Origin of the sequence: Puniceibacterium sp. IMCC21224 (genome assembly GCF_001038505.1) — a bacterium.
GTDB lineage: Bacteria > Pseudomonadota > Alphaproteobacteria > Rhodobacterales > Rhodobacteraceae > Puniceibacterium.
This window is the reverse complement of sequence record NZ_LDPY01000008.1, coordinates 1-47,003: the sequence shown is the minus strand read 5'-3', so window position 1 is coordinate 47,003 and position 47,003 is coordinate 1. Positions and strand designations below refer to the sequence as shown.

Genomic DNA, 47,003 nt, shown 5'->3' with positions numbered 1-47,003 from the left:
TGGGCACCGGCAAGGACAGAGATCGCGTCAAAGCCAGTTCCAAAACCAGAAATTAAATCGCAAAGAGTAAACTGCTTTGATCCGGTCATGAGTCAGAAACCAGATCATTCGGGCGGCTTTACATAGGGTTCAATATGGCAAAATATCGGTGTCCAGGACGGCTGTCTGTAGTAGCTCCGCCCAAACATCCGTGTGATCGTCCACGATCACGTCGATATAACGCGCCGGTGCCAATGACACCTGCATCTCGGTGTCCGGGGCGATCTCGGCTTGTTCGGACATCGCCGGGCCCGGCGGGATAAAGATTATCTCGTCCGCGGCAAACATTTTGGAATCCTGTGTTGTGGTGCTGGTGATCTCAGCGAAATCGCCAGCGTTCACGTTGATCGCGAACGCCGAAAGCGTGCCCGCGAAAAAGTGCCCATCCCAAGGATTGCCAAAGGTCAGGTTGTGGTTGCCATACGACCTCAGTGGTGCAGACATGTCGGCGTCAGCCATGATTTCACCGTCCACTGCGATCGACAGGATGCCGTCGACCAGCGAGATGTCGATGTCATGTGTCGCCTGATCACTTAGATTGGCGCCATCGGTTCTGGCCCGGATCTGAAGCCCCTCGGTCGTCGTGGCGGACATGATCAGCTCGCCATATGCGTCGATGCTGACGATAAAGCTGCTGTGCAACCGGACCACTTCCCCCCAACTGTCGGCGCTGTCGGCAGTGAGGGTCATCGAGATGCTGAATTCGTCTTCTCCGAGAATCTCCGTCACATGCTCGCGCCCTACGCTGGCTGTGATACCGTCGCCGCCCAGTTTCAGGCCCGCTGGAGCGTCACTTGTCGCTGCCTGCTCACCGCCGCTGCCAGCCTCAAGGGAGGCGCTGCCCTCATCGCTCGCAAGAGAAAACGGTTTGCCGTTCTCATAAGCGACAAAGCCCTGGGTGGCATCATAGGCTAGGACATTCGGCCCCGCGACGCCGAGGGAAACAGTCTCGGCATCCGTACGCCCGTCCGGCAGCACGACGGTCAGAGTGACATCATAGGTGCCGCCATCAGTATAGGTATGGTCGATCTGGTCACCAGTGCCTGTGGTGCCATCGCCGAAATCCCATTGGAACGTGGTTCCCTCAGGCAATTCCTCGCGATTCAGCATGGCATAAGCCGCATCAAAGTGATGCAGGGCGCTGTTGCTGTCGTCTTTGGCCATGTGGAATTCCACCGTCAGGCCCGCCTCGCCCGCAGGTTCGCGGGTCCGCGCCGCCCCTGCACCCAGGATGTCCAGCATACCGCCTGTCACACTCTGGAAGTTATGGACGCCATCCGTGCTCTGAAGGGTGGAGGCGATGAAGACATCGCCGTAAAAGCCGGGGGCAGAGGCATCCTTGTCCTGAACGATGGCATTCTCCACGACCGTCCAGTCTGCCTGTGACGACCAGCCGACAATGGCAGATGTCGCATTGTTGGCAATTGTGACCGCAGTAGATGTCAAAGCTACGCTGATCTGGGGAACATCAACAGAGGTTCCGGTCGCATTGGTGCCATCAGCATGCAAGACTGAATTTCCCCGTATGACCAGCCCATCAGCCTCGCCCACCGCAATGCCATGCAGGTGGCCGTTCACGATAACATTTTCCTCGATCAGGATGTTGCGGTAGAACATCTCGGTTCCCGCCAGGCCGCGGTCGACCTGTTCGTTGCGCATAAAAATCGACTGGGTAAAGGTGCCAGTGCCGACGTCCAGGGTATTGCCGCGAATTGTGATGTCCGTGCTGGGGACATCTGTGCCTGAGGTCCAGAACTGGATCATGTCGGAATGATCCCCCGAGTTCACAGAGCCCCGGAAGTCATGGATGTAATTTTCCTCGATCAGGGCGCCGGTGATCGCGGTAAAATTCATACCATCCATGCGCAGGTCATGCAGATCATTGCCGCGCACCGTCACGTCACGGCTGCCGGTGACCGTCAGGCCACGGTGGAATTCGAAGAATTCACTGTTCTCGACCGTCACGCCGACCGAGTCGCGGATAGCCAGACCGATGCCATAGCCGTAGCCGTCATCGGTTGCCGACACGTCATGGGCCAGATCCCCGTTGAAGGTCGCATTCCGGATCACGATGTTTTCTGATCCCGCGACGCGGAACGGACTTTGCCAAATCGGATCCCCGGCCTCAAAGGTATAGTCGAAGGTGATGCCGTCAAAGGTGATGTTGCTGCCATCGGCCACGGTCAGTCCCGAAAAGACGGCCGGATTGTCCGGATCCGCAGAGACGATGGTCACGGTTGAGGAAAAGGTGATGGCGTATTTCAGATATGAGGTGAGAACCAGATTACCGTAATCGCCGGATGCCAACAGGATCGTTTCCCCGCCCTGGGCCTGGGATAGGGCAGTATGGAGTTCGGATGCTGAGGAAACTGTTGTTGAAGGAATCATTTTAAACTTCGGGGCCTATCATGCAATGGGTATCGCTATCTCTGATAGTAGCCACTTTGTATGCTTTAGCGGGGGCACAATTAGGGCAGGTTGGCGAAAAAAAGCATAGATTGCATACATATAGTATACTCTTTCGAAAGGATGCCCGAAATCGGTGCGGCGTCTTCCGAAAACATTCAACAAGTGGATGACAGAGCATGCCACGCCATCCTCGGGCGAACGGCGATCTTTCGCACCGTCAGTTGCGGCGGGAATGCTCAGGCAGGGCGCGGCGTGCCGCAGACTCTGACAGCATGCCGCGCACATGTGCTGGCGGCGGGCGGTTCAGGCTGGCCAGCAGCAGGGTCCAAGCCTCGCGGCGGTAGCCCTTGAGTGCAAGCTGCGCCGCCTTGGCCAGGGAATAGGCAAAGGCCGTCGGCAGGCCGACTGGAAAGTGCCGACGCATGAACCGCATCCGCGAGCGATGTTTGAAATACAGCGAGAAGGGACCGGCCGGCCGGTTCAGGTTCGCCGATCCGATGGCGGTGCCGGCGCGATGATAGATGATGCCGTCCGGACAGTAGGCTAGCGGAAGTGTCCCGCGGCGCAGGGCCCAGTCGACCTCTTCGTAATAAAGAAAGTAGTCTTCGGGCATCGGACCCGCTGCGTCGTAAAACGCGCGGCTGGCGACGATGCTGGCTCCCATGATGAAATCGATCCCGGCAGGGTCTGGCGGGGGCGTGTCGGCGTGGGCCTGGAACAGCGCGATGTTATCTGTCACCCCCGTGCGGCGGTTGATCCGGCCGCCATCGATCTGGATCATGTCTGGCTTGTCATAATACAGGACGCGCCCGCCTAGCAGGGAAAACGGGCCGGTGTCGAAACTCGCAAAAGCATGGGGCGTTTCCGGCGGCACGGCGCTGTCGGGATTCAGGATCCAGAACCGGTCGATCCCTTCACGCGCAGCGAGTTCGGCCAGACCGGTATTGACCCCAAAGGCGAAACCGCCGTTCACATCGGTTTCAATCAGTGTCAGCCGGTGGCCCGCGACCCGCTGTGTCCCCTCGTTCAGCTGGACCGGCTTTGCAACCGGGGCAAGTGGAAAGGGCATGTCCCGGGGGACGACATAGGGCTGTGCCCCCGAAGCCCAGGCGCGCAAAGTTTCGACCGTTCCATCGGTCGATTCATTATCAACCACGACGATGTCGAGCCACGTGCCCCGGGCGGCGAACAGGCTTTCCAGGCAGTCAAGAATCACGTTGGCAGCGTTGTAGGTGACGATGACGACACCGAGTCTGGGCAGGGTCATGGGGGTTTCCGATTGGCGGAGCTGTCAGGGGCCGGAGTCCGTCTTTGGGGCCACGGCGCGGGGGCGGACCGGAAACCGACTGTAACGATTGTTACGCTCGGGTGCCAGAGATTTCAGGACCAGAGGTTCAGGAGCCGCCACACCCCCGGAGGATATGGTGCGATGGTACCGCAGCTCGCGCGGATCGACGGCCCCGGACTCCATGTCTGGCTCTGAGGGGTCCGACGGCCGTGCCGAAATGAACCAGACCCCCGAGCCGAACATGAAGAGTATGAAGGAATAGATATTGGTCCAGATGTGCACCGTGCACAGGGTGAATGTCAGCCCTAGAAAGGTGAACACCCAGGCCCGGCGCAGCCGGTTCATCAGCACATCATCGCCAAAGTCGCGCCATATGACCCTTGCGATGACCAGGGCATAACCCGTTGCCAGAAACAGAAAGGCCGGAATGCCATAGCGCATGGCCAGCACCAGCCAGAAGTTGTCGACGCTGGCGGTGTGCATGAACGCCGGACGGTCCCAATCGTTCAATCCAATTCCGAAAACCGGATTGCTCCAGACTTCTTTCATGCCGTATTCGAAGATCAGTCCACGCCAATAGGCATTGTGCGGCGAAAAGGTTGCATAGGACATGAAAACCTTGATCGGGGACCGGTTCGACAACACGTCCACGACAACATAGCCCAGTGCAAAGAGCCCGATCAGGTACCACCAGCGCCATTTGGATCCATTAAAGATCGCGGCCCATAAAATCAGCGAAATCTGAAGAACAATCGCCAAAATGGCGCCGCTGGACAGGGCCAGAAATCCGGAAAGAGCAATGGCGGCACTGATGATGTAGCGGCGCGTATCGCCGATGATGCCCTTGAGTGCCACGAAACACAGCGAAAAGGCAATGGAACAGAACAGACCGAAATGGATCGGATGCGCAAAGACCGCCTGCACGCGCTCCAACCCCAGCCTGATGTCGATATGCAGTATCTGGACACTGGTAATCCCAGGCAAACTGCGCAGAATTTCGATGAGCGGAGGACGCCCGGTCAGGGCCTCGCTGATGGCAAAGGGGATCAGGCACAGGACAATGAGGATCAGCAAGCGGCAGAGCGCGACAAAGCTTTCGCGGGTCCGAATATAGGCCCGACCGACCGCGTAGCCGCCCAGAAACTCGATCCCGACCGATCCGGTCTGCTGGATGGCCTGTTCGGGATTGCTGATCGCGATCGCAAGCGAGCTCCAGATCAGATAAAGGATGAAGAGGATGTCTGTCGCAAAGACCCGCCCATAGCGGCCGCGCAGCATCTGGACCGTCAGCGGGATGGTCATGATCAGCAGGAACAGCCGCAGCGTGGTCATGAAGAGGGGGCCGACCCAAAAGGCGATCGGAATCGTCACGGCAGCGATATAAAGCAGCACCGGGACCGGTAGATCCCGCAGGATCGACGCGGGGCGGCTGGCGATGGCTTGAGCGGGGGCGCGTCCCGGTATCGGATCGGTCATCGTCGCGGTCACGGTCGGTTGCATCCTGTTTGCGGTAGGTCGGCGGGATCGGGTGCGGTCCTACGCAACCTTAGCGCAAATTCCCTGCCGACGCTTGGCACACGGCACTTTCCGGTTCGCATTGTGGCATGTCTGCACCGGTGCAGACAGGACAGGACCCGCGTCATTTCCCGCCGTTCAGCCACTGCGCCCCGATCCCGCTGCCGTCCAGCGGTCCGCCCGGTCTGGCGGCGAAAGACCCCGGGCGGTCCGGGGCGCGCAGCGCCGCAGGGAGGAACACGGTGCCATAGAACCCCGGCTCCATCCGTGCCCGGTCCTGCACCAAGATGTTCTGTTCGACCCGCCAGTCCGGCTGCCCCTCGGGTCCGACGATGGCGCTGGTCACATTGTGCGAGATCTCGACATCATGCGATGCTTGGGCCACCGTGATACGCGGCGTCCAGAGCTTGGGGTTGTTCTCGGCCCCCGCCGAGGCGGCATTGCGCACCACCGTGTTGTTGCGGATCGTCAAGCCATCAGTCTCTCCGACTGAGATACCGTGCAGATGCGCATTGATGATGACATTGTCCTCGATCAGGACATCGCGGTAATAAAGCTCCTTTCCCGCTTCGCCCAGGTCAACCTTTTCGTTGCGCATAAAGATGGACTGGGTGAACCAGCCCTGCCCGGAATTCAGCAGGTTGCCGCGAATGGCGATATCACGCGACGGTTCTGTGGTCCGGGTTGTCCAAAACTGGATCATGTCGGCATGGTCACCCGAGGACAGCGAGCGGGCGAAATCGTGGATCTGGTTGCCTTCGACCAGCAGATTTTGGACCTGGGAAAAGTTCATCCCGTCCATGCGGAGGTCGTGCAGATCGTTGCCGCGCAAGGTCACGTGGGCGCTTTTGTTAACCGTAAGACCCCGGTGGAATCCGCGAATTTCGCTGTTCTCGACTGTCACCCCCTCCGACCCGCGGATCGCCAGGCCGATACCTGTGGGAAATCCCTCGTCCTCAGGGCGACGACCCCAGGCGCGGTCACCGTCGATCAGCAATTCGCGTAAGGTTACACCATGGCTCAGTTCAACCCGGAAGGGCGCCTGCCAGAGCGGATCTTCGGCTTGGAACGTGTAGTCGAGCACAAGCCCCTCAAGCACCACATTCTGCAGGTTGCGCAGGATAAGCCCCGAGAACCGTGCCGGTTTGCCCGGGTCAGCCGAGCGTAGCACCAGCGGCGTCTCTGCCGTCGCTGTCAGATCCTTCAGCACCAGGGTCCCATAATCGCCGCCGGACAGCACGATCTGCCGCCCCCCCGCCGGGTCTAGCAGTGCCTGCTGCAGCTGAGCCGGTGATGCAATGCTGCGCGGCGTTTCGGCATGAAGGCCCTGTGTCCACAGCAACAGCGCCAGAGTGATGAGACGACTGCGCATTCCGGTTCCAGCCATGGCGGCCCCCTTCCTGAGTGTGTGGGGCAAGCACCCCATCCCTCGGTTATCCGAGGATAGGCCGGATACCAAGGACTTTGGAGTCACGATTAAGCGGCGCGGACCGGACGACACACCGACCCTGGCGTACGGGTTTCGGTACGGGATCCGCAATGCCGTAGGGTCTTGGTATGATGCCCGATCCGAGCGACCCCGCCTTCGGTCTTTAGACACGGTGGACCTGGGAACGGGCTGGCTGCCCCTAGCCCTCTGCGCGGCTGAAGAAATAGCGCCGGAACTCGGTCTGAGCGGCAATCAGCGCCGCGATCAGCAGGACTTGCACGCCCAGCACCAGACCCTCGTCCACTTTGCCCCATAGGTGGTTGGCAAGGGTAAAGGCAACCGCCACCACCAGCAAACCGCCTGAAACTGCCACCCGGCGCAGGGGAATGCGGACGTATTTCCGCGTCAACGCGATGGCGAGCAGAAAGCCTGCGCATTCCGCCGCAACCGCGAGATAGATCAGCGCCAGAAGGCCGCCGCCGCCTGAGATGACGGCCCACGAGAACGGCAGCACCGCCACTCGGAACAGGTTAGGATACATCGAGTCGATCGAGACCCCGGCGGCTATCGACAACGTGGAATAGCCTGACACCAGAATGCGCACCACCTGGATCACGGCCAGATGCAGGATGATCGTTGCAAGGTCTGCGTATTTGTCCCCCAGCACGGTCCGGACAAAACTGTCGGCGCCGAGGTCAGTGAGCACAAGTAAGATCATCCCCGCCAGCGCGCACAACTGCATAATTACGGTTCCGACAAAGACCGGATCGCGCCCCGGCGTCGGCGCGGCCCCGCCCAGCTCTGCCGACAGCTGCGGCAGAAAGAAGTTCTGAATGGTCCGCCCCAACACCAGCACCGGCGTCAGCGTCAGCGTCAGCCCCATCGAAAAGATCGCCAGCACCGCCATCCCCAGTTCGCGCCCGACAATCAGCCGGTCACCCTGGAATACCAGAAACAGTAACATACCGTTCAGCAGGATCGGCCAGCCGAACCGCAGGCCCTGCGCCATAATGGCCCGGTCCAGCACCAGCCGGTAGGGCCGCCGCGCCAGGACATGCGACATCACCGCGGTCAGCGCGGCTTGCAGGATCAGTGCCCAGAGCATCACGCGCCAGTCGCCATAGAAATGCGCAAGCGGCCAGAGCGAGATCAGAGACAGCAATGCAGGCACCGTAGTTGCGAGGATACCCGGGCCAAAGATCATCGACCTGTTCAGCCGGTACATGTCAAAGTGGATCAGCGCGTTCAGGATGGGCACCACGGCCATCACCTGAAAGCCCCAGGTCGCCTCAGGCACCTTCATGAAAGCGGCGATCGGCCCGGCCAGCGCAAACAGCGCCAGCGCGGAGATCGCTCCGCGCAGCATCTGGAAACCTTGCAGCCCGGCCTGAAATCGCACATCCTCGCCGTTTCGAGCCTGTACGATCTGCTGTTGTAGTCCCAGGGCTGACATCATCTCGACCATCATCATGGCGATGGCAAAGGTCGCCGCGATACCATAGTCGACGACCGGGATCATCCGCGCAACAGCCAGGTTGCGCACCAGCGTCAGCAGCGAGGTGAGAGCATTGCCGGACAGGATCACCAGCGCAGTCCGAAGCATGATCCACGCACCTTTCAGGAAAAACGGCAGGGGTGACAAGACGACCCACCGCTTCTTGACCGTCACCGCGTTGAGGTCAAGAGGAGCCCCGCGCCCTGAGTTCTCTGGATCAGCGGCTTGTGCAATTGAACATGCGCCGGAAAAGCATTGTATGCGATGAATACCTGGACAAAGCCAGCCCGGAACGACCTCAGACCGTCATATGATCTGCCCGGAGATGACAGCCGGACACATAACTTGGCAATAGCGAGAGTCTGTGTAAAAGCGTGCCGTGTATGTCGGCAATTTTTGCCATACGCGTTCATGATTTGAAAGAGGGGTAGACATGGCCGGTCAAAGACTCAGGTGGATGGATCTGGTGCGGGGCGTCTGTATTTTACTCGTCATTCTGGTCCACGCCGAAGGGGTCGTAAAAGGCCAAGGGCTGTACATTCCGGCGGCAATCAACGTCTTCAATGAATTTCTCGATCCGTTCCGGATGCCCCTGCTGATGTTCCTGTCCGGCATGATGCTGGAAAAATCACTTTCCAAGAACAACCGTGACTATGTCCTTGGGAAATTCCATCTCATCTTTTGGCCATTTCTTATTTGGAGTATGATCGTTTACGCCGCCGAAGGGCGATTAACACTCGAATACATTCTCAAGACACCGATCAGCGCCCCGTCTCTCCTGTGGTATCTGTGGTTTCTGTGCGCCTACTATCTTATCGCCCTCCTTCTCGAACGCTGTCGCGTCCCCCTTATCCCTGTAATGTTCATCTGCCTGATTGCTTCGGGGTTTCTGCCCTCGTTGCTGCGAATGGACCGCTTTGCGGCGCTTCTGATCTTTTTTCTGCTTGGGCATTATATTGTGCGCAACAAGGTGTCTTTGCAGAATCACGCGTACTTGGCCCTTCTTGGTCTTGGCGCGGCGCTAACCGGAGGGCTGATGAGTGTTCTTTACGGACCAATCAAATACAATCCGCTGTTTATCTGGGCCCCTGTCGGGCTGATCCTATTCGTGCTGTGGGCCGCACCACTATACAGATCCACGCAGAGCGGACAGGGCATCGAATGGATCGGGCGAAACTCGATCGTTTTCTATGTCGGGCACTTCCCGCTGCTTCTTTTGGTGGCCGGGATCATGAGGGAAACGACCGCACTGGATGGCGTATCGTTCTACGCAATTTTGCTCGTGGCGACGCTGGCGATCAACGCTTGCCTGCAACTCCTGAGAAGCCGCTATGACATAGTTGCGGCTCTTTTCGACTTTCGAAAGCTGCCATCGGGATTGCGTTTTAACAACATCTGAAAGCTAGACACTCTGCCGCGTGATGGCTTTGGACTGACATTTCAGGCGAAACTGACCTCGGGCAGGTGGGCGAACTGTGTCTCGAGCATTGCGGCGCGGCGCGCCCCCACATCCATCCAGTCATAGCCGAAAGCCAGCCGACGCGCGGCGCGCCCCAAATCGGCGCGCAGATCTGTGCGTTCGGCCAGCTCTGCCATCGCATCGCGTAGCCGCCCGGTTTGGGCCGGATCAACGATCCGCATCGATCCTTTCGTGTCGCCTATCCGGCTTGCCCCCATAGGCGAAGCGATGATCGGCAGGCCGTGCAGTGCCGCCTCGTAGGTGACCTGCGGCCCGCCCTCTTCCAGAGAGGGCATGACAAAGACGTCGGCGCGGGCGAAATAGGCATGCACATCGTCGACAAAGCCCACCGTCTCGACCCGGTCGCTGGCCAAAAGATCGCGGTAGCGTTCGGCGATGGCCGGTTCAATTCGACCCACGAGCTGCAGTTTGTGACGGTCCGGCATGTCCTTCCACGCCTCGAGAAGGTGGTGCGCGCCCTTGCGCACGCAGGCATAGCCGCAGAACATAAAGGTCAGCGCATTCGTGCTGGTATAGTTGCGCATCTGCGACGCCTTGCGCGCATCCACACCATAGCTTGTCGACAGGAACCGATTTTCCAGCGGCGATCCCGCAAGGGCCTGTTCGACATGCGCATTGGGGGCAAAGATCGCATCGGCATAGCGATACTTTTCTTCTTCCTCGGCGATGCGGGCATCGGTAATGCCATGGACGGGAGCGATGCCGAAGGCGCCATAAGCCTCGTCCAGGATCCGTCGCGCCGAGGCCATGCGCGTGTTGATCCCCTCGAGCACGATCGGAATACCGCGGTCGTGCAGGATCCGGTGGGTTTCCAGCGACACGCTGGGCCAGAGATAGGCAATGTCGCCCGGCACAACCTGATCGAGAAACTGCCGTTCTATATGGCGCGAGGCATAGGGCGCGACCCATCTGTAAGGCAGCGCCGAGAGGTTGCCCCCCAGCGCAAGGCGCATGCCAACGGGCGGCTTCTCGGCCCGACGCCTATTGGCAAAGACATCGACCTCGTATCCGGCAATATGCGCCCCGGACATCAACTGCAGGCAGGTAAAACTGGGCCCGACACCATCGCAAGCCATCGGCAGAAGGGTCCGGATCGGCCGATTGTCGCGGGCTTGAACAGTTTCTGAAACGCTTTCCAAAGCACTAATTCCCGTTGGGGTCACAGATACGCTAAAACTTCTTAAACGCTAGCATCACGGCCTTTTTTCCGCCACCCTGTTTTGCAAATGTACGCGAAGCGCGTCTACGTTACGCATCATCTCCGGTTACAGAAGATCAAAAGACGTGCAGGCAATAGTTATCATCCCCCATTACGACGACACCGACCGATTGGCACGTTGTTTGGCGGCGCTGATGCCGCAGGTCGAGACCGCCAGTCCCGCGACCGGGGTCGTGGTGGTCGACAACGGGTCGCGCCAACCGCTGGATGCGCTGCGCGCCGCCCATCCGCAGGTCACATTCCTGACCGAGCCGCGCAAAGGCGCGGCAATGGCGCGCAACCGCGGTGTTGCCGCGACCCAGGCCGAACAACTGTTCTTTCTCGACTGCGACTGCGTGCCGGCCCCGGACTGGCTGGCCAATGCGCACCATCTGGCGGCCAAAGGCACGGGCGATGTCATCGGCGGGACCATCACCCTGTTCGACGAAACCCCGGCCCCCCGCTCGGGCGCCGAGGCTTTCGAGACGGTCTTTGCCTTTGACAACCGCCGCTATGTGCAGGTGCGGGGCTTTTCGGTGACGGCCAACCTGCTGACCACCCGGCGGGTCTTTACAGCCGTGGGGGACTTCACCCCCGGCCTGTCCGAAGATCTGGACTGGTGCCACCGCGCCACCGCTGCGGGATTTTCCCTGATCCACGAAGACGCGTTGCGCGTTGCCCATCCGACCCGTGCGGACTGGCCCGCGCTCGAGCGCAAATGGCGCCGTCTGACACAGGAATCCTGGGGGCTAGAGGGGCGAGGGATCGCCGCGCGGCTGCGCTGGGGCCTGCGTGGGCTGGCGATGACGCTGTCGATACTCGCCCATGCGCCCCGGGTGCTGCGCAGCACCGCGCTGGTCCGGCCGGGCGAACGACGCGCCGCGCTGGCCACGCTGGCCCGTCTGCGGTTGCGGCGCTGCGGCTGGATGCTGCGCCAGGCACTGGGGCAACAGATCTGAGATGAGCATGGTACAGATTACGACCTGGAAACATCCAGGCTTGTGCGCCCCATGCGGGGCATGATTTAAATAGAAGCATTCTGGGGGACGCGCGGCAGATGGCATTTCAATACACGGGCAAGCATTCGGATACCTTCCTCGAGGCTGCGAAACGCTATGGACTGCTCGCCACTTGCCGGACTCGTCTGCGCGACCTGCTTCTGCTGCTACGGCGGCTGTATCTGGTGAAGGTCTGGAAGATGGACATCCATCCATTTTCGCTCGTCTCGCTCAAGGCCGTACTGGACCGCACCTATCCTCAGGGCATCCATATAGGCGAAGGCTCTGCCGTGTCCTTTGATGCTGTGATCCTGACCCATGACCATATAGCCGGAAAGCACACCCACACGACGATCGGACGTTATTGCCAGGTTGGTGCGCGCAGCATCGTGATGCCGGGCATCACCATCGGCGATCATTCCGTCATTGCAGCCGGTGCCATCGTCACCAAGGACGTCCCCCCCCGCTCCATCGTCGCAGGCAATCCAGGGCGGATAATCCGGACCGGCATCATGACGGTAAAATGGGGAAAGATCACCGAAAAAGGCGAAAAACCGGGCGCTTCGGGCCAGCCTCTCTCTTCGTCTCCGATCTCCCCGGCCACTGTCTCTGCAGAGGTCTCGGCTCCGGACGCCTGACCCCCTGATTGGGCAACTGGACCTGATCTATGCCGCGCTGGCATTGTTCCATGGCGGGCCAAGCAGTCTTGTCCTGCCCGGACTGGCCGGGATCGCAGGCCATGCCTTGATCTGGAATCTGTTCTGGGCCCCCAGGCTGCTTCATGGCCCGCGCAACACTGGTGCGCCGCGGTGATTGCCATGAACCGGAAACAGGGACAGCGGGCAGAACACACCTGCGTAATTCTATCCTCGGCGGGACCATGGGGAATCGATTCCGCCCGACGATCTTGGTATAGCGCTCTTACGCGCGGCAGGTCCTGCCCGCGTTTTGTAAATAGTGCCCAGAAACCGGACCCGCCTTTATGTCAGATGCCAGCAGCCTTTCCCGTTTTGCCATTTCCGGCACACGACCCGTCAATCCGCTGGGCCTGCTGTTGTTCGCGGCGCTCATCGTTGCCGCGCTGCCAATCTTTTGGCTGGGGTTTCAGTCGCTGGGCGCCGCCTGGATCACGCCCGAGTACAGCCACGGGCCGCTGATCCCGCTGATCTCGCTATATCTGTTCCTGCGGGAACTGCGTCAAGCGCCGCCCCGCGATCCCGCAGCCCCTGTGAACCGCTGGCCCGGAATCGTGGTGCTGCTGATCGGGTTGTTATTCGGCATCTTCGGCAATCTGGTGCGGATTCCGGATGTGGTGACCTATGCGCTGATCATCTGGGTGGGCGGCGTGGTGCTGACTGGGTTCGGCTGGCAGCGGGGCAAAACCCACCAGCTGCCGGTGCTGCATCTGATTTTCATGCTGCCGCTACCGCAGTTCGTTTATTGGCAGCTCACCATATTCCTCCAACTGGTGTCTTCGGAACTGGGGGTCTGGTTCATCCAGCTCGCAGGTGTCCCGGTATTCCTCGAAGGCAACGTGATCGACCTGGGCGTTTACAAGCTGCAGGTGGCCGAGGCCTGTTCCGGCCTGCGCTACCTGTTCCCGATCCTGTCGTTCAGCTATCTGTTTGCGATCCTGTATCGCGGGCCGTTCTGGCACAAGGCGGTGATGTTCCTTATGGCGGCACCACTGACCGTGTTCATGAATTCCTTTCGGATCGGCATGATCGGCGTGCTGGTCGACAGTTACGGCATCGGCCAGGCCGAAGGGTTCCTGCACTTCTTTGAAGGCTGGGTGATCTTTGGTGCCTGCATCGGCATCCTGTTCCTGACGGCGGTGCTGCTACAGCGGCTGACGCCAAGCCCGCTGTCCCTGCGCGACACGATCGACATGGATTTCGACGGATTGGGGGCGCAGGCGACGCGGATTCTGTCGATTGCCCCAGCCCGCGGTATCTTGATCGCCACCCTGCTCAGCGCTGCGGTGACGGCGGCCTTTGTGCTGACCCCCGCCCCGGACCGGGTGCTGCCCCAGCGGGACAGCTTTGCCCTGTTCCCGCGCGGCATCGGCGACTGGAACAGCTACACTATCCCGCTGGAGCCCGAGACGGCCAGGGTGCTGAACGCCTCGGATTACATCAACGCTGTCTATACCGAACCGGGCCGCCCCGACACCTATGTCAACTTTTTTTCGGCCTATTATGACAAGCAGACCGAAGGCTCAGGCATCCATTCGCCCGAAGTCTGCCTGCCCGTCGGCGGTTGGGAGGTGTTTTCCATCGACCCAACCGAGGTGACGATCCAGGACACCGTCTATGGCACCTTTAACCTGAACCGGGCGGTGATCGAAAAGGGGCTGTCGCGCCAGCTGGTCTATTACTGGTTCGAACAGCGCGGAGAGCGGATGACCAACGACTATCTCGCCAAGGCGGACGTGGTCTGGGACAGCCTGACCATCGGGCGTACTGACGGCGCGCTGGTGCGCTTTGTCACGCCAATCCAGCCGAACGAAAGCGAGACCGATGCCGATGCCCGCCTGCAGGGCTTCATGGCCGAGTTGCTGCCCCGCCTGCCCCGCTTTATCCCGGAATAGCGGGCATGTCCGAGGTATCCCTTGCGCTCCGACCACTGGGCTGCACCCCGGCGTGATGACCACACCCGCCCGGCCTGATCGCAGACACCCCTCGCGCTGGTTGCCCTGGCCGCCGGCGCTGCTGCTGCTGCTGCTGGCCAGCATCCTGCCCGAACTGGTGCTGACCCTGGCAGATCGGGGTCTGGCCGGGCCACCCTATCTGCGCCTGCTCGCCTATCGGATGGGGTCGTTCCAGCCTGACCTGCTTAAGGACGTGCCGTCGGTCTTTGCTGCCCAGCCGGTGACAATGTTCGCCACCTATGGCCTGCTGCACACCGGCATTGTGCATCTGGTCGGCAACATGGCGGCGCTTGTCTATCTTGGACGGCTCACATTAGAGCGGCGGACCTCGCCGGGTCTTTGGGCGCTCTATGCGGTCGCCACAATCGGGGCTGCCGCAATGTTCGCACTGGTCGGGCCCCCCCATGCCACAATGGTGGGCGCCTCGGGGGCGCTCTTTGGCTTACTGGGGGCATGGTGCGTCGATTCAGGGCTAATCACCCCGCAGGGCCCGAACGCAGCCCCCCACCCCATGGCACAGCTGATGCGGCTCCTGGCCTGCGCCGGGGTGCTGGTCCTGTTTGACTTTGCCGGACGCGTTCTGGTGGGGACCCCCGTCGCTTGGCAGGCCCATACCGGCGGTTTCCTGAGCGGCGCGATCTTTGCCCTGTTCTGGCCAACAGCGGCGCGTACGTTCCCGTGACACCCCGATCCGCAGTTGTCGTGTCTGTATCCCGCGCACAGACACGACAATCCGGTTCCGGCATATATTACGCCCCGCGTCAGTCAGATGCATTTCTGCCGCATTCTGAGACGATCCCGGTAAAAAACTGCCCTTGCCACAGCCCTGCAGTCATTAAAGCTTTATTATGTCGCGTCATCCTAGCCTTGTCTTATTAAGGACATATGCGAGACCAAATCACATTCTATCTCAAAACCGATATGACGCTGCTCGATTGAAACGGATTGCTGGAAATACGACATGATGACATTCCTAATGGCTGCCTATTTGGTCGTGGCAATTTTTGCGGTCTGCATGACTTATTGCGAACAGAAACGTGCCGGCAACCGGAGCTTTCTGTTCGACCTTCTGGGGTATCTGGCCTGCGTCGTCTGGCCCGCAACCCTGACCGTTCTGCTTGTCGCTGTGCGGCGCCAAGCCGCCTGACCCCGGCGCTGAGGGTCAACGCAGCGCGGTACTCTCGGACCGTCGCTTGCAAAACCCAAGGAAAGCCGCATCGGCGTTCTTGGGGATCTCGTCCGCCCAGGACCGCCATTCCTGTTCCAGCACGCGTACATCCCAACCCGGCGCCACCCTGCGGGCATGGTCGTAGGTTTCGGAAGACAACGGCGGGATAAACACCTTTTCCGCCGGGTCGATCGCCACCACAGTTCCCCTGCCCTTGAAAATCACCATGTCGCGCACCTCGTCATAGGCGACGAGGTAGTCTGGCAGATGGTTGTGGGTCGCAATCTCGCGCAGGGTGTGGCGGAACCGCTTCAGCTCGGTCCGCGCGCCGGTGCGTTTGAGCAGCTTTTCCAGACCGATTTCCAGCTCGGGACGGGCGCCGCACATCTTGCGCGCAATCTCGTAGACGCGGCGTTCGATCGGCTTGCGCAGGCGGAAATAGTCGCGGTGCAGGGTCAGGACCGATTTGCGCCGGATACCGTTGAATATCCATTCGCTGATCTGGATCTCGGCCGACATGATCCGCCCGCCTGCCTCGTTGTTCTTGCGGTTGATGTGGGCGCTTTCGATCAGGTGGAACCAGCCGAGGCGTTCTTCGTCGCCCATCGGCACATCGTCCTGATCGCCCCCGGTGGTGGTAATGTTGGTCTTGATCACCGTGCCCATCAGCCGGTCCAGCGCCTCGCAGAAAGCTTCGTAATCCTTGCCGCCGGTGCCGCGGTTGACAAAAATCAGCAGATCGCGCGGGTTGAAGCGGATCCGGCGTTCGACCTTTTCGCCACGGTTGATCCGGTGCATGATCTGGCTGACCACATAGATCAGGATATCCTTGTCATAGATTGTCGCCTGCCCCTTGGCGCTGGGGATCACCTCGAGCCATTTGTCGCCGTGTTCATAGCGGCGCACAGCGGTTTCCGGCTTTTTCGACAGGACGTAGAACGGATGTTCCATCTGCGGAATCAGATCCTTGAGGATCGCATCTGCAACGTCGCAAATGAAGAAATCCGCCTGAGGATGGCGATCCGGCAGAAGCTGGTCGAGGAGATTCGGGGTATCAGGAACCATGACCTACATTCGGGGTATCAGGAACCCACTGTCAAGGTGAATTCGGGGTATCAGGAACTGGGCTAGCGAATCGGCCTGAAGAAACGCCGTTTGACCGGTCCGACAACGGAACAATGCGAATCGATTCGCAAATGGTGCGAATCGCGGAGAACAGGAACCGAATCGCGGAGAACAGGAACCAAGATTCGGGGTATCAGGAACCGGAGAGTTGCGAATATACAGTATAATCAAATGTTTGAGGCATAGTTTTTCCGCCTAAACACAGATAAAACACAAATAAACACTCGTCGAAACTACAGATGAGTCGGTCCGATTAAATAGCGGGTGAAACTGACGCGATTCCATATGGTGAAAGAACAGGCAGGTAATTGCTCGCATACCACTGTCAAGCCATCCCCCAAACTCATTGAATTACAACCAGAACAGATATTTTTATGAATACGATCTCCTTTTCGGAGCCCCATCATGCCGAAATCAATAGGAGCTGATCCTAGGGAGCCTACGGGCGAGCACAAAAACTGTTCTTTTGACAACCTGACCCAGTGGCCGGGAATACCTTGAGAAGAGAAATAGCAATGTAACCGCACCACCTCAGCGTGTAGGGCCTGCGAGTGGATCAGCAATAAGGTTAACAAATGCTTATTTAGGTGTCGTCTCTCTGTTAAGGCAGGCCCAAACAGGTGATAATACATTGACTTGAGCCCGGCCCGTCTCATAGTGAATTGCAAGATTTCTGATTATTTGCCCAAAGAGGTACTTTTAACATGTATGTAATTAAATCCATAACTGCTGCCCTGGCCTTAGCAACTGTCTTTGGTGCGCAAGAAGCAGAAGCCGCGACCATAACCCCCTACACATTCACTTGGTCGGGTGTCGGACCAGGCACACCTTACCAGAGCGTGGTAAACTTCACGTTGTCCGGGACACAGACCGCAGCGCTTTCGTTGAGCTTTTACACGGGTAGTGGTTCTGACCGGACCGGCTACATCCTGCTGGATGGCGCGACCCGTTTGACCACCGCTTCGGCGACCGCCTGCGACAGCGGTGGCGCACCGTTCGCAGGGGGCTGCAGCTTCATCTATTCCAACACCGTCGACGGCACCACGCTGTTTGCTGGCCTCGACGCGGGCGAATACACGCTCGGCGTGCTGGAAACAGCGCAGCCGAGCAGCGGCACCCTGGAATTCGACCTCACCGTGGAGGGTATCCCTTCCGAGGTTCCGCTCCCGGCCGGCGGGCTTCTGCTGATCGGCGCACTGGGTGGCATAGCAGCGCTGCGCAAGCGCCAAAAGGCCGCCTGAGACCGCAACGTTCCATATTCGATCTGGAACGGCCGCGATGTGAAAACATCGCGGCCGTTCTGCGTTGACCAAGGCGTGTTCTGGTGAAAGGGGGTGGGACAAGTGCGCAAAACGCACTGTACCAGTCGGCAGAGCCGGGGGCAGGCTCAGTTCACGTAGTACTTGCGCCCGTAGGCGGCATAGGCGCCGTACTTGTCGCCATAGCCGTAACGCTTCATTCCACGTGGGCTGATCTGGTTGAGCACAATGCCGCTGACCGGGTGGTTCACGCTTTCGAACATGCGCAGCGCCTCAATCACCTGCGACTGCGAGGTGCTGTCCCATTTCACCGCGAAGAGAAGCGCATCCGCCACCTGGGCGATGATGCGCGCATCGGGTACCACCAGCACTGGCGGCGTGTCGATGATGATCTGGTCGTAGGTCTTGCGCGCCTCGTCCAGTAGCGCATGGAAGCGGTCGGACGAGAACAGGTCGGCGGCATTGACCGAACTTTTCCCGCCCAGCAGGATATCGGCCCCGACTGTTTCGTCGTGGATCACAGTTTCGGACAGGGTCTGCTGGCCGGTGAGGACGGCGATCAGGCCGGTCCGCGTGTTAGCGTCGTCGCTTATGTAGGTCGACATGACCCGGCGGCGGATGTCACCTTCGATCAGCAGGACCTTCTTGCCCATGCCGGCCAGATTCTGGCTGAGCGCGAGCGACAGGGTGGTCTTGCCCTCGCCCGGCAGCGACGAGGACGTCGCGATGACCTGGGGCGGGTTGTCGACATTGGACAGCAGAACCGAGGTGCGCAGGTTGCGCACTGCCTCGGCGGCGGCCGAGGTGGGCCGTTCAGAGAGGTAACGGATGGCATCCTTGCGCCGCCGCGACGGCAGCATCGGCACCTGACCCATGACCGGGTAGCCGGTCGTCGTCTCAATCGTGTCGGCGGTGCGAAAACTATCGTGGCGCAGTTCGCGCAGCAGCACCAGAGCCATGCCCGCGATCGCACCCAGCACCGCACTGATCAGCAGGATCAGCGATTTGCGCGGCGACGCGGCGCTGCTGGGCGGCACGGCATCCGATATGATGCGGCTGTCGGCTTGCTGGATCCCCTGCTGGGCCGACGTTTCCTTGAGCCGGGCGAGGAAGTATTCGTAGAGCAGGCGGCTGGCCTCGGCCTCGCGGGTGAGTTGCTGGAGCGTGATGAGATCGTTGCTCTGGCTGTCGAGCTGAGCCTCGAGATCGGCCTGCGAGGCGGTGAGCGCCGCCAGTTGGTTTTCAGCGCGCTGCACCTCGAGTGTGGCGCGGGTGACGACCTGTTCCAGCCGGGCGTCGAAGGATTGGCGGATGGGTGCGTCGTCGATCCGCGACAGGTACTGCTGCAGCGGCTGGTCGCCCGACGCCTCGGCCTGGGCTGCGGGCGTGTCCGCGGCGTGGATAGCGTCGAGCCGCTGCACTGCCATGTCGCGGGTGATCCGGGTTGAACCGATGCGGTCGCGCAGATCCTTGATCTGGCGTTCCTGGGCCTCAAGAGATTCCAGGTTGATGAGATCGGTGCCCGAGCGGAAGTTGGTAACTCTGGTTTCGGCTTCTTCGAGCTGCACCTGAAGCTGGGCCACGCGGTCGGTCAACCACGAGGTGGCCTGTTCCGTCGCCTCGAATTTCGACTCGAGCTGGGTGAGGATATAGAGATCGACCAAGGTGTCGGCGATGCGGGCCGACTTGCGCGGGTTGCCGGTTTCGATGCTGACCCGAAAGACCAGGCTCTGGGGGATGTTGCGCACGTTCAGCTTGCCCAGCAGCCCGTTTACCGTGTTGTCGCGGACCTGCCGGGCGATCTCTTCGGGCGAGCGCATGGTGATCTGGACCGGCTCTGCGGGCAGCAGCGACCGGACCGTCTGCTTGAGCCGGGTCAATGCCAAGGGCGGCCGCAGGGCGCTGTTGAATTCGGGATCCTGCGTGAGGTCGAGCCGGTCAACCACCTTGCCGAGCAAGCTCCGGCTCTTGAGCACCTCGACTTCGGTGTTCACCACCGAACTGTCCGACCCCAGACCGCCGATCACGCTCTGGAAATCGACGACCTGTTCTTCGCGGTTGTTCAGCATGACGACCGCCGTGGCGCTGTAGAGCGGCGTCGCCGCCACATAGGCCCAGTAGCCGCCGATCAGCAGCGCGACCCCGGTGGCAAAGGCGATCAGGAGCTTGCCGCGCCAGAGCGTCCGCAGAAGCGCGCCGAGATCGACGAAATCCCCCTCGGGGGCGATGTCCCTTGGCTCATTACGTGCTGTGGGCAGCCGACGGGATGGGAGTGTCTTGTTCATGCAGGTCTTACCGTTTCAACCGAATTTCCCTATGGTGCGATACGCGGGATCGAGGGCACCATCCCGTGCAGGAATTATCATCTTGGAACGGCAATGCCCATTGCCAACAGGAATCCCGGCAATCACGTGCTTCCAAAGGATCGCAAACGCCCGATTGATCGGCATTCCCGGTGACAAAAATTTATGCAGCGGTGCATGGGAATGCTGCATGGCAGCATCACGGGCCCCGAAGACTGGAGGAGTCGTTTGCAGTCGGGCAGGCACCGGAGTAGGACACGAACGTGTCAGAGGCCGGAACCGCAGCCGACCGGAACGGGATGAAACATGACAGCGTTGGGCCGAACCTGTATCAGCATCCCCACACTGGCCGGTGTTGCGGGGCGGTCGGGCCTGTCAGGAACGGTGACGCCATGCACGCCCTGATCGTCGCCGCCCCCCTCCTTTGGGAGCGGCGCGGATGACGCCCTCCTCCTTTCGCCGTCACATCCTGGTGCACGATTATGCCGGCCATCCTTTCACGGCGGAACTCTCTCGTGGGCTGGCGGCACGGGGGCACCGGGTGACGCATGCCTTCTTTGCCGCTGACGAGGGCCCCAAGGGGCGCAACAAGTCCGAACCCGGCGATCCCGAAGAGCTGAGCTTTCGCCCCATCGCCATCGACAGCGCTTATTCCAAGAGCGACTTTCGCGCCCGGCGCCGGGGTGACCTGGAATACGGCCGCCGCTGCGCTGCGCTGATCGAGGAACTGCGCCCCGACATCGTGCTGTCGGGCAACACGCCGACCGAAAGCCAGTCTGACTTGGTGCGCGCCTGCACGCGGACCGGGGCGCAGTTCGTCTACTGGTGCCAGGATTTCTATTCGATCGCCGCCGCGCGCATTCTGGCGCGCAAGGTGCCGGTGCTTGGGCGTTTCGTCGGGGCCTGGTACACGCATCTCGAACGGTCCCAGATGCGCTGCGCCGCTCATGTTATCCATATCACGGACGCCTTCTGCGCGCAGACCGATGCCTGGGGCATTCCGCGCGACCGGGTGTCGGTGATCCCGAACTGGGGCGCGCTCGACCAGATCCCGCAGTGCGACCACGACAATGCCTGGACCGCCCGGCAGGGGCTGGAGGCGGGGACGCGGTTCCTGTATTCCGGCACGCTGGCACTCAAGCATAATCCTGAGCTTCTGGCGGCGCTGGCCCGCACCGCTGCCCCCAGCGAGACGGTCGTCGTGGTCAGCGCCGGTGTCGGGGCGGACCGGCTGGCGGCACAGGCCGAGGCGCTGCCCGCGTTGCGGCTGCTACCGCTTCAGCCGTTCGACGCGCTGCCGGATGTGCTGGGCGCGGCGGATGTGCTGCTGGTGGTGATCGAGCGGGATGCCGGCGCCTTTTCGGTACCCTCAAAGATGCTGTCCTACCTCTGCGCCGGGCGGCCCGTGGTGCTGGCCGCGCCTGACAGCAACCTGGCCGCGCGCATCCTGCAGGAAACGGGTGCCGGCACGGTGGTCGCCCCCGAGGACATCGACGGCTTTGTTGCCGCCGCCCGCGCCTATGCTGCGGATCCGGCCCGCAGCGCCGCCGCCGGCCGGGCCGGGCGGGCCTATGCCGAGACGCATTTCGACCTGTCGATGGTCGCGGCCCGGTTCGAGACTATCTTCGACCGGCTGGCGGCCGCGGGGCGGGCGCCATGATCCCCCTGCTCTGCCTGATGGCGACCCTGCTTCTGGGGCTGCGTTGGCCGGGTGTGCTGATTGCCGGTATCTTTTACGGCTATCCGGTCACGGTCCTGAGCGGCATATCGGTCACGACGATCTATACCGTGGCGGCAGCGGGCATCGCCATCCTGTTGCACGTGGCCGCGCGCAAGCGGGTGCTGCTGACCCATCTGGACATCGCATTCACGATCTTCATCCTGTGGTGTTGCATCTCCCTGCTTTGGGCGCCGGACCAGACGGCGGCGGTCGCTGCTGCACGCACGCTCGCGCTGTCTGCCTTCGGGCTTTATGTCATGGCGCGGCTGGTGTTCTCGCTGGGCGACGACAGGACACGGCTGCGGGAGATGGCTGTGACGCTTTGCGTGCTGGGGCTTATAGTGACGCCGTTTCTGGCCCTGCGAGGCGAGCTGATCAACGGTCGGATCGCGCTCGACGGCAACAGCAACATCGCGGTCGGGCTGACCCAGTCTTTTGTCACCACCTTCATTGCCGCACTCGCGCTGTTCGTCTGGCCGCGGGGCGAACGGCTGAGCGTGCGGCTGTTCGCGATCCTGAGCATCGCCATGTGTCTGGTGGCGATCCGGCTGACTGGTACGCGCGGCGCGCTAATGGGCATCTTGATCGGGCTGATGTTCTTTACCATACTCAACGGACGGTTCAGTTTCGTTCGGCGGCTGCGCTGGCCGACCCTGTCGATCCTGATCCTGGCCCTTGGGGCTGCAGTGGTGATGGTCGATTGGGGCGCACTGGCCAACAGCCGACTCTTCAACTTCGAAAGCTACGGCAGCGTGACGGACAACTCCTCGCTCGGGCGGTACATGCGCTACCGGGCCGCATGGGGCATGATTGGAGAGGCGCCGCTGCTGGGCAACGGCATCTCGGCCTTCGCGACCGAGACGGGCCTTGGCTATCCGCACAACATCTTTCTCGAGATCTGGGCCGACTTCGGGGGGGTGGGTCTCTTGTTGTTCCTGACCTTGCTGGGGATCGCCCTGATGGGCGCGCGGCGGTTGCAGTGGCAGGGCGAGGATGTCTTTGCCACCATGCTCTTTGCCATCATCCTCACCGGTCTTGCGCATCATCAGATCTCGTTCTACCTGGCAGCCGCCAAGCAGATCTTCCTGATCGCGGGGATCGCGGGCGCGCTGGTGTCTGGGCGGGCGCTCCGTTCGGGTCCGGTTCCTGTCGAACCCTCGTTGCCCGGCCGCGCGCAGTACGGGGCGGTCTGATGGTGCAGCGCCTGTCAGATTTCCGGGTGCCGCCGGGGTTCCGGGGCCGCTCGGCGCTGTTCACCCAGGTGTGGTGGATCGTGCAGGCCTGTCTAATTCGCCCCTCGCCTCAGCCTTGTTATGCCTGGCGGGTTTTCTGGCTGCGCCTTTTTGGTGCGCAAATCGGAGACGGCGTGATGATTCGCCAATCGGCCCGCGTCACCTACCCCTGGAAGGTCACGATCGGCGACAACAGCTGGATCGGTGATCGGGCAGAGCTTTACAGTCTTGAGCGGATCGAGATTGGCAGCAATGTCTGTATTTCGCAGGACTGCTATCTGTGCACCGGATCGCATGACATGACCGATCCGGCCTTTGGTTATGCTTGTGGCGCCATCACAGTCGAGGACGAAAGCTGGCTTGCGGCGGGGACCTTTGTTGCCCCCGGAGTCACCGTGAGGCGCGGTGCCGTGGCCGGGGCGCGGTCGGTCGTGTTGCATGACATGGCGGCGGGTATGGTGCATGCAGGCCAGCCCGCGCGTCCCATACGTCCGCGTATAGTGCCATGAGCGGGCGGGTACTGATCGTGGGGCCCTTTCCACCACCAGTGCATGGCTTCTCTGCCATGACAGAGGCGCTCGCCCTGCATTTGACGGACTTTGCCGAGGTGCGGCGGGTGGATACGTCGGCGGATGCGACTGGTTTGGCGCGGCACCTGCTGCAGGCGGTCAACTACCTGCGTGCCGCCGCTGTGATCCTGGCGCATCGATTTTGCGGGCACCGCGTCGTGTCGATCGGGTGCAACGGTGGGCTAGGGTTGATCTATACCGCTGCCCTGGTTGGCGTGGCGCGGCTGTCGGGGTTGCGCGTGGTGCTGCACCACCACTCCTATGGGTATATCGACGCATCATCGCGGGTGATGGCGCTGATCTGCCGTTTGGGCGGGACGCCGTTGCGGCACGTGTTCCTGGCACCGTCGATGCGTGCGGCTTTTGCCGCCCGCTATGGTGCGGGGCAGGACGGGTCGGTGGTGGCCAATGCGATTTTCGTGCCGCCCTGGCCGCCGCAGGCGCCTGTTGCGCGGCGGCTGAGCGTGGGACTGCTGTCGAATCTTGCCCCCGAAAAGGGATTGACCGATTTCCTCGAAACGGCCGCGCTGGTGCGGGCCGAGGGGCTGGAGGTTGACATGGTCCTGGCGGGGCCGGCCCCGCACCTCGCCGATGCCGAGGTGATCGACAGGTCCGTGGCGGACGGGTTCGTCATTGCGCATGGTCCGCTCTATGGATCTGAAAAAAAAGAGTTCTTTCAGAGTCTCGATCTGTTTCTGTTTCCCACGCGCTACCGTTACGAGGCGCAGCCTACGGTGATCTACGAAGCCTTTGCCGCTGGGGTGCCGGTTATCGCCTTCGACCGGGGAGCGATCCGCGATCAGGTGGGCGACTGCCTTGCGGTGCTGCCGCGCGATGCGGATTTCGCCGCCGCTGCGGTGGTGCAGATCCGTCGCCTGCTGGCGCTGGATCCGGACGAGAGGGCCGCCCTGCGCGCCCGCGCCCGCGCCCGCCATGCTGACGAGACCGTCCAGGGGGCGGCGGCGCTGTCACAGCTGTTCGCGGGCGACGTGACATGACCGGAGTTGCCTTTGTCTGGGACAATTTTGGCCCGATGCACGACGACCGCTGCGCCGCGGTGCAGGCGGCACTGGGGACGCAGTACCGGGTCATCGGGATCGAGCAGTTTGCCAGCAGCGACACCTACGACTGGGATGCGCAGTCGGCAGAGGGGTTTTACAAGATCATCCTGCATCCCGGCACCGGGCGCAGTGCGGGCGTCCTGAGCAAGGCGCGCGCGATCCTGCGCGCCCTGCGCAAGGCCGGGGCGCGGCACGTGTTCTTTTGCAACTACGAACGTCCCGAGATCCTGATGGCGGCGCTGGCCCTGCGGCTGACCGGGGGGCGCTGCTACGTCATGGGCTGCTCCAAGTTCGACGATTACGCCCGCGTGTTGTGGCGCGAGAGGTTCAAGCGGCTGTTCTATCTACCCTACCGGGGCGGCATTTCCTCGGGTATTCGGGCGCGGGACTACATGCGCTTTCTGGGGTTGCCGGAAGACCGCGTGACGGTGGAATACAACACCCTGTCGCTGGCGCGTATCCGTGCCGCCGCAGGCGTGCCCCCTGCCCCGGGCGGCACTGCCTTTGGCGCGCGGCATTTCACCGTGGTCGCCCGCTTCGTACCGAAAAAGAACCTGGCGATGGCGCTGCGGGCTTATGCGCTCTATGCCGCGCAGGATCCGGCCCCCCGGGCGCTGCATCTTTGCGGCTCAGGTCCGCTCGAGGGTGAACTGCGCGCCCTCGCCGACAGCCTCGGCATCGGCGGGCAGGTAGTGTTTCGCGGTTTCCTGCAAAGCGATGTGATCGCCGGGGTGCTGGGGCAGACGCTGTGCCTGCTGCTGCCATCGGTCGAGGAACAGTTCGGAAATGTGGTGATCGAGGCGCAGGCGATGGGCGTGCCGGTGATCCTGTCGGACAACTGCGGCGCGCGCGATCGGCTGGTGCGTTCGGGGCGCAACGGTTTCGTGGTCGAGCCGGACAACCCCGAAGGCATGGCCTGGTTCATGACCCGCCTGGCCGGGGATGCCGCGCTTTGGGCGGAGTTCGCGCAGGCCAGCGCCGACAGCGCCCCGCAGGGCGACGTGGCGCGCTTTGCCGAGGCGGTGGCCAGGCTGATCGGCGTCTCCGTGCAGACCCGGGTACAGGGCTGATGACCCGCTGGACCCGGTGGCGACCGCGGTTCTGGGCTGGTGAGGCGACAAGCGATTCGATGTTCCGCGGCATGGTCACGCTGGTCTTCGGCAGCGTTCTGGGCCGGACGCTGGGGCTATTGACCGTGCCGATCCTGACCCGGCTTTACACCCCCGAGGATTACGGCATCCTCGCCATCTACACGGCGATCGTGCAGATGATGCTGCCGGTGATGACCCTGCGTTACGTGGTGGCGATCCCCCTGCCCCGCACCGATCGGGTGGCGCTGGACGTTCTTACCCTGTCGCTGCTGCTGCTGATCGCGTTCGCGGGGGTCATGACGCTGGGCTTTGCGTTGTTCGGCGAGGCGCTGTTCGGGCTGCTGTCGGCCGGAGTGCTGGTGTCTTGGTGGGGGGTGGTGGTGCTGGGCATCGTCACGGCCGGCCTGTCGGAAATCCTGGGCGGCTGGGTCACGCGCAAGCGCGGCTATGCCCTGTTGGCGTCGCGCGGGGTGCTGGCCACGGCCATCGGCGAGACGCTGAAGGTGGGGCTGGGGTTGCTGGGGCTCAGGCCCTTCGGCCTGCTGCTGGGGCAGCTCGCGTCGCAAAGCAGCGGCGTGGTGGGCTTTTTTACCGCCTACCGTGCTGATTTTGCTCGCATCCCGACCGGGTTTTCCTGGACGCGGCTGTGGTTCGTGGCGCGCTACTACATCTCTTATCCCACCTTGCGGCTGCCGTCGCAATTCCTGCTGATTTTTGCCATGCAGATGCCGCTGCTGTTCACCGCGGGCCTTTACGGCGCATCGGTGTCGGGGCAGATGGGGCTGGCGCTGATGACGCTGGCGCTGCCGGTCAACCTGATCGGCCAGTCCATCGGCAAGGCGTTCTATGCCGAGGTCGCCCATATTGGTCGTGCCCGTCCGGCTGAGATATTTGTACTGACGCGAAAGGTGCAGCTGCGCCTGCTGGCCATCGGAGCGGTGCCGACGGTCGTGCTGATCCTCTTTGGGCCGGATCTGTTCGCCTTCGCCTTTGGTGCCCAATGGGAGATGGCGGGAGCATTCGCGGCGATGCTGGCGGTCTACATGCTGCCGCAGTTCACCTCGAGCCCGTTGATGCAGCTGCTGAACGTGTTCAACCGGCAGGGCAGTTTTCTAGTAATCAACGTGATCCGGACCGCGCTGCTGCTGGTCCTGTTCTGGTCCGTGCGGCGATTCGGCCTGCCGGTCGAGACTTATGTCCGGATCTATTCCTGGCTCATGGCGGTCTTTTACCTGGTCATCACGCTGTACGTCACCAGCCTGACCCGGCGCGGGACTGCCCGATGATGCGGCAGTCCGGTCGAAACCTTGCCTCGCACTGCCCGCCGGGTGCCGCGCCGGGGCGACACCGGCCTTTGGGTCGGATATGGCGGGGCGCGGATGGACAGCGCGCGATCCGCAGAGCACCACGGCTGTCCGCCGTCCTTTTCCGGAGTAGCCTGCATGAACGATATGTCGTCCCCTGAACTTTCGACGCTCACCGTCTCACGCGCCCGCCTTGAGGGTCGCGTTACGCTGAACGGTGCCAAGAATTCGTCGCTGCGCCTGCTTGCGGCCAGCCTCCTGACTGCGGGGCCGGTGACGCTGACCAACTATCCCAGCGGCCTGCTGGATGCGCAGGTGCATGTCCGTATGCTCGAGGCGCTTGGCAAGCGGGCCGAACCGGTCTCGGCTTCGGAGATCCGCATCACCGAGGGCAGGGCCCCGGCCAGTCGGCTGGTCTGGGACGGGCGGTCGATCCGCAACACATTGCTGATCTTGGGCGCGCTGACCGCGCGCACCGGCGCGGGCGCCGTGCCCCTGCCGGGGGGCTGCAAGCTGGGTGAGCGCAAGTACGACCTGCACGTGATGCTGCTCGAGCGGCTTGGCGCGCGGGTTTGGGAGGAAGGCGACTATCTCTGTGCCGAGGCGCCGACCGGGGGGCTCGTGGGGGCAGACATCCTGTTGCCCATGCGTTCGACCGGGGCGACCGAGAACGCGATCCTGTGCGGCTGTCTGGCCAAGGGCGTCACGCGGATCTGGAATCCGCACATCCGCCCCGAGATCCTGGACCTGATTGCCCTGCTGCAGGGCATGGGCGCGCAAATCCGGGTGTTCGGCCAGGAGCATATCGAGATCACCGGGTCTGAGGGTCTGGACGGTGTCACCCACCGGGTCATTGCTGACAACATGGAGGCGGTCACCTGGCTGGCCGCAGCCGTCATCACCGGCGGCGACGTCGAGATTGCGGAGTTCCCGACCAGCGACCTCGAGGTGGTGCTGACCCATCTGCGGGCGGCCGGAGCGCGGCTTTACCACGGCGAGGAGTCGCTGATTGTTCGGGGTGGGGCCTGCTATCCGATCGAGATCAGCACCGGGCCGCATCCGGGCATCAACTCGGACGTGCAGCCGATCTTGGCGGCCTGGGCGGCGCATGCGCGGGGTGAATCGCGCATCATCGACCTGCGTTTTCCGGGGCGTTACGGCTATGCGGTGGAAATGGCGCGCATGGGCGTGGACTACGAGATCGCGGGTGACCTTCTCAAGATACATGGCACGGGTGGCGGGCTGCATGGCGCCAGCGTGCGGGCGCTGGATCTGCGGGCGGGGGCGGCGCTGACCCTGTGCGGGCTGACGGCGACGGGCGAGACGACGATCACCGATGCCTGGCAGATCTCGCGCGGGTACATGGATTTTGCGGCCAAGCTCGAATCGCTCGGGGCAAAGGTGCGTGTTGGCTGAAGGCTTGCCTAAAATGGCGCGGGATGCCCTGCTGGACGCTTTTCCCGAGGCGTCCATGCAGAATGTTTCTCTGGCCCGGATCAGCCGCTGGCGGATCGGTGGGCTTGCGGACATCGTACTGCGCCCGCGCAGCGTCGAGGAATTGTGCGCCATGCGGGCGTACCTGCTTGCCCAGGGCCTGCCGAACGTGGTGATCGGCGCCACCAGCAACCTGCTGTTTGCGGATGCGGGCCTGCGGGCGGTTGCGCTCCAGATCGGGAACAGCCTTGGTAAGAGCGCGGTTAAGGTTACGGGGACGGACATCACTGCCGGGGCCGGCGTCTGGGTGCCGGGTCTTGCGCGGCGCGTGATGCAGGCAGGCCTCGGCGGGATCGAGCATATCTGCGGCATTCCGGGCACCTTTGGCGGCCTGGTGTGCATGAATGGCGGCAGTTTACGCAGGGGCATCGGCGAAAACATCACCCATGTCGACAGCGTCGATGTCACGGGCGCCCTGTACCGCCGGGACAGGGAGGCCTGCGGCTTTGCGTATCGCCGCTCTGTCTTTCAGGGCAACGACGAGATCGTGGTGTCGGCGGGTCTCGCGCTCGAGGCGGGCGAGCGCGAGGCAATCCGGCGCGTGATGCTGACTATTTTGGGCAACCGGCGGCGCAAGTTCCCGCATCATACGCCGAACTGTGGGTCGGTCTTTGTCTCAAATCCGGGCATGTATGCCGATTACGGCCCTCCGGGCGCGGTCATCGAGAAGCTGGGTTTCAAGGGGCGGCGGATCGGCGATGCGCAGGTGTCGCCGGAGCACGCGAATTTCATTGTGAACACCGGACGCGCACGGGCAGAGGATGTGCTGGCTCTGATTACCGGAATCAAGACAGCGGCGCGGCGCGAGACCGGTTATGACATGGAGGTCGAGGCTCGCTACGTGCGTCCTGACGGCACCCTGGTGCCCGCTGACTGTGCCGCCTGAACAGGAGAGTGAAGATCATGTCCCAATTCGCGCAAAGCGATGCCGTCCCGCAGGTGTCGGTTGTCTGTGCCTGGTACAACCGGGCCGATTACGTCCGCGATACGCTCGACAGTTTGCTGGCGCAGGATCATCCGAATTTCGAGGTGGTGCTTGTCAACGACGGTAGCCGCGATTCGAAGGTGCGCGAGATTCTCGACAGCTACACCGATCCGCGTCTGCGGATGATTCACGGTGCCAACCGTGGCTTTACGGCGGCCATCGCCCATGCTGTGGACCAGGCGCGGGGGGCTTATGTGGCGGTGCAGGGGGCGGGCGACGTGTCCCATCCGGCGCGGCTGCGGCTTCAGGCCGGGGCGCTGGCGGCGGATCAGGGGCTGGTCGGCGTCGGCTGCGCGCGCGAAAATCACGTGATCGGCGGCGCACGGGATGGTGAGCGCAGGACTGTCGGCCATACCCGGACGCGCGTCACCACCCAGCATCTGCTGACCGAGGTGGGCTGTCCGGTGAACCATGGCGACGTGATGTTCCGTCGCGACGCCTATATGGCCTGCGGCGGCTACCGTCCCTTCTTTCGCCTGGCGCAGGACTGGGATCTGTGGATCCGGATGAGTGCTGCGGGCGATTTTGCGCTGCTTGACGAGGTGTTGTATGAACGGCGCGTCTTCATGGCCGACGGCATTGCGTCGCGCGTGGACAAAAGCCTGACCCAGGCGCGCTATGGCCGCATCGCGAAAAGCTGCTTTGCAGAGCGGAAGCGCTATGGCGTGGATATTGTCGACCTGTTCGGATTGGATGCGGGGCTATACCTGCCGCCCGATCGGTTCATGGCCGACGAGACGGCCAAGACGGCGGTGAAGTATATCCGTGCCGGGGCGTTCGCGGACGGTACCCTTCTGGCCGATCTAGCCCGGCGTGAGGCGCTGACCGCCCGAGTCATCCTGGCGCAGGCCGTCACGTGGCTGTGTCGCACGGCACGAGGACGGCGCTGGGTTCTGGCGCTGGCCGCCAAGATCCCGATGAAAGACCGGCGCGCAATCCTGTCGCTGCTGCCTGCAGAGAACAGCTGATGCTCGGTGGCAGTCCTGAAACCGGCTCGGAAACGGATGACGATACAGAGTCCGATACCGGGACAACCATGCGTATCCTGCTGCTGGCCATCGGTTCGGAAGGGTACGGCGTGCGCCGGGTCTGGGGTGGGTTGTTGCAAGGGCTGTCAGCGCGGGGCCATGCAGTGACGCTGGTCTTGTTAAAGGGCGAGCATGCCCCGGCTTGGGACGATATCCGCCCCGCCGATGTGGATCTGATTACTCCGGAATCCGGAGCGCTGCCCGAGATCGCGGGCACCGGTCTGGCCAAGCTTGTCACGCTGGGGCGGCGGGCGCTGCGTCAAGTTGCGCTGGCGCGCTGGCTGCGCACCCAGGTCCGTGCGCGAGCCATCAGCCGCGTCGTGGTGCAAAGCCCGATGGACGTGGGACTTGCCGCTCTCGCGGTCCAGGGTACCGGTGCGGTGGTGTTCTGGATGATGCCGAACGCCGTCTCCTCAGGCTACCGGTTCGACCTCAACCGGCGCATCTACCGAGGCCTGTTCCGAGGGATGAATGTGGTGCCAGTCGCCAATTCGCAGTTCACCGGCGCAACCCTTGGTTCGGGCCGGTTTCGCCGCCATGTGCTGCACCTTGGCATCGATACGGAGAGGTTCGCACCTGCTGCCGTGCCGGTGCTGCCACCCCGTCCTGCGAATATTCCGCCAGATGTCCCGCTGTTGGGGCTGTTCGCCCGTCTGACCGAAGAAAAGGGCCATCTGGTGTTGGCCCACGCTTTGGCCAGGGCGGGCGGTGACGCCCATGTGCTGATTTGCGGCGGGCCGCTCGACAGCGCTTTTGCCGACCGGCTGCGCGCCGGGATTGCGGCGTTGGGGTTGGGGGGGCGCATGCATCTTCTCGGGCCACAGGACGACATCGTGCCGCTTTATGCGCTGTGTGATGTGGTGCTGAACACCCGGCTTGATCCCGAACCTTTCGGTATGTCGGTGATCGAGGCCATGGCGATGGGAAAGCCGGTTCTGGCGCACCGCGCGGGTGGTCCGGGCGAGACGGTGATTGACGGGCAGACTGGCTGGCTGATTGACGCGCCGACACGTGACTCCTTTGCTGCCGGTCTGGACCGGATGCTGGCGGACCGCGCCCGTTGGGGTACCATGGGGGCAGCAGCGCGGCGGCATGTGTGCGCCAACTTTGCAGAACCGCGCATGGTTGCCGGGCTGGAAGCGATCATGGCCGCCCCCTCCAACACTTGAAGGACCGTCGGCGGGCGCGTCTGTCTTTGCAGCGCGTCGGGCGCACGGTGGATATAGGGCCTGTTAATATCAGAGCCTTTACCTCTGCTCTCGACTGAACTTTGCCGGAGAGCGCGTGACCCCGTCGACAGACCTGCACCCCATCCGCCCCGTGGTGGGGGGCTGTCGCGGATCATGCGGCCCCCTGCCCTGCCCCTTTCCTTTTGCATAGCCGAGGTTCCCAACCATGCTGACCATCCCCAGCCTGCCCATCAACGGCACCGAACTCATGACCATGTTGTCCGGGCTGAACAGCTCTCTCTTAGGGATCCAGAACACCAGCTTTGTGCGGGTGGAGGACGTCCTGTCGAGTACGACGCTGAGCTATTCTGACAGTGTGGCCCCAGCTACCATCGGCGGCACGCTCGAAGCCGGCGGGTTTCGCTATGCCGTGGCGGCGGTTGATGCGACGGACCATCACTTGACCACGGCGGGCGGGATCAAGCTGTATGTGCTGCCGGGAGCAAACGGATTTGACGTCGTGGCCTTTGGGGCGGTGCTGTCGGGCGCGGCGGACAGCACTGCAGCGATTCAGGCGGCCGAAAACGCTGCAGCAGCCGTGGCGGCGGCGGGTGGCAGTGTGCAGTTGCATTTCCCTCTGGGTGATTTTGCCGTTTCCGGCAGCATCGTGAAACGCGCGGGTGTCAACTGGTGTGGCATCGGTACGATCCGGCGGCAGAACAACCTATCTGCTACGGGAGCGGGCTTTAGCCTTGTCACGGCCGACGGTGTCGACAACTGGTCGATCAGGGGGGTCACGCTTGAAAACGTCGCCCATGACCGGGTGGTCAGCGGGGCGGTGACGAGCAGCTCAGCCTTTGGTGCGTCGAACCAGCTGATCGACGTGCGCAACTGCCACCACTTCCGCATCGAGGGATGCCGCCTGCGCAAGTATTCCTACGGGGTACGCGTGGATGGCTGCACGTCTTTCCGGATCAGCGGCAACGACATGAACGCGGAAAGCGGCAAGACACTCGCCAGCGTGATCGACGGCAGCTATACGCCCTTCGCCAGCAAGGGGGGCGAGGCGATCATCATTGGCGGTCAGAAAAACGGCATCGTCTCTGCCCGGTGCGCCTATTTCGAGGTCAGGGACAATATCATCGATAACACTGGTCTCGACGTTGGGATCTTTGCGCTCGCCTATACCTGGGACCGTGCTGACGGGATGATTTCGGGCAACATCGTGCTGGGTGGTAATTCGGGCATCCAGTGTTACCGCAGCATCAGCGACCCCGGTACCGCGCCGACCTATGCGACCGGCCTGCATATCACGGGCAACAGCGTGTCGCATACTTGGGAACAGGGAATCTACACCCGGGGTGTCGTCGGTGTGCTGATCGACGGGAACACTCTGTACCGTTGCTCGTGCGGGGGCGACAATGGCAGCGGCGCAGGCAATACCGCGTCCAGCATCATGATCCGGGTCGATCCGTTCTTTGCCACCTCGGGCTTTGCTTCGGGATCAGCGCTGTCCAACGACCACACCATCATGGTGAGTAACAACTATATCGTTGATCATGGCCATCCGACCCGCGCTTCGAACCCTGTGATCCAGGCCGAGGTGGCCAATGTCTCGGTCATCGGAAACACGATCATCCGCTCGGCCGAATTTTCGACCACTGCGACCTGCAGCGTCATCGAGGGCATGGCTGGTGCCAGCGGGTCGGGTCTGCATGTGGATCGCAACGAGATCCAGGGCACTTTCACGCGCGGAATATACTTAGCCAAGACTCTGAACACCTCTAGGCCGCCGAATTTTCTTGATACGCCCAGCGTCAGGGAAAACATCCTCAAAGGCTCGTTCGTCAATCCGATCTACGTGGATTACAATGGTTTTCACATGATGGTAGACGGTAACCGCATCCATGCTGCAGTCAGCGGATCAGCGGCGATCATCCTGCGCAATGCGCCCTATGGTTCGGTCAGTGACAACCAGATCGTCAGTGCGGCTGTTAACGTGACAGCTGCCGCGATCCAGACTCGTCAGGGTTGTCTGGCCAGCGACACCGCCTATTTTCTGAGCGGTGGCACGGTCACGCGGTCCAACCGGCGGGGCGGTACCCTGCGTGTGACGGGAAACACGGTCCTTGGCTATGCCACGCCCTTCTCGCTCACTGAGACGAATGTCAACGACAGCAAGTTTTATGGCCGTTGTCGCGAGTTCCGCGACAACGTCGTGAACGGCAGGACATATGTTCAGGAGTTCACAACCGGGACGCCGGACAGCACCTATGTCGCGCGTATCTGGCACAAGCACGACCGGACCTGCAGCGCCGCCGCCGCCTCAGGTGTGTCACCCGGCAGGGTCTGCACGGCACCGGGCCAGTATGGCAGCAGCGTTGCGACAACCGGCCAGACCACAGCAGGCAGCGCGGTGATTACCAATGTCGCGGTCCTGGATGGCTACGGGCCGGGGCTGTATTTGTCCGTGGCGGGATTTTCAGGGACGGTGCAAATCGTCGCAATCGATGTGACCGCCCAAACTCTTACGGTTGATGTGCCGGCCGATGCCAGCCATTCGAGCGTATCCCTAGCATCGGCCGCGCCGGTCTTTACGGCGCTTCCGGCGCTGGTCTGATCTTCCTGCCCGCCTGTAATATGGGCCAAAGATATCCGATAGCTATCCGCTAGCTATCGGATATTATAGACATGGCGAACATCTTGCATATTCCACTATATATAGTGATTTTGTTGGAATTTCTACGAGATGAGATTGCCTTTCCGGCGTCAGATCCTGATATTACGCGATGCATATTTAGATAGCTAACGGATAGCTATCTTATAAGTAGCTCAAAGCTAGCGGTTTACAGGCTGCGGCTCATCGGGTATCCTCACCTAACGGTCTGCCAGCCGCCCATAATCGCCACGCCCTGCGCATGGCCGTAAGGCGTCATCGAAAAGGAAAGACCTTGCCCGTCATCGCATTTGCCAACCCCAAGGGCGGGGCAGGAAAGACCACCGCCGCCTTGCTTCTGGCCTCGGAACTGGCCAGCCGGAATGCACAGATCGTGATCATCGATGCTGATCCAGAACGCTGGATCTCGCAGTGGGCCGATTTGCCCGGCAAGCCTGAGAACATCCGCATCGTCTCGGACGTGACCGAGGACAGCATTGTCGATCAGATCGACGCCGCCGCCGCCACGACGCAGTTCGTCATCATCGACCTCGAAGGCACCGCCAGCCTGATGGTGGCCAATGCCATCGGTATGTCCGACCTCGTGGTGATCCCGACCCAGGGTGGATCAATGGACGCCAAGGGCGCGGCCAAAATGATCCGCCTGATCCGCAATCAGGAGCGGATGGCGCGTCGAGCGATCCCACACGGGGTGCTGATGACGCGGACCAGTGCCGCGGTCGCCTCGCGCTCGCTCAAGAACGTGCGCGCCCAGCTCGACAAGGCGGGCATCCCGGTCTTTGGCACACCGATCGTTGAACGGGCCGCCTATCGGGACATCTTCGACTATGGCGGGCTGCTGCGCGATCTGGTTCCGGCGCAGGTCTCGAACCTGGAAAACGCCTGCAAGAATGCCGGCGCCTTCACCGCCGAGGTATTGAACCGATTGCGGCAGGCGATGGCCGCACAGGGGGCCGCGTGATGACTCGTGCCCGCGCCAGCATTGGCTTCGAAGACGACATCAGTGATTTTGATGCCATCGATCCGGCGGAATGGGCGGTCGGCACACCCGCGCGGACGCGCCCGGAAACTGGCACCACGCAAAGGGCAGCCGAGGCGACGGGCTTCCGCAGTCGCGAGGGCAGGGGGGGCACGCCCCCCGAGACCACTCCGGATCTGTTGCCCCGGATGGCCGCCGACGCGCCACAGACCCGGTCCGCGCCACGGCGCAGGCGCACCGGACGTAACGCGCAGTTCAACCTCAAGGCCCGTCCGGACACGATCGAAAGTTTCTGTGCGGTGGCCGACGCCAACGGCTGGGGTCTTGGGGAGACACTGGAACAGGCCGTCCAGTTGCTATTGCGCGAGTATGGCGCACACGGGAAATCCGAGTGAAATCCGTTGAAAAGTCGTGTCTTTGGGTCACAGTGGGCGTCGCATGTGCGAAACCTGCTTTCATCCGGGGGTTCACTCTCTTAGTTGAATGTTAGAAAACAGACAGGTTCTTTTGTGAGTTCAGGTAGACCGATGACCGCTACCCCCGTGCGCCATATTCTGATCGTCGTCGAGAACCTGCCGGTCCCGCTGGACCGTCGGGTCTGGCTGGAGGCCACGACGCTGGTCAACGCAGGCTACGAGGTTTCGGTGATCTCGCCCATGGGCCGGGGCTGGACCGCACCGTCCGAGGTGATCGAGGGCGTGCATATCTACCGCCATCCCGAACTGCCCGAGGCGCATTCCGGCGCCTTGGCCTATGCCCGCGAATGGGGACAGGCCATCTGGCACTGGTTCCGACTGGCGCGGCTTATCTGGCGTAAGAAGAAATTCGATGTGATCCAGGGCTGCAATCCGCCGGATCTGATCTTTCTGCTGGCGCTGTGGTACCGTCCCTGGGGCGTGCGCTACATGTTTGATCATCACGACGTCTGCCCCGAACTGTTCGAGGCCAAGTTTGGCAAGCGCGGCCTACTGTACGGCATGATGCGTGTGTGGGAAAAGCTGACGTTCCGGGCCGCCTCGGTGTCGATGGCTACCAATGGCAGTTTCCGCGACATTGCGATCCGCCGGGGCGGCATGGCGCCCGAAGATGTCTTTGTTGTTCGTTCGGCGCCCAGGATCGAGACCTTCACACCCGGCCCGGGTAATCCCGAGATGCGCAAGGGCGCTGCCACGGTGATGGGGTATGTCGGGGTGATCGGCCAGCAGGAGGGGATGGACCTTTTGGTCTGCGCAGCCGAGCACCTGATCCGCGCTCTGGGCAAGGACGACGTGCATTTCCTGATCGTTGGCTTCGGTCCCACACTCGAGGAGGTGCGCAGCGATGTGAAGGACAGGGGACTAGAGGCGTATTTCACCTTTACCGGCGCACTCTATGGGGCAGACCTGCTGGCCGCACTGAACGTGATCGACATCGGCGTCTCGCCCGATCCGAAGAACCCGATGAACGACATCTCGACCATGAACAAGGTCATGGAATACATGACCCTGGAAAAGCCGCTGGTGCAGTTCGACCTGACTGAAGGGCGGGTGTCGGCGGGTGAGGCGGCGCTGTATGCCCTGGCCAACGATCCGGTGGATTTCGCTGCCAAGCTGGCCGAACTAATCGAAGATCCGGACCGGCGGGCCCGGATGGGAGCGCTTGGGCGCGCGCGCGTGCTGGAGGATTTGTCCTGGGCGCATACCACACCCGAGCTGCTGGCCGCCTACGAGCGGATCTTTGTGAAAATGGGCCGCGGGACGGAAACGAACTGGGGGCAGCCAGGGCAGGCCGCCAAGACCGGAAACAGCTAAGGCCGGATCAGAAGCGGGTGAGAAAGGTCCGGCGCAATTCCAGAAAGACCCGGTTGGAATGTGCTGCGCCTTGGCTGTCCTCGTTGCGGATACGGTGGCTGTAGCCGGTTTCCAAGGTCCAGTCGCTGGTAAAGTCATGGCTCAAGCTGGCGCCGACCTCACCGCTCAGTGTCTCTGCGCCCGTCGCGGTTTCCTCGGCTTTGCTCAGGTTCACACCGAACCGGACCCGTGACAGTGGCGTCAGTTCCTGTGTCAGTCCCAGCGAGGCGCGGGTGTTGAGCTGCTCCGTGTCGTCCGCATCGCTGGAAGAGACGGTGCGAGACAGTCCAAAATTCAGCGCTCCCCGTGCCAGATCGCGGCGCAGATTCAGTCCGCCGTTCAGGTAGGTCTGGCCATCGACACTTCTGCTCAGACCTATCTGCCCGGATACCTGCCCCAGCGGCAGAGCCAGAGACCGATCTAGCGTGGCGCCATAGCGTTCGCCCTCTTCGGTGTTGGCTGCGTTCAGGCTGGCCGTCAGTGCGCCCAGCGGGCGATCCACCGTCAGCCCGGCATTCAGCGACAGGGTCTCGCGCAGGCCGGTCGTGTTATCCTGTTCAAAATCGCTCCAGGTCAGCCCGAGATCTAGTCGCCGGGTTGCATCCAGATCCATCCGCATCGTTGCCCCAAGGGTCCGCCGACGGCTGTCCTCAAGCGTGGAACCGTCCAGCCCATTGGCGGTCCCGTCGCGGTAGGTGGTGGTATTGATGCGGGCAAAGGTGCCGAATCCCAGCGGTCTGTCGTCGCCCCAGTTCAGGCTGGCCTCGGCCGCGCTCCTGCGGCGGACGGCGGTCCCGGAGACCACGTCGATGATGCCCAGAGCGGTCCCGTCAGTGCCGGTTGTTCCTTCGTCAAATTCGTTGATGTCGAAATAATCCCGGCTCAGCCTAGATTCACGCAGCGAGGCGCTCAGCCCCAATCGCGCGGCGGCGCTGGTGCGGCCATAGGACAATGAAACGCCCGGATCCTTGAAGCCGTTGATTTGCGATGTGTCATCCGGGGTATCGATCACACCGAGCGTGCCGCTGAAATCCAGGGACAGGCGTTCGGTCCGGGTTTCGCTAAGAAGGCCGAGCGACAGTCTGGCGTTTGCTTCCGAGGTCGGTCCGGCGCTGTCGCGATCGAGCGCACTGTTGTCTTCGACCTCGGTGCGCAGCGCGAGCCCGAGGGAAAGCTGGATGCCATCGGTGCCATAGGACTGGGCTGCGGCCGACACGGCCAGCGACACCACAAGGACCACCGCAACGGGCAAAGCCGGAGGCGCGGCGCGTAAGGCTGCGGGACGACAGGCCCCAACAGGCAAGGGCACGGCAGGTGTCCTGACGGTGGAATGTGTCACGCGGGTCTTTCTGTCGTTCCGGCGGTGGTCCGATCCCGGCCGGTGCGCCGGTGCGGGCATCACTCGAACAGACGGCGCTGGGGAACGACGATCACATCGCCGTCCATCAAAGAGGTCAGCCCGTTGCGGTCTTTACCAGCTTCGATCGCGGGATAGTTCAGACTGTAGACGTTTTCTGTGTGGGTGGCCGTGTCGGTGCGGCGCAGCTGAATCCGCTTGGTGGCGGCGAATTTTGTGAATCCTCCCATCATCGCGAACATCTGCAGCACGGTGGTTCCCGGAGCGACCTCGATCAGGCCGGGCTTGTTGGCCTCGCCCAAAATGTAGATGCCGATGACCGGCGGCTCTTCGGGGGTGCGGGCGACATACGGGTCGCGCGGGCGCAGCTGTTCGAGCGAGACATAGACATTCGGCGTTGCTGCAAAGGCGCTGGCCAGGCGGCCGGTCAGATCGCTCTGGATTGCCTCGACCGTGCGGCCGGATGCCCGCAGGCTACCTGCCTGCGGTACCGAGATGCGCCCGTCCGGCGCGACCAGTACGGTTCGGTTGAGGCTCGGATCCTCGAGCACTTCGATGCGCAGTGTGTCGCCTGGCTTCACGCCGTAGCCCTGCGCTGCGGCTGGTCCGGTCGCGCCCCAAAGCGCAAGCGCCAGAAACACAACTGCCGCGATGGCACGTCCTGCCATGATAGATTTCAGAAAAGTCATACTGCTTTGCCCCCGGGTCTGCGCCCTTTTACGGTATCTTGCAGATATTTAGGGCAGGCCGACACCGATTATCAAAGAAATACTGCCGTTTGGCTCTTCGCGGCACGCTTCATGCTCTGATTGTGCCGGAGGCGCAACAATCCGGCCATGCCGGAGGCATTACACGTCAGCTGTGCCGGAGGCGCAGGCCCCCGGCAGCGAGGTCAGGGATTTGTCTGCGGTGGCTGATCCGTGGTCGCTGCCGGCAGGTCAGCCAGGGTGTCGCGGGCTTTCTGGAACTGGGGCAGGGGGCTGTCCCCCGCGATGTCCAGGGCGCGGATCAGAGAGGTGCGGGCATCGCCGTCTCTTCCGAGGGCCGCATAGGTCATGCCCAGATGGTATTGCGCCAGTGGATCAGTGGGCAGCCCCCCCGCAGCCGGTTCGAGATAGCGCAGCGCTTCGTCAGCATTGCCGCGCAGGTATTCGATCCAGCCATAGGTGTCCTGGAATGCCGGAACGTCGGTGCCGCGCAGGCGCCGCGCGATGGAAAAGCCCCGTTCGAGGCTTTCGGGACCGTCCCGGTGCGCGGTGATCAGGCTGGCCAGGTTGTTGGCAACGATGGTATTGCTGCTGTCGCGGGCATAGAGCGTTTCGTAAACGCCGATCGCGCCGTCGATGTCGCCATTGCGCTCCAGCAGGCTGGCCCGGATCCAGAGCAGGTTGGGCGCATCCGGCATCCGCTCTTGTGCGGCTGTCAACACGGCAAGCAGTTCGTCCTCACGCCCTGCGGCTGACAGCACCCCCATCAGCAGGCGCACCGGCAGGTCGTTCTGCGGAAAGCGGTCGATCAGCTCACGATAAACCGCCTCGGCTGGTTTCATCTCGCCCATCAGGGCATGCAGGTTGGCATTCAGAAGCTGTAGGTCCGGGTTGTCGGGCGATTGTGCCAGAATATCGTCGAGATAGGCGCGGGCCTCGTCGATCTTGCCATCGCGGATCTTGGTCTGGACGATCAGGACCATTGCCCTTGTGGCCTGCCGGTCGGCATCCGAAATGTCATCCCCGACTTCGGCCTCGAGCACGAGCAGGCTGTCCGCGGTGCGGTTCTGTCCCTGCAGGATTGCGGCCTGAAGGGTTGGGGCGGCTTGCCGGGCCTGGGGCGTGTCGAGTGTGCGCAGCGCATCCACGATCACCTGCGCCTGGGGCCAGGCCCGGGAGCGCAGATGGATGTCGGCCAGCAGCAGCAGCAGGTCAAGAGTTTCTGGCGCCCGCTGGCGGGCATCTTCGAGCACGGCAATGGCCACCTGTTCGCGACCCTGTTCCAGCAGAAAGCGGGCATAGCGCACGGATTCCGCCGGCGCCGAGGCCGAGACCTCGACCGCGAGCGCCAGACGTTCGCCCATGAGATCGGTGTCGCCGTCGCGTTCATGCGCCATCGCCATCAAGGTCAGGGTTTCGGAATCCCGCGGGTTCTGGTTCAGCGCGGTGCGCAGGGCGATGATGGCTTCGCCGGGTTTGTCAGCATCCACCAGCCATCTGGCGCGCATCTTGAGCGCGGCAACGTTGCTGGTGTCCTCTGTCAGCACCTGATCGACCAAAGCACCGGCTTCGTCGCGCTCACCGGTGCGTGCCAGCATCTGGGCCAGCATGATCTGCAGCCGCCGGCTCTGCTCACCGGTCTCCGCTCCTTCGAGAGAGGCGCGCATGCCGGTGATCCCGGCATCGGTCTGGCCCGCCTCGAAATCCATCGAGGCAAGCATCGCCCCATAAATACGCCCGTTATCGGTGTCGGCATTGAGGTTGCTCAGGCGCTCGAGCTCGTCACGCGCAGCTTGCGGGCCGCGGGCGGTCTGCAGCAGCTGTACGACGCTCAGGTGTCCGGTCGTTTCGCCGGTGTCGGGTCCGGCCAGATCGCGCAGGAAGGCTTCGGCGCTGTCGATGTCCTTTTGCACCAGATACCAGTTGATCAGCGCTTGCTGCATCTCGCGGTTGTCGGGAAACAGGCTGATCATCCGCCGCAGCTGTGCGCCGGTCGCTTCGGTATCGCCGGACTGTGCCAGCAGGCGCACTTTCATCGTGTTGAGATCCAGCGCCTCGGGCGAGCGTTCCAGCGCCGCGTCGATGACGGGCAGGGCGTCGGCGGGGGTCTCGCCCGAGGCGAGGTGGTCGATCGCGATGCGGACCAGCGCGTCGTTGTCCGGCCCGTCTCCGGCGCGCAGGGTGTCCAGCAGGGTGGCGGCCTCTTGGGCGATGCGGCCGCGTTCTGCCTCGTTCCGGTCGATCGAGGCCTGGCGATAGTCCAGCGCAAGGCCGATGGCCCGGGTCTGCGGATCGTCCGGCGTCAAGGCCAGCGCGGCGCGGCCGTGGCGCTCGGCCTCGTCCCAGTTGCCGTTCTGGATAGCCATTTCCGCCAGCGAGCGGCGCACCTCGACGGTGTCGGGGTATTGTTCGATCAGGCGCAGGTACTGGCTGTATGCTTCCTGCAGCTTGCCCTGTGTCACCAGAACGTCGGCATAGGTTTTCCGGGCGTCTTTGTGAAAGCCGTTGTATTTGAAAACATTACGGAATTCGATCAGGGCACGCTCTTCGTCGCCTGAGGCAAGCAGGGACATGCCGGACTGAAAATAGCGCTCGGCCTTTTCATCGGAACTTTCGCAGGCGGCCAGGAACAGGCTGCTGCACAGCACTGCCAGAATGAGGAACGGGCGAAAGCGTCGGATGTCAGTATGCATGTTACTCAATTTTGTACGTTTCAAGGACCCGCGGGGCTGCCACAAGCAGGTGCCAGTTTATACTGCCTCAGACAGACACTGAAATGTTAAAGTGCGGCAAAATCCGGGGAACTGTCAAAAGGGTGTGATCCCGAGACAGGATTTTCGCATACGGGCCTGTGGGCTGTGTCAGTATCCGGTCCCGCGCATCACCACCTGCACGGTTGCCGCCAGCAGGCGCAGATCCTCTGTCAGAGACAGGCGGGTCTCATAGGCGGTGTCGAACCGGGCGCGGTCGGCAAAGGTCGAGGCGTTGCGCAAGGAGACCTGCCAGATACCGGTGATGCCAGGGCGCAGCCGGTAATAGGCGGTGCCGGGATAAAGGTTGACCTGGCTGGGCATCATCGGGCGGGGTCCGACCAAGGACATGTGGCCGCGCAGCACGTTCCAAAGCTGCGGCAGCTCGTCAAGCGAGGATGCGCGCAGAAAGCGTCCGAAGACGGTTATGCGAGGGTCGGATCTGAGCTTTTGCGTGCGGTTCCATTCGATGCGTGCCGCCGGATCCAAAGCGAGGTGGCTTTCCAGCTTTGCCTCGGCATCCGTCACCATCGTGCGCAGCTTCCACATCGGGTAGGGACGTCCGTTGCGCCCAACGCGGGTCTGGACGTAGAATGGCTTGCCGCCCTCCAGTGCCACCAGCAGCGCGAGGCATCCCACCAGCGCGACCACGATCGGCGCGCTCAGCATTACCAGCGCGATATCGAGCAGGCGTTTCGCGCCATCACGATAAAGCCCGCGCCGTTCTTGCGGATGGATCGGGCTGGATGGAAGCGTCTGGGATGCGATGTCGCGATAATGCGCCGTCATATGCGGCGCCCGTCGGAGGGATGAGGCAGATTTTCCAAACTTAAATCCAAACTAAAACTCGGGTACAGCCTTGTCTAAATACTAAAAGAGCAACCATAATTTGACTAAAATGGGTCGAGATTCTGTTAAGCACAATCGAGGACCGGCGCCAAGTTTTTGGTATCCATGTTTGAAAAAAATGACCGAAGCGACCGATATGCATCTATTGATGTCGCGATTTGTGCATTTGTTAGGCTCGCAGTTGCCTATTCGGGCAGGCGCCTGATAAGCCCGGAAGGTCAGCTCTGAAGCTTGCCCGGAAACCACATACACGTTAGGTGAAATGGGTTCTGTGTGGTTTTGAGCTTACAGTCACAATTTTGCCCGTCTGCTGAGGCAAGGGTTCTGCGACAGATTTCAGGCTTGGCATGAATAGTACGCTCGACATATACACCGCGTTCTTCAAACTGGCGGAACGGCCGTTTTCACTGGTGCCCGACCCGGATTTCATCTTCTGGTCGGATCAGCACAACCGGGCCTATGCGATGCTGGAATACGGCATCCTGACCCGCGCTCCGATCACCCTGATCACGGGCGAGGTCGGTGCCGGCAAGACCACGCTGCTGCACCAGCTGCTGCGCTCGGTCGGGGACGAGGTGCGCATCGGGCTGATCGCCAATGCCCATGGGGATCGGGGCGAGCTGCTGCGCTGGGTGTTGCAGGCGCTGGGGCAACCTGCCGGGGCGGACGAGAACTATGTCGACCTTTTCGGCCGGTTTCAGAGCTTCCTGATATCGGAATACGCTGCCGGGCGCCGGGTGATCCTCATATTCGACGAGGCGCAGAACATGACGCGTGAATCGCTCGAAGAGCTGCGGATGTTCACCAACATCAACGCCAACAAAGACGAGTTGCTGCAACTTGTCCTGGTCGGCCAGCCCGAGCTGCGCGAGGTGATCCACCGCCCTGATTTGCGCCAGTTCGCGCAGCGGGTATCGTCGGCCTTTCATTTGTCGACGATGGATGCGGTGACGGTGCAGCATTATATCACACACCGTCTTGCCATCGCGGGGGCCGTGTCCGAGATATTCGCGCCCGAGGCCTGCGCGCTGATTTCCGAGGCATCGGGTGGGGTGCCGCGGCTGGTTAATCAGCTGTGCGATCTGTCGATGGTCTATGCCTTCACCCGGAACGAACAATTGGTTACACGCCTGACGGTGCAGCAGGTGCTGGACGACGGTGTATTCTTCCCCAGCCAGAGAACGGCCTATCCGGCTCTGGTTCTTGAACCGCATCAGAAGACAAAGGCGGACTAGTGTGGATCTAAAGTTCTATTTTTCCCTGTTTCTGCGGCGTCTGCACTGGTTTCTGCTGTTTCTGATCATTGGTTCGGCCATCGGCCTGACGTTGGCCAAGGTGCTGCCGCCGGTCTATGTTGCCAAGGCGCGCCTGCTGGTGGAATCCGAGCAGATCCCGGACGAACTCGCCGCCTCGACCGTGCGGACCGAGGCGACCGAACAGCTCGAGATCATCCAGCAGCGCATCCTGACCCGCGACACGCTGCTGGATATGGCCAACCGCCTGCAGATCTATGCGCCGGGCTCTGGAAAAGCGCAGATCGCGCTGGATGCCGATACCCTGGTCGAGGACATGCGCAAGCGGATCTCGATGGTGACAACCGGTGGTGGCCAGCGTGGCGCGGCCAGCGCCACCCTGGTCGCAGTCAGTTTCGAGGCTTCCAATGCCCGCATGTCTGCCACTGTCACCAACGAGCTGGTCACCCTGATCCTGCGCGAAGATGTGGCGATGCGGACCCGGACCGCGCGTCAGACGCTGGAATTCTTTGAACAGGAAGTGGCCCGGCTGGACAAGGAACTGGCCCAGCGCGGCGCCACGATCCTAGCCTTCAAGGAAAAGAACCAGGAGGCTCTGCCGGACAGTCTTGATTTCCGCCGGTCCCAGCAGGCCGCCAGCCAGGAGCGTCTGCTCCAGCTCGAGCGCGAGGAGGCGGGGCTGAAGGACCGCCGCAGCCGTGTGGTCAGCCTGCAGGATTCGGACGGCGCGCTGCAGGACGCCACGCCGCTTCGGGATCAGAGCCCGGAACAGCGCCAGCTGCAGAGCCTACGGGATGAACTGTCCGGCCTCAGGGCAGTCCTATCCCCTGAAAACCCCAAGATAAAACTGCTCGAGGCGCGACTCGTTGCGCTGGAGGACGTGGTAAAGGAGCAGCTGGCGCGCGCCGCCGGATCCCGGGGCGGGGAGACGCTGGACATCTATGAAGTGCAGCTGGTTGATATCGATGGCCAGCTCGATTTCATCGCGTCCCAGAAGGCTCAGGTCCAGGCCAGCCTCGACGGGCTGGCGCAGTCGATAGAGGCAACGCCCGGCAATGCGATCACGCTGGACACGTTTGAGCGCGACTATGCCAACGTGCGGGCGCAATATGACCAGGCCGTCGCGAACAAGGCCCGCGCTGAAACCGGTGATGTGATTGAGGCGCTGTCCAAGGGGCAGCGGATCTCGATCATCGAACAGGCCGTGATTCCGCAGGAGCCCGAGCGCCCCAATCGGGTGCTGATCGCGGCCGGTGGGGTCAGCGGCGGCCTGCTGCTGGGGCTTGCCATGGTGCTGCTGCTGGAACTGGTGAACACCGGGATCCGACGTCCCGCCGATCTGACTGCGCAGCTGGGAATCCAGCCCTTTGCCACGCTTCCCTATTATCGCACCCGCCGCGAGACGCTGCGCCGCCGTAGCCTGATCGTGGGGGTTTTGGGAACCTTCCTGGTTGGTATTCCGGTGGGGCTCTGGGCGGTGCACACCTGGTACATGCCGCTGGATCTTTTGTTAGATGCCATCGGTCAGCGATTTGGACTGGCAGGCATGGTCTGGCCTGTGCCGACGGCTTGGGCCTGAGAGGAGCGACATGGAAAAGATTCAGAGCGCCATCGCCAAGGCCCGTGCCGAACGGGTAGGCGGCTCGCAGCCGGGTACGACAGCATTGCGCACCGACGCCGTCGTCGCATCCTCTCCGGCAGGGGATGTGGCGACGGCCTGGCAGGCACTGCCCGCCCTGACGCTCAGTTCCCGCCAGATGGAGCGCAACCGCATCGTCGCCTTCCGGGGCGGTAGCGCCGCCACAGGTGTGGACATGCTGCGTACCCGCGTGCTTCAGCAGATCCGCGCCAACAACTGGCACCGGCTGGCGATCACTTCGCCTTCGGCCGCCTGCGGCAAGAGCACGCTGGCGCTGAACCTGGCCTTCAGCCTGGCACGCCAGCCTGATCTGCGCACATTGCTACTGGAACTAGACCTGCGGCGGCCCTCGCTCGGGTCGATGCTGGGCGTCAGCCGCGACATCAGTTTTTCTGGCGTGCTCGACGGCACCCGCCAGTTCGAAAGCAACGCCATGCGATATGGCGACAACCTTGCGATCTCGACCAACCCCGGGCCCAGCCGGAATCCGGCCGAACTTCTGAACAGCCTGCATGTGCCGGACGTGCTGGCGGATATCGAGGCCCGCTACGATCCGACTCTGACGATCTTTGACATGTCGCCGATGCTGGTCAGCGATGACACCATGGCCTTTGCCGGGCAGGTCGACTGCGTGTTGCTGGTGGCCGCTGCTGAGGCGACGACGATCAAGGAAATCGATCAGTGCGAACGCGAACTGGCGGCCCAGACCAACGTCATGGGCGTAGTCCTTAACAAATGCCGCTACATGGGGCCGGAATACGGGTATGACTACGACTACTGAGTGGCTTCGTTTAGGCTGTGCGCCAAATATTACATAATGTTCATTATTGGATTCAAGTACCGCTTATGGGCGCGTTCATACCAGAAGTGAAAATTCTGTATAAAAACAGAGTATTGCGCGGCGAATCTCAATGAGGCGTGCTCCTCTTCACCTGACCGACCGAGGCCGCACCC

At 62.2% G+C, this 47,003-nt stretch carries 36 protein-coding genes; 24 read left to right on the top strand and 12 right to left on the bottom strand.

The features are described 5' to 3' along the window. Positions 1-129: 129 nt before the first annotated feature. From IMCC21224_RS26085 to IMCC21224_RS26065, 5 genes are all read right to left on the bottom strand, one after another. A complete protein-coding gene (locus IMCC21224_RS26085) occupies positions 130-2,346 on the bottom strand; it encodes a right-handed parallel beta-helix repeat-containing protein (protein ID WP_047998475.1) in 2,217 nt (738 codons plus the stop codon). Positions 2,347-2,665: 319 nt separating this feature from the next. Beyond that, the gene (locus IMCC21224_RS26080) at positions 2,666-3,715 is read right to left on the bottom strand and encodes a glycosyltransferase family 2 protein (protein WP_047998474.1); all 1,050 of its coding nucleotides are present in this window, start codon (positions 3,713-3,715) and stop codon (positions 2,666-2,668) included. Positions 3,716-3,739: 24 nt separating this feature from the next. After that, the gene (locus IMCC21224_RS26075; RefSeq protein ID WP_197089345.1) at positions 3,740-5,224 is read right to left on the bottom strand and encodes an O-antigen ligase; all 1,485 of its coding nucleotides are present in this window, start codon (positions 5,222-5,224) and stop codon (positions 3,740-3,742) included. A gap of 151 nt (positions 5,225-5,375) precedes the next feature. Next, positions 5,376-6,638, bottom strand: coding sequence for a right-handed parallel beta-helix repeat-containing protein (locus IMCC21224_RS26070; protein WP_047998473.1), 1,263 nt, complete (start codon positions 6,636-6,638; stop codon positions 5,376-5,378). Positions 6,639-6,879: 241 nt separating this feature from the next. Further along, a complete protein-coding gene (locus IMCC21224_RS26065; protein ID WP_047998472.1) occupies positions 6,880-8,283 on the bottom strand; it encodes an oligosaccharide flippase family protein in 1,404 nt (467 codons plus the stop codon). A 325-nt stretch (positions 8,284-8,608) separates the two neighbouring features. On the opposite strand from IMCC21224_RS26065, the gene IMCC21224_RS26060 reads away from it, so the two are divergent. Further along, the gene (locus IMCC21224_RS26060; RefSeq protein WP_082135483.1) at positions 8,609-9,574 is read left to right on the top strand and encodes an acyltransferase family protein; all 966 of its coding nucleotides are present in this window, start codon (positions 8,609-8,611) and stop codon (positions 9,572-9,574) included. A 41-nt stretch (positions 9,575-9,615) separates the two neighbouring features. On the opposite strand, the gene IMCC21224_RS26055 is transcribed toward IMCC21224_RS26060, so the two are convergent. Beyond that, positions 9,616-10,794 carry a glycosyltransferase family 4 protein gene (locus IMCC21224_RS26055; RefSeq protein WP_047998470.1) on the bottom strand — a complete coding sequence of 393 codons (1,179 nt, stop codon included), beginning with the start codon at positions 10,792-10,794 and terminating at the stop codon, positions 9,616-9,618. 145 nt (positions 10,795-10,939) lie between these two features. Here IMCC21224_RS26055 and IMCC21224_RS26050 point away from each other — a divergent pair, with 145 nt between their 5' ends. The 5 genes from IMCC21224_RS26050 to IMCC21224_RS28140 all read left to right on the top strand — a co-directional run bounded on the left by IMCC21224_RS26050 (position 10,940) and on the right by IMCC21224_RS28140 (position 15,648). Beyond that, positions 10,940-11,812 (top strand): glycosyltransferase family 2 protein, encoded by an 873-nt coding sequence (locus IMCC21224_RS26050; protein ID WP_053079240.1) that lies wholly within the window; start codon positions 10,940-10,942, stop codon positions 11,810-11,812. A gap of 98 nt (positions 11,813-11,910) precedes the next feature. Then, complete coding sequence (locus IMCC21224_RS28885; protein WP_053079239.1) at positions 11,911-12,489, top strand: DapH/DapD/GlmU-related protein; 579 nt, start codon at positions 11,911-11,913, stop codon at positions 12,487-12,489. Between the two features lie 344 nt (positions 12,490-12,833). Next, positions 12,834-14,441: a VPLPA-CTERM-specific exosortase XrtD gene (xrtD, locus tag IMCC21224_RS26040; protein WP_047998469.1), complete on the top strand. Its 1,608-nt coding sequence runs from the start codon at positions 12,834-12,836 to the stop codon at positions 14,439-14,441. Positions 14,442-14,496: 55 nt separating this feature from the next. Continuing rightward, a complete protein-coding gene (locus IMCC21224_RS26035) occupies positions 14,497-15,183 on the top strand; it encodes a rhomboid family intramembrane serine protease (protein ID WP_047998468.1) in 687 nt (228 codons plus the stop codon). Positions 15,184-15,462: 279 nt separating this feature from the next. Further along, positions 15,463-15,648, top strand: coding sequence for a hypothetical protein (locus IMCC21224_RS28140; protein WP_156178451.1), 186 nt, complete (start codon positions 15,463-15,465; stop codon positions 15,646-15,648). Between the two features lie 15 nt (positions 15,649-15,663). Here the strand turns inward: IMCC21224_RS28140 and IMCC21224_RS26030 are convergent, their stop codons facing one another. Further along, the gene (locus IMCC21224_RS26030) at positions 15,664-16,734 is read right to left on the bottom strand and encodes a replication initiator protein A (RefSeq protein ID WP_047998467.1); all 1,071 of its coding nucleotides are present in this window, start codon (positions 16,732-16,734) and stop codon (positions 15,664-15,666) included. A 764-nt stretch (positions 16,735-17,498) separates the two neighbouring features. Between IMCC21224_RS26030 and IMCC21224_RS26025 the strand changes: the two genes are divergently transcribed. Continuing rightward, positions 17,499-18,035: a VPLPA-CTERM sorting domain-containing protein gene (locus tag IMCC21224_RS26025; RefSeq protein ID WP_082135480.1), complete on the top strand. Its 537-nt coding sequence runs from the start codon at positions 17,499-17,501 to the stop codon at positions 18,033-18,035. Between the two features lie 146 nt (positions 18,036-18,181). On the opposite strand, the gene IMCC21224_RS26020 is transcribed toward IMCC21224_RS26025, so the two are convergent. Further along, positions 18,182-20,338: a polysaccharide biosynthesis tyrosine autokinase gene (locus IMCC21224_RS26020; RefSeq protein WP_047998465.1), complete on the bottom strand. Its 2,157-nt coding sequence runs from the start codon at positions 20,336-20,338 to the stop codon at positions 18,182-18,184. Positions 20,339-20,795: 457 nt separating this feature from the next. Here IMCC21224_RS26020 and IMCC21224_RS26015 point away from each other — a divergent pair, with 457 nt between their 5' ends. The 14 genes from IMCC21224_RS26015 (at position 20,796) to IMCC21224_RS25950 (ending at position 37,455) form a co-directional block, all read left to right on the top strand. After that, entirely contained in the window at positions 20,796-22,016 is a 1,221-nt protein-coding gene (locus IMCC21224_RS26015) for a glycosyltransferase (protein ID WP_047998464.1), read from the top strand. Beyond that, positions 22,013-23,269, top strand: a complete 1,257-nt coding sequence (locus IMCC21224_RS26010; RefSeq protein WP_047998463.1) for an O-antigen ligase — start codon at positions 22,013-22,015, stop codon at positions 23,267-23,269. Before IMCC21224_RS26015 ends, IMCC21224_RS26010 begins: the two co-directional genes overlap by 4 nt. Further along, positions 23,269-23,817 (top strand): WcaF family extracellular polysaccharide biosynthesis acetyltransferase, encoded by a 549-nt coding sequence (locus tag IMCC21224_RS26005; protein WP_047998462.1) that lies wholly within the window; start codon positions 23,269-23,271, stop codon positions 23,815-23,817. Before IMCC21224_RS26010 ends, IMCC21224_RS26005 begins: the two co-directional genes overlap by 1 nt. 56 nt (positions 23,818-23,873) lie before the next feature. Then, entirely contained in the window at positions 23,874-24,875 is a 1,002-nt protein-coding gene (locus IMCC21224_RS26000) for a glycosyltransferase family 4 protein (RefSeq protein ID WP_053079238.1), read from the top strand. Next, the gene (locus IMCC21224_RS25995) at positions 24,872-26,008 is read left to right on the top strand and encodes a glycosyltransferase (RefSeq protein WP_047998461.1); all 1,137 of its coding nucleotides are present in this window, start codon (positions 24,872-24,874) and stop codon (positions 26,006-26,008) included. The genes IMCC21224_RS26000 and IMCC21224_RS25995 overlap by 4 nt, the downstream gene beginning before the upstream one ends. Further along, positions 26,008-27,315: a lipopolysaccharide biosynthesis protein gene (locus IMCC21224_RS25990; protein ID WP_047998460.1), complete on the top strand. Its 1,308-nt coding sequence runs from the start codon at positions 26,008-26,010 to the stop codon at positions 27,313-27,315. The genes IMCC21224_RS25995 and IMCC21224_RS25990 overlap by 1 nt, the downstream gene beginning before the upstream one ends. Positions 27,316-27,336: 21 nt before the next feature. Continuing rightward, the gene (locus IMCC21224_RS25985; protein ID WP_197089343.1) at positions 27,337-28,749 is read left to right on the top strand and encodes a UDP-N-acetylglucosamine 1-carboxyvinyltransferase; all 1,413 of its coding nucleotides are present in this window, start codon (positions 27,337-27,339) and stop codon (positions 28,747-28,749) included. A 13-nt stretch (positions 28,750-28,762) separates the two neighbouring features. Then, entirely contained in the window at positions 28,763-29,713 is a 951-nt protein-coding gene (gene murB / locus IMCC21224_RS25980) for a UDP-N-acetylmuramate dehydrogenase (RefSeq protein WP_047998458.1), read from the top strand. A 17-nt stretch (positions 29,714-29,730) separates the two neighbouring features. Beyond that, positions 29,731-30,780, top strand: coding sequence for a glycosyltransferase (locus IMCC21224_RS25975; protein ID WP_047998457.1), 1,050 nt, complete (start codon positions 29,731-29,733; stop codon positions 30,778-30,780). Next, positions 30,780-32,009, top strand: coding sequence for a glycosyltransferase family 4 protein (locus tag IMCC21224_RS26875; RefSeq protein ID WP_053079237.1), 1,230 nt, complete (start codon positions 30,780-30,782; stop codon positions 32,007-32,009). The genes IMCC21224_RS25975 and IMCC21224_RS26875 overlap by 1 nt, the downstream gene beginning before the upstream one ends. A gap of 226 nt (positions 32,010-32,235) precedes the next feature. Next, the gene (locus IMCC21224_RS25965) at positions 32,236-34,629 is read left to right on the top strand and encodes a NosD domain-containing protein (RefSeq protein WP_047998456.1); all 2,394 of its coding nucleotides are present in this window, start codon (positions 32,236-32,238) and stop codon (positions 34,627-34,629) included. Positions 34,630-34,960: 331 nt separating this feature from the next. Beyond that, positions 34,961-35,647 carry a ParA family protein gene (locus IMCC21224_RS25960; RefSeq protein WP_047998455.1) on the top strand — a complete coding sequence of 229 codons (687 nt, stop codon included), beginning with the start codon at positions 34,961-34,963 and terminating at the stop codon, positions 35,645-35,647. Beyond that, positions 35,647-36,060, top strand: coding sequence for a hypothetical protein (locus IMCC21224_RS25955; protein ID WP_047998454.1), 414 nt, complete (start codon positions 35,647-35,649; stop codon positions 36,058-36,060). Before IMCC21224_RS25960 ends, IMCC21224_RS25955 begins: the two co-directional genes overlap by 1 nt. Before the next feature lie 132 nt (positions 36,061-36,192). Next, a complete protein-coding gene (locus tag IMCC21224_RS25950; protein ID WP_047998453.1) occupies positions 36,193-37,455 on the top strand; it encodes a glycosyltransferase family 4 protein in 1,263 nt (420 codons plus the stop codon). Positions 37,456-37,462: 7 nt separating this feature from the next. Here IMCC21224_RS25950 and IMCC21224_RS25945 read toward each other — a convergent pair whose 3' ends face one another. From IMCC21224_RS25945 to IMCC21224_RS25930, 4 genes are all read right to left on the bottom strand, one after another. Beyond that, complete coding sequence (locus IMCC21224_RS25945) at positions 37,463-38,803, bottom strand: hypothetical protein (RefSeq protein ID WP_156178449.1); 1,341 nt, start codon at positions 38,801-38,803, stop codon at positions 37,463-37,465. 89 nt (positions 38,804-38,892) lie between these two features. Beyond that, positions 38,893-39,540: a polysaccharide biosynthesis/export family protein gene (locus IMCC21224_RS25940; RefSeq protein WP_047998451.1), complete on the bottom strand. Its 648-nt coding sequence runs from the start codon at positions 39,538-39,540 to the stop codon at positions 38,893-38,895. 203 nt (positions 39,541-39,743) lie between these two features. Beyond that, positions 39,744-42,251, bottom strand: coding sequence for a tetratricopeptide repeat protein (locus tag IMCC21224_RS25935; protein WP_053079236.1), 2,508 nt, complete (start codon positions 42,249-42,251; stop codon positions 39,744-39,746). Positions 42,252-42,419: 168 nt separating this feature from the next. Further along, positions 42,420-43,097 (bottom strand): sugar transferase, encoded by a 678-nt coding sequence (locus tag IMCC21224_RS25930; protein WP_047998450.1) that lies wholly within the window; start codon positions 43,095-43,097, stop codon positions 42,420-42,422. Between the two features lie 407 nt (positions 43,098-43,504). Between IMCC21224_RS25930 and IMCC21224_RS25925 the strand changes: the two genes are divergently transcribed. The 3 genes from IMCC21224_RS25925 to IMCC21224_RS25915 are packed head-to-tail and all read left to right on the top strand — an operon-like array spanning position 43,505 to position 46,830. Then, a complete protein-coding gene (locus IMCC21224_RS25925; protein ID WP_047998449.1) occupies positions 43,505-44,392 on the top strand; it encodes an ExeA family protein in 888 nt (295 codons plus the stop codon). 1 nt (position 44,393) lies between these two features. Continuing rightward, the gene (locus tag IMCC21224_RS25920) at positions 44,394-45,989 is read left to right on the top strand and encodes a Wzz/FepE/Etk N-terminal domain-containing protein (RefSeq protein WP_047998448.1); all 1,596 of its coding nucleotides are present in this window, start codon (positions 44,394-44,396) and stop codon (positions 45,987-45,989) included. Positions 45,990-45,999: 10 nt separating this feature from the next. After that, entirely contained in the window at positions 46,000-46,830 is an 831-nt protein-coding gene (locus IMCC21224_RS25915) for a CpsD/CapB family tyrosine-protein kinase (RefSeq protein WP_053079235.1), read from the top strand. The last annotated feature ends 173 nt before the right edge of the window (positions 46,831-47,003 follow it).

What these genes read in the sequence shown, in the direction of transcription:
- IMCC21224_RS25925 (WP_047998449.1), top strand. Translation starts at nt 43,505, where the DNA reads ATGAATAGTACGCTCGACATATACACCGCGTTCTTCAAACTGGCGGAA.
- IMCC21224_RS25995 (WP_047998461.1), top strand. Translation starts at nt 24,872, where the DNA reads ATGACCGGAGTTGCCTTTGTCTGGGACAATTTTGGCCCGATGCACGAC.
- IMCC21224_RS25935 (WP_053079236.1), bottom strand. Translation starts at nt 42,251, where the DNA reads ATGCATACTGACATCCGACGCTTTCGCCCGTTCCTCATTCTGGCAGTG.
- IMCC21224_RS26070 (WP_047998473.1), bottom strand. Translation starts at nt 6,638, where the DNA reads ATGGCTGGAACCGGAATGCGCAGTCGTCTCATCACTCTGGCGCTGTTG.
- IMCC21224_RS26025 (WP_082135480.1), top strand. Translation starts at nt 17,499, where the DNA reads ATGTATGTAATTAAATCCATAACTGCTGCCCTGGCCTTAGCAACTGTC.
- IMCC21224_RS28140 (WP_156178451.1), top strand. Translation starts at nt 15,463, where the DNA reads ATGATGACATTCCTAATGGCTGCCTATTTGGTCGTGGCAATTTTTGCG.
- murB (WP_047998458.1), top strand. Translation starts at nt 28,763, where the DNA reads ATGGCGCGGGATGCCCTGCTGGACGCTTTTCCCGAGGCGTCCATGCAG.
- IMCC21224_RS25950 (WP_047998453.1), top strand. Translation starts at nt 36,193, where the DNA reads ATGACCGCTACCCCCGTGCGCCATATTCTGATCGTCGTCGAGAACCTG.
- IMCC21224_RS26015 (WP_047998464.1), top strand. Translation starts at nt 20,796, where the DNA reads ATGACGCCCTCCTCCTTTCGCCGTCACATCCTGGTGCACGATTATGCC.
- IMCC21224_RS26005 (WP_047998462.1), top strand. Translation starts at nt 23,269, where the DNA reads ATGGTGCAGCGCCTGTCAGATTTCCGGGTGCCGCCGGGGTTCCGGGGC.
- IMCC21224_RS26020 (WP_047998465.1), bottom strand. Translation starts at nt 20,338, where the DNA reads ATGAACAAGACACTCCCATCCCGTCGGCTGCCCACAGCACGTAATGAG.
- IMCC21224_RS26080 (WP_047998474.1), bottom strand. Translation starts at nt 3,715, where the DNA reads ATGACCCTGCCCAGACTCGGTGTCGTCATCGTCACCTACAACGCTGCC.
- IMCC21224_RS26065 (WP_047998472.1), bottom strand. Translation starts at nt 8,283, where the DNA reads ATGCTTCGGACTGCGCTGGTGATCCTGTCCGGCAATGCTCTCACCTCG.
- xrtD (WP_047998469.1), top strand. Translation starts at nt 12,834, where the DNA reads ATGTCAGATGCCAGCAGCCTTTCCCGTTTTGCCATTTCCGGCACACGA.
- IMCC21224_RS25915 (WP_053079235.1), top strand. Translation starts at nt 46,000, where the DNA reads ATGGAAAAGATTCAGAGCGCCATCGCCAAGGCCCGTGCCGAACGGGTA.
- IMCC21224_RS26875 (WP_053079237.1), top strand. Translation starts at nt 30,780, where the DNA reads ATGCTCGGTGGCAGTCCTGAAACCGGCTCGGAAACGGATGACGATACA.
- IMCC21224_RS26035 (WP_047998468.1), top strand. Translation starts at nt 14,497, where the DNA reads ATGACCACACCCGCCCGGCCTGATCGCAGACACCCCTCGCGCTGGTTG.
- IMCC21224_RS25990 (WP_047998460.1), top strand. Translation starts at nt 26,008, where the DNA reads ATGACCCGCTGGACCCGGTGGCGACCGCGGTTCTGGGCTGGTGAGGCG.
- IMCC21224_RS25955 (WP_047998454.1), top strand. Translation starts at nt 35,647, where the DNA reads ATGACTCGTGCCCGCGCCAGCATTGGCTTCGAAGACGACATCAGTGAT.
- IMCC21224_RS26030 (WP_047998467.1), bottom strand. Translation starts at nt 16,734, where the DNA reads ATGGTTCCTGATACCCCGAATCTCCTCGACCAGCTTCTGCCGGATCGC.
- IMCC21224_RS25940 (WP_047998451.1), bottom strand. Translation starts at nt 39,540, where the DNA reads ATGACTTTTCTGAAATCTATCATGGCAGGACGTGCCATCGCGGCAGTT.
- IMCC21224_RS26010 (WP_047998463.1), top strand. Translation starts at nt 22,013, where the DNA reads ATGATCCCCCTGCTCTGCCTGATGGCGACCCTGCTTCTGGGGCTGCGT.
- IMCC21224_RS25975 (WP_047998457.1), top strand. Translation starts at nt 29,731, where the DNA reads ATGTCCCAATTCGCGCAAAGCGATGCCGTCCCGCAGGTGTCGGTTGTC.
- IMCC21224_RS26060 (WP_082135483.1), top strand. Translation starts at nt 8,609, where the DNA reads ATGGCCGGTCAAAGACTCAGGTGGATGGATCTGGTGCGGGGCGTCTGT.
- IMCC21224_RS26000 (WP_053079238.1), top strand. Translation starts at nt 23,874, where the DNA reads ATGACAGAGGCGCTCGCCCTGCATTTGACGGACTTTGCCGAGGTGCGG.
- IMCC21224_RS28885 (WP_053079239.1), top strand. Translation starts at nt 11,911, where the DNA reads ATGGCATTTCAATACACGGGCAAGCATTCGGATACCTTCCTCGAGGCT.
- IMCC21224_RS25965 (WP_047998456.1), top strand. Translation starts at nt 32,236, where the DNA reads ATGCTGACCATCCCCAGCCTGCCCATCAACGGCACCGAACTCATGACC.
- IMCC21224_RS25930 (WP_047998450.1), bottom strand. Translation starts at nt 43,097, where the DNA reads ATGACGGCGCATTATCGCGACATCGCATCCCAGACGCTTCCATCCAGC.